Consider the following 57,546-nt stretch of genomic DNA (forward strand, 5'->3'; position numbering starts at 1 on the left):
GTTGGATATGGATTTAGACTTTAGCTTTGTGGCTGAATATTGGCCTACATTTTTGAGGGGAGCTTGGGTCACGCTGGAGTTGTCATTCTTCGGCGTGGCGCTAGGCACGTTGCTTGGCGTATTGTTTGCCTTGATGCGAATCTCACGGTGGTGGCCGGTCAAGTTCCTTGCTTCAGCTTATATTGAGGTCATACGCGGGACTCCGATGCTCGTGCAAATTTTTATTATCCATTATGGTTTGACGGGGTTTGGCATTAATCTGCCGCCTTTTATTTCGGGCGTTGTCGCTCTGACCATCAACAGCTCGGCCTACATGGCCGAAGTATTTCGCGCAGGGATTGAAGCAATTGACAAAGGGCAGACAGAGGCTGCTCGGTCCTTGGGCCTCAGCCGGGGAATGACGCTGCGACATATTGTTTTGCCACAGGCCTTCCGCAACATGCTTCCTGCCATCGGGAATGAATTCATTATTATTATTAAGGATTCCTCGCTTATTTCGGTTATCGGAATAGCGGAGTTGATGTATAACGCCCGCACGGTTCAGAGCATCACCTTCTCGCCGATGGAACCGCTGCTGGTCGCCTGCGCATTATATTTTGCAATGACGTTTACGTTATCCAGGCTGCTTGCCGTATTGGAGAGGAAGTTGAGAAGCTAATGATTGTCGTTAACGGGCTGCGTAAATCCTACGGTAAACTTGAAATATTAAAGGGAATAGATACGGAGATCCGCAAAGGGGAGGTCGTCGTCGTCATTGGTCCCAGCGGCTCGGGCAAGAGCACGTTCCTTCGCTGCTTGAATCGCTTGGAGCAGCCGACTTCCGGAGAAATTCGGCTTAATAATAGCTTGATCACAAATAAGCAATCCGAGCTTAATCAAATTCGCCAGGAAATGGGCATGGTGTTCCAGCATTTCAATTTATTTCCGCATATGAGCGTTCTAGAGAATCTGACGCTTGCTCCGCGAAAGCTGAAGAAGCTGTCCAAAGAAAAGGCGAATGCTAGGGCGATGGAGCTCCTGCGTGTCGTCGGGCTGGAGGATAAACATGATTCGTACCCGGATCGGCTGTCCGGCGGGCAGAAGCAGAGGGTAGCCATTGCAAGGGCGCTTGCGATGGAACCAAGCGTGATGCTTTTTGATGAACCGACATCGGCGCTGGACCCAGAGATGGTCGGGGAAGTGCTTGAAGTCATGAAGCGGCTTGCGCAGAACGGAATGACGATGGTCATTGTTACGCATGAGATGGGCTTTGCGCGCGAGGTTGGCGATCGGCTGCTGTTCATGGACGGAGGCTGCATCGTCGAAGAAGGAATACCGCTGCATGTCTTTCAGAATCCGCAGCATTCGCGTACGAAGGACTTTTTGGCCAAGGTGTTGTAGGCGTAGATATGGAAATAACATTCCTGGTGGGTAAGAACCAATCCAGGTTTTTTTACACCAATATTTGAATATTGTATACAGATTTCATGGGAGTGAGCCTTCAAATGACAACTTTAAAAACGACTTCGTCCGTTATGGAGCAGTCGGACCGATACGGTGCCCATAATTATCATCCGCTTCCTATTGTCATTTCTGAGGCAGAGGGCGTTTGGGTGAAGGATCCGGAAGGGAATCGGTATATGGATATGCTCAGTGCCTATAGCGCACTGAACCACGGGCATAGGCATCCGAAAATCATAGCCGCGCTTAAGCAGCAAGCGGATAAAGTGACCTTAACCTCGCGCGCCTTCCATAATGATGCCTTGGCGCAATTTTATGAAAAGCTCGTCGCGTACACGGGCAAAACAAAAATACTGGCAATGAATACCGGAGCCGAGGCGGTTGAGACGGCTGTGAAAGCCGTTCGCCGCTGGGCTTACCGGCAAAAGGGCGTACCTCAGGATCAAGCGGAAATTATTGTATGCGCCGGCAATTTCCATGGGAGGACGATAACGGTCACTTCGTTCTCATCCTCTGAAGAATACAAGAAGGATTTTGGTCCGTTTACGCCTGGTTTCAAGCTTGTGCCCTATGGCGATCTCGCGTCGCTTGAACGAGCGATTACGCCGAATACGGCAGCCTTTCTGATTGAGCCTATTCAAGGTGAGGCGGGCATCATCATACCTCCCGAGGGTTATCTTGCAGATGCCTATGAGCTGTGCAAGCGAAACAATGTGCTGTTTGTTGCGGATGAAATTCAGACGGGCTTTGGACGCACCGGCAAACGATTCGCATGCGACTGGGAATCGGTGGTGCCAGATGTTTATATCATGGGCAAGGCATTAGGCGGAGGGGTTATGCCGATCTCGGCCATCGCTGCCCATGAGGACATATTGGGCGTATTCGAACCAGGCTCACACGGTTCGACGTTTGGCGGGAATCCGTTAGCATGCGCGGTTTCGGTCGCGGCGCTTGAGGTGATGGAGGAAGAAGCGCTAGCGGAACGCTCTAATGAGCTAGGGCAATATTTTACCAATAAGCTTGACGCAATTCGCCACCCTGCCATCAAAGAGGTCCGCGGCAAAGGGTTGTTTATCGGGCTGGAGCTGCATACAGAGGCAAGGCCGTACTGCGAGAAGCTTATGGCGGAAGGGCTGCTTTGCAAGGAGACGCATGAAACGACGATTCGTTTCGCCCCGCCGCTAACGGTTACGAAGGAAGAAATCGATTGGGCGCTGGAGCGAATAGGCAATGTGTTCCAAGCGAACGCGCAATAGGATGATTGTAGGCAAAGACAGCGCAGAGAAAGGATGTTCAACATGGCAGCTCCATTAAAGAGGATGGTTAACGTGGCAGAGGGAGAGGATTCTATGGTCAACAAAAAAGTAAGACTCATCAGCGTGCCTTTCTGGATGGGCGGAAGCCGCGCGGGAACGGAGCTTGGGCCCGAAAGCATTATTCAATCGGGGCTGGCCCGCCAAATCAGAAGCATGGGCTTCGATTTGGTTGGCAATAGCGAGGTCAACTGTCCCAGACATGGCGTGCTTGATCCTAAACAGCCGAAAACGAAATATTTCCCGGAGGTTAAGGAAATGAGCGGTTTGGTAGGCGAGCAAGTATACCGGGCCGTCATGGCCGATTCCTTCCCGCTTATTCTCGGAGGCGACCACAGCGTTGCGATAGGCTCGTTGGCAGGATTGACCGGCCATTACGACAATTTAGGCGTGATTTGGTTTGACGCGCATGGGGATTTGAACACGGAGGATACAACGCCATCAGGCAACATGCACGGCATGCCTCTTGCCATTGCGATGGGGCTCTCCAAGTTCAAATTAAGCGACATTCCTGGGGCGGGTCCGCTTATTAAGAAAGAGAATGTCGTAATTATCGGTGCCCGTGACCTCGATCCTTACGAGAAGGAGTTTATTCGGAACGAAGGGATAGCTTGCTTCTCCATGCATGACATCGATCGTTTGGGCATGAAGGCAGTGATGGAGAAAGCGATTGAAATCGTAAGCAAAGGCACCGATGGCGTACATGTAAGCTTCGATATGGACTGTCTCGATCCGACGGAAGCAGCTGGCGTCGGAACGCCTGTTCCAGGAGGAATAAGCTACCGTGAAGCGCATCTTGCGCTGGAGCTGTTAGCTGAAACAGGCCGAGTGACCTCGATGGATATCGTAGAGGTGAATCCGCTGCTCGATGTGGGGATGCGCACCTCGCGGCTTGCCGTGGAAATGGCGACCTCTCTGCTTGGGAAACGAATCATATAGGGCAAGTGACGGAGGGTAAAGGCATACGATGGAAAAGTTAATGAGAAGCTTCTTTCTGACGTTGGGAAAAAGCAGGAGGGTTGGGGGCCTTGCCCGCAAGTACGGACTTAGGCTAGGCGCAAGCCGGTTCGTGGCAGGCGTTGAAATCAACAGCTCGATTGAAGCGGTAAAGAAGCTTAACAAACAGGGCAAGATGGCAACGCTTGATCACTTGGGTGAATTTATAAGCGGCAAGCAGGAAGCTGAGCATTCAGCCGATATGTGCATGCGTACGCTTGAATCCATTGCGGCTTCGGGGGTGAATGCCAACCTGTCGTTAAAGCTTACCAGCTTGGGGCTGGATCTTGGCAGCGAGCTGTGCGAGAGTCAAATGCGGCGCATTTTGGAGCTTGCGGAACAGACGGACAATTTCGTACGCATCGATATGGAGGACTATTCGCATTGCCAGCTTGCCTTGGATCTCTATCGAAAGCTGCGAGCGTCGAGTGAACGCGTGGGGATCGTGATTCAAGCCTATTTGTATCGATCGGAGCAGGACGTGCAAGAGCTGGGCTTATCGAATGCGAACTTAAGGCTAGTAAAAGGCGCATACAAGGAGCCGAAGGAGGTTGCTTTTCCGCTAAAAACGGATGTCGACCAATCCTATATGCGCCTAATCGAGCAGCATTTGCTTAGCGGAAGCTACACGGCGATTGCGACGCATGACAGGGAAGTTATTCAACAGGCAAAAATGTTCATTCGTGACCAAGGAATACCGACGAGCCAGTTTGAATTTCAAATGCTTTATGGCATTTGCGAGGAGCTTCAGGATGAGCTCGTGCGGGAAGGCTACCGCGTAAGGATATACGTTCCTTATGGGGAGGATTGGTTTGGCTATTTCATGCGAAGGCTCGCTGAGCGGCCGGACAATGTATGGTTTGTTTTGAAAAATATGTGGAAATAGAGGGGATTATACGATGAAAGAACGAATGGAAACACCTTTTGCCAACGAGCCGATGACCAACTTTGCCTCGGAGGACAATCATGCCGCATTTGTAGACGCTCTTGCTTTAGTCAGGGCAGAGCTAGGCAAGGAATATCCGCTTCACATAGCGGGGCTTGCCGTACATACCTCGGATCAGCTTATATCGATCAATCCAGCCAAAACGGATGAAATCGTGGGAAAAGTATCGAAAGCAAGTCGTGAGCTGGCAGAACAGGCGATGAATGCTGCGCTTACGGCGTTTGAAAGCTGGAAAAACACTTCGGTTTGGGAGCGGGCTTCCTGCTTGATGAAGGCTGCGGCACTCATGCGCGAACGCAAGCATTATTTCTCCGCGTGGCTCGTGATTGAGTCGGGCAAAAACTGGGCGGAAGCGGATGCCGACACGGCCGAAGCCATTGATTTCATGGATTATTACGCTCGCGAGATGGTGAAGCTTGCCGAGACCAATGAGCATAAGCCGCTCGTCAAGCTGCCTGGCGAGGACAACCGTTTGAGCTACATCCCGTTAGGCGTAGGCATTGTGATTCCGCCGTGGAACTTCCCGCTCGCCATCTGCGCCGGCATGGCGACGGCTTCTATCGTTGCGGGCAATACGATTATTCTTAAGCCAGCTTCAACGACGCCTATTATCGCTTACAAATTCTATGAGCTAATGGTAGAGTCGGGAATGCCGGCTGACGTTATGCAATACTTGCCCGGCAGCGGCGCGGAGATCGGGGATTATTTGACCAGCCATCCCAAAACGAGATTCGTAAGCTTCACGGGCTCGAAGGAAATAGGTCTTCGCATTAATAGGCTTGCAGCCGAACAGGCTCCCGGACAGATCTGGATGAAGCGCGTTGTCGCGGAGATGGGCGGCAAAGACGGCATCGTCGTGGACGAAACAGCGAATATCGATGCAGCCGCAGATGCGATTGTAGCCTCGGCATTCGGTTTCCAAGGCCAGAAATGCTCGGCAGGTTCGAGGGCGATTGTGGTAGCCGATGTATATGACGAATTGCTTGAGAAGGTAAAAGAGAGAACAAGCAGGCTGATGATGGGATCGCCGGAAGATAATGCAGCGGTTGGTCCGGTTATTGATCAAAGCTCTTTTGATAAAATTATGAAGGCCATTGAAATCGGAAAGAGCGAGGCGCGGCTATTGATAGGCGGCAATAAGGGACTGGAGGGCGGTTATTTTATTGAACCTACCGTATTTGCCGATGCTGGTCCGGATGATTACCTGATGCAGGAAGAGATTTTCGGCCCGGTGCTGGCGATTGCGAAAGCGGAAAGCTGGCAGGAGGCTATCTCTATGTATAACCATACGGAATTTGGGTTAACTGGAGCCTACTTCTCCTCAGACGAGGAGCGTATACAAACGGCTCTACAAGACATGCATTGCGGAAACCTTTATATTAATCGCAAATGCACGGGAGCGCTCGTTGGCGTACATCCTTTCGGAGGGTTCAATATGTCAGGTACGGATTCAAAAGCAGGCGGGCATGATTATATGCTGCTATTCACGCAAGCTAAGTTAACATCAAGGAGAGTGTGATAGAGCGTCTATTTATGTATCTCAAAAATTGATGTTAGTTTATATAACATAAATATTTCGAATGCGAGAGAAAATAGTAGAATTTTCAAAAACTCATTGTCCATATGAGATATAGATGTTATACTATCTCACGTAAAGAAGTATATTGTGTTAAGTATATTGTATACAAATTTTGACGCTTTAATCCTATAGATAACATCGCAGATGCAGTCAAAATTGATCATGGCTAAGCGGAAATGGAGTGATGAGTATAGAGTTGTCTAGTTGCTGTTTGACTTCTCTCTGCCAGATCGTCTGAATTGCTAGATAAAAAAGGAGGAAGACCATGTCTAAGAAATTTGTCTCGCAAAAGCTTCTCGCACTCTTGCTATCCTTAATGCTAGTTTTCTCTATCGTAGCGCCCGGTGCAGCCTTCGCGTTGGAGGATGGCGGCACGACTCCGATCGTAGAGGATACTGCGCCACCTGCGGCGGTAGAAGAGCCTCTGGAAACCGAATCTCCAGCGGTAGCTGCTTTAGCCGAACCGGATAGTACGGTTGGCATAAGCGCTTATGGGTATCTCGATTATTTGGCTAATACAATCGGAACGCGCGTTGCTGGCTCAGCCAAAGAGGTTGAAGCCGGAAACTACGTGAAAGCGGAGTTCGAAAAGCTTGGCCTTGGTGTTACTGTACAGCCGTTCAGCTATGTACGTTCAGGCAATACGGTAAATTCGAACAATATCGTAGCTACTAAAGTAGGTACATCTCCGAAAGTACTAATCGTCGGAGCACATTACGATTCCGTTAGCGCAGGTAAAGGGGCAGACGATAATGCCTCTGGCGTAGCTGTAATGCTTGAGTCCGCTAAAGCGGTAGCGCAGTTGAATACGCCTTACACCGTTAAATTCATTGCATTTGGCGCTGAAGAAACAGGTACGAGAGGTTCTCAATACTACGTTTCCCAGATGAGTGCAGAGGATAAGAAAAATACGGTTGCCATGATTAACCTAGATAGCTTAGCTGTCGGTGACTTCATGTACATCTATGGAAGCAAAGGCTCGAAAGGTTTTGTCCGCGAGCTAGGCTTGGACATCGCAGAGCGCCTTGAATTGGATCTGATTACGAATCCAGGTTTGAATCCTCAGTATCCAGCGGGTACAACAGGCGACTGGAGCGATCACGCTGCATTTTCAAGAGCAGGCATTCCGATTGCATACTTGGAAGCGACCAACTGGAATCTGGGCGACATGGATGGTTATACCCAGACTGTACAAGATGGGGAAATATGGCATACGGCAAAAGACACGCTTGCATTCATTCAAACCAATTATCCGGGACGGCTTGAGCAGCATTTAACAACTTTTACGAAAGTGCTGACAGGCATCATCCTTGAAGTCGAGGAGCTTGCTCCGGAGAAGCTTCAACTAAGCACGGATAAAGCATCGATTACTGAAAAAAGAACAATCGACGTTCAATTCGAGCTTCCGGCAGGCGTAACTCTTGCGAATCTGCAATGGTCTTATGGCGGGAAAGCTTTGACGGAGTGGAAGAAGTGGGGAACAAACGCGTATACAGGCGATCCGTTCATCTACTTGGAGGAGCCGGCCGTTCTCGACGGCACAACGGTTAAAGCCAAAATAACATTTGATTTGATTTACAATACAGTGAACTTGTCAGGTTCTGCACGCTCTAGATATCCGGCTATGATGGGTACGCGCGACTTTGCGGTACTTGACCAGAATGGCCGAACGATCGCAACCGCACCAATTAAGCTTAACGCGTATGACAGCTACCATACTTATGATGAAATCAAACCTGCCATTGATGAAATTACAGAAGAAATCAAGGAAGAGACTGGCCGGTATGTAGAGACGCAAGTTCTTGGCAAATCGGTTCAAGGACGCGATATCTATTTTACTATTCTGGCAAAAGACAAAGCGTCGGTAGATAAATATTTGAATGAAACGATGCCTGCCATGATGAACGATCCGAAGGGTCTGCAGGACAGAATCAAGAATGGATCCTTTAAGGATTATAAAGTGCCTGTATGGCTCAACAACATTCATCCGGATGAAGCGCCGGGCGTTGATGTTATTCTCAACTTCTTTAGGGAAATGGGCTTGAAAGATACGATTGAATACAACACGAATGAGGACAGCGCTAACCCTACGCCAGTTACGCTAAACGTAAATGATGCGCTTGAAAATGCGATTTTCTTGTTGAATTTCACGGAGAATCCGGATGGCCGCTACTTGAATACACGCGCCAATGCCAATTCTTTTGACTTGAACCGTGACAATTCGTATCAAACGCAGCCAGAAACTCAAATCGTAACGAAAGAAATTGCAAAATGGTCACCGCTATCCTTCTTGGATATGCATGGTTTCGTAGGCAGCTTCCTTATTGAGCCTTGTACGCCTCCGCATGATCCGAATTTCGAGTACGATCTATTAATCGGCAGCATGCTCGAGCAAGCGAACGCAATGGGGAAAGCGGGCATTGCGAATACCAAATATTCTAGCTATGAAATTCCTTACGAGTCTCACCAAAACGACAGCGGTCCGAATAAATCAGGCTGGGATGATGCTTCACCTGCTTACACGGCCGTCTATGCGATGCACCACGGTGCGCTTGGACATACACTGGAAATTCCAGAATTGAATGAGGATTCAACAACGGCACTTTTCTATGCGAGCGTAGCAGCAACCAAGTATGTTACGGACAACAAAGAAAAACTGTTCTTGAATCAGCTGGAAGTATACAAACGGGGAGTAGATAACATTGACAGCCGTTCAGTCGATCAGTATTTGACTAACGCAGCCGACCAAGTTATCGGCAGGCCGCGCGGCGAGGAAATTAATTTCTTCCCTGACTACTATGTGCTTCCAGTAGCTAGCGGTTTGCAAAAAAACCGTCTTGCAACTTATGAAATGGTACAATATTTGCTCAGCAACGGAGTGAAGGTTGAGCAGACAACGAGAGAAGTAACTATCGGCTCCAATAAGTATCCCGTTGGCAGCTATGTCGTTAATATGAAGCAGGCGAAGAGAGGTTACGCCAATCTGGTCCTGTATGATGGATTTGATGTATCGGATTTCTCGGAAATGTATGCAGAAATCGTTCAAAGCTTTGCCGACATGAGAGGCTTTGATAAGTATGTAATTCGTCAAGCGGGCGCATTCAGCGGCAAAACATCTTCGGTCACAAGCGTAGCCATTCCGGCGACGACTGTACCAGGTGACTCCGCTCATTATGTCATTCGCAATACGAACAACGACGCAATCAAAGCGGTAAACGAATTGCTATCCGCGAACAAGTCGGTTACGATGCTGAGTCATGGCGCCGAGGGCTATGAGCTTGGGGATTTCCTCGTCTCAAAATCGAATCTGCTGCTTGTATCTCAAAAATATTTGCTTGATGTCGTTCCTTTTGATAAAGAAGAAAGCAGAGAAGGAAAGCTGCTGAAGCTTGCCAGCGTTTCTGCGAGCGGCGTTCCGGCATTTGTTCTTAAGGATCTAGGTTTCCCGATTGCCGCAGATATGGCGGCGAGCGACGTTCTAATTAATACAACAGGCGCTGCCAGCACAAATCTAATCGGTACGGGTAAACCGTATGTTGGATTTGGTAGAGCCGCCATGAACACAATGAAGGGTTCTGCGCTACTGCCCGGCTTTAACTTCGCAACGACTGGCAGCTCGCATGAAGGTCTATTCAAGACGGTACTGGATCAAGGCAATGTCATTACGGCAGCCTATGATAAAAAAGAATTCATGTATACAGCTACAGGCTCATACATGACGGCAATTCCGGGCAATGCCAAAGTGCTTGCAACGGCAAGTACGGATGCTGACTTCTTTAAAGCAGGCTGGTGGCCTAACCATGATCAAGCCAAAGGAAAAACAATTGGTTTCACCTACAATGAAGGCAGCATTAATGTAACGTTATTCGCTAACGATTTGCTTAATAGAGCACATCCGAAGAAGCAGTTCAGAATCGTAGCAAACGCAATATTCGCGGCTGCTCCTGCTGCTTCGCCGGACCAAGTGGATGACGGACCAGTCGTAACGCCGACACCGACTGACGGTCCGGTCGTAACACCTTCTCCAACGGACGGACCAGTCGTAACACCGTCCCCGACTGCAAACCCTGGCACAGGCGGACCTGGACCGGTCGCAACGCCATCGCCGACCCCGACACCAACGCCGACTCCGGTCGTAGTTCCTGTATTTAAGGATCTAGGCAAGGTTGAGGCATGGGCAGGCGAGGCGATTGAAGAGTTGGCTGGCAAAGGCATCATTTCCGGCCTAAGCAGCACAACGTTCGCACCGCTGAAAGAAGTAACGCGGGCTGAATTTTTAACGATGCTCGTTCGTGCTTTCCAATTGGCGGATGAGACGGCATCTGTAACCTTTAGCGATGTGAATGCCTCGGACTGGTATTATGCCTCTGTAGCGGCTGCTGTCAAAGCAGGACTTGCGCAAGGAGTAGGGGAAGGCAAGTTTGACCCTAACAGGCCGATTACTCGCGAGGAAATGGCCATTATGGCTGCGAATGCTTTGAAAATAGTGAATAAGGATGCGACGGTTAACGATATTGACGGCGCGTTGGACAAATTCGCTGATAAAGGCCTTATGGCCTTGTACGCCAAAGAAGCAATCGCGCTTCTGACGCAGCAAGGCGTAATCAACGGCATGACAGATGGCACATACGCTCCTAAAGGTATTGCCAACCGCGCGCAAGCAGCCGTTATTATTAGCAAGCTGTTGAAACAAAATTAATCCATAGCCATTTTAAATAAAGGGACTGCCGGCGGCAGTTCCTTTATTTAAACCTATTTCTCCGCATCCATAATGTCCCGGCAGGGAATCGAAGGAGAACAGCGATGATTAAATTAAACGTGTGGAGCAAATGGAGGTTTACGATAGCCAAAAAGATTTATGGCGGTTTTTTAGTTGCGATTGTGTTCATCCTGCTCTTGTTAAGCTTTATCTTTTATAATCTGAAAAGCTTGAACGCTTCTTATACGGAGCTCATTGACCGTAATGTGGCCGTGCTCGTTCATATGGAAGCGATTCAGCTTAACGCGGTACAGCTTAACAGCAGCTTTAGCAGCTATTTGTTGAATCGAAACAAGGATGCGCTGGCGGAAGTAGACGTCTCCAGCGCGGATATTGTCAGCCGGGCGGGAGCTGCGCTCGGATTGCTTCAGAACGAGGAGGATATCGAAAAGCTGAACGCTCTTCTGGGCTGGAATGCGCAGTATATGGAGCGAATCAAGGAATTTAGCGGCGTTGAAACGGCGAAATCGAGTTCTTTTGCCAATACCCGCATATTCCCGCTCGCTAAGCTAATTCGCACGAATGCAGCAATGCTGGCATCCAAGCAAGAAACCCTTATGGCCTCGGAGGTTGCGGCTAACGACAAGGAGGTTAAGCGAACGAATACCTCGATGCTTGTTGGCAGCATGATTCTGATTGCCGCAACGATGCTGCTCGGCACCTTGCTGTCGAGAAATATTTCGAATCCGATCAAACGTTTGTCGAGCATGGCAGCAGCCGTTGCTGGCGGTGATTTGCGCAGCACCCCCCTTCACATTCGGAATAAGGACGAGATTGGTTCATTAGCGAGCTCATTCACGGGAATGAGAGCGGGATTGCAAGCGATGATCGAGAAAGTGAACGCAGCCGCCTATCAGTTAGCGACAAGCTCGGAAGAGCTTCGGGAAGGCGCAAGGCAAACTTCATCGGCGACCCAGTATATCGTAGAGTCCATTCAGCAGGTTGCCTCCTCGGCAGAACAACAGCAGCAAGGAACAACGGCTATTTCTCGGTCAATGGATGATATCGTGAATGCGATCGGTATGATCACAGCCTCTGTTGGCATCATATCGGAAACGTCTGAGCAAGCCATTCAAATTGTAGACGGAGGCTACTCCTATATGGAGCATACTAGCCGTGATATGGGGAGCATTGACCAGATTGTCGATGATACGTCGTTATTCATGAATGAGCTGAGAGAGAGCGTGCAGCAGATCGAGAAGATCGTAACGCTTATATCTACGATAGCCGGGCAGACGAATCTGCTTGCGTTGAACGCAACTATTGAAGCTGCTAGAGCGGGAGATCACGGTCAAGGCTTTGCGGTTGTCGCCCAAGAGGTGAGGCAGTTGGCCGTTCAGTCGGCGGATGCATCGAAACGGGTAACGAAGGCGCTTGGAACTGTACGCAATCATACGCTTCGTGCCGTGACGATGATGGACAAGGGCAAAGGCGAAGTGAAAAAAGGTATGCGCTCAGTAGCGGAGACGAGCAGGCAGTTCCAGCTGATACGCAGCTCGGTAGAGGAAGTAGCGAATCAAATGCAAGGGATTTCCATTTCATCCGAGCAAATATCGGCGGGCTCGAAGCAGATAGCGAACTCTACGACATCGAGTGCGAAGCAGGCGCATGAAGCCTCGGCATTGACGCAAAGCGTATCGGCCGCAACGGAAGAGCAGCTTGCTTACATGGAAGAAATGACTGCGTCGGCGATTGCCTTGCATGCCGTTGCAAGCGATTTGCAGGGCCATGTCTCTAAGTTCAGAATGGAATAGCAGGAAATCATGGATTCTGTCAGATCGAAACGCAGCAACCCCCGAGCCAAGCGGCTCGGGGGTTGTTTGACGTCATGATTAAATGAGCAAGTCGAGCCAGTCCTCTTCCGTTACCTTGCCGAAGTAGAAGGGGAGATCCAGTCTTTCGGTAAGCTGTTTCAAAGCGGCAATCTCGTACCTCGTACCGACCAGCTTGGCGGCAGCCTCAGAGCTGTCGCCGCGCCCGAAGAAATCACCGTAGATGGCAGCGCCAACGATCACTCCCTCTTCAACCTGAAGCCGGACATCGAAAGTACCGGCGCCTTCGATCCGTTTCTTCTGCTGGGCGTTAAATGCGGGAGAGCGGCCGTAATTCCATTCCCAGCTGCGATAGCGCTCATCCGCAAGCTTGCTTACCTTTTCCCAATCGTCGTCCGTGAGCTCATAGAATGGGATGTCTTCCGATTGCTCGAAAATGGATTGCAGGAGCTTTTGCCGGAATTGCTCAATCGTAAGCGGCTCATGCAGAAATTCCGCAATATTGGCAACGCGGCTGCGGATCGATTTGGTTGATTTGGAAACGTACTTCTCAGCGTTGACCTTGAGCGCGGATACGACATTCTCGATCTCAGAATCAAAAAGCAGCGTACCATGGCTGAACATTTTCCCTTTGGTAGAAAACTGCGCATTTCCGGAAATTTTCCGTTCGCCGACCTGCAGGTCGTTGCGGCCTGTCATAGCGGCATCGACGCCGAGCTCTTGAAGCGCCTTGACGACTGGCTCGGTGAACTTCTTGAAGTTATGGAAGGACTTGCCGTCATCCTTCATGATGAAGCTGAAATTCAAGTTGCCTAAATCATGATAAACGGCGCCGCCCCCGGAGAGTCTGCGGACGACGTGCAGCTTGTTTGCCTCTACGTATTCCGCGTTGATTTCTTCAACGGTGTTTTGGTTTTTGCCAATGATAATGGACGGCTCATTGATGTAGAAAAGAAGGTAATCGTCATTGTCTGGCAGGGAACGCAAAATGTATTCTTCCAGTGCCAAGTTCATGGCAGGATCGGTTATGCCGCTGTTGCTTACGAAACGCATAGGTATCTTCCTCCAATGTGAAAGCTCTTAAAGGCATTATACCTGCTTGCGGAGCTGATATTCAAACGGGAGGGGGAATCCGCTGCTCTTCGATAAGCAATGCGATGGCATACTATGCAGCAGCCCAAATAATTCGTATAATCTGATGAGACAAAAGCTGGAGCTAGAGGTGATGCAGATGGATGCTAAGTTTTGCATGGCATGCGGCCATGAGCTGGAAACGAGAGACGTGGACGGAACGATGAGAAGGGCGTGTACAAGCTGCAGCTTTGTCCATTGGGGCAATTACAGCATTGGCGTTGGCGCGCTTGTGGTCAAGGATGGAAAAATTTTGCTCGTTCGCAGGGCACAGGAGCCTGGCAAAGGAAAATGGACCAACCCCGGCGGCTATATTGAGCAGATGGAAGCGATACAGGATACGATACAAAGAGAGGTACTCGAAGAATGCGGCGTGCACGCGATTGTCAAAAACGTCGTGGCACTGCGTGATCAGCCAAGAAGCATCCATAATCTATACGTGGCATTCGAAATGGAATATGTGAGCGGAGAGCCTGTGCCTGACCAAGTAGAGGTAGATGCGGCAGGGTTTTTCTCCTTGCAGGAGCTGGAGTCTATGGATGTAGCCAGCTTTACGCAGTGGCTCGTAGACGTTGCCTTTCATGGTCGCTCGGAGGGGCTTAAGATGGATCATGCTCCTGTCGTTCCTCTGGCAGGCTATGGATTGTTTCGGGTTTAGCATCGGATCGGTTATAAGGGGAGACCTTTCAAACGAAAGGTCTCTTTGTTTTTTAACTAGAAAACCCAATATACCCAATAAGACAAGGCAATCAGCGTGAATACGACGGTAATGGGGATGACGAATGCCGTTATTTTTATATATTGGCCCCAACTAATTGGAACTCCGCCTCTGCGTACGATATGCATCCACATTAAGGTTGCCAGTGTGCCGATCGGCAGTAGAAGCGAGCCCATATCGCTGCCGATTACGCTAGCCAAATAGGATATTTTCAACGTCAACGGGTCTAGACCCATGTTCATCAAGGTGATCGTTCCGACCATTAGGGCAGGATGATTGTTGAACAGATTGGAGAGTACGCTGAGCAGCCCTCCCATCAGGACGCTGGCATGCATCGGACCACCGGAAACGAGGGGCTGCATGAAATGGATGAGCCAATCCGTTAAGCCGATATTGCGCAAGCCGTAAATGATGACATACATCCCGAAAGCAAATACAAGGATATACCAAGGTGTTTTTCTAAGCATGTCTGCCGGTGAGATTTTCAAATAGACCCAGCGCCAGCCGAGCAGTAGGGACGATCCGATTACGGCGGTCGCCGCGACCGAGAAATGGAAATAGGATGCGATGAATAGGCTTATCCGAACGCAGAATACGAAGATGAGAATATTGCGCATAAAGCGATTGCGGTTATCGGGGGTAGGCGTATGCTGGAGCGGATGGCTGCCCGGCAAGAGGCTCCATCTGGCCACAGGCGGGAGCTTTCTTGGGAGCACGCGGTAGAAGGCGGCAAATAAAAGGAGCGTTAGCAGGACCAGTCCGAGCGAGGCGGGCACAAACATCATGGCCGTGTGCATGTAGAGATCCATGTGGACGATCTTTAAGGCGATTAAATTCACGATATTGCTGACGCCGATCGGTGCGCTGGAAGCCGTGGCAATTAATGCGCCGGATAGCAGGTAAGGGATTTTTTGCTTGTTTTTTAGTCCCATGTTTTGCAGCAGAAGGAGCAGGATCGGCGTGGTAATGAGGATGCTTCCGTCATTGTTGACGAAAAGCGTCATTAGAAAACAGAACAGGTTGGTCAGCCAAAATAACCGAATGCCGGAGCCGCGGGCTTTCTTGGTGAGCAGCTCTGCTGCCCAATAGAAGAATCCGAAGCTCTCCAAAACGATGGCCATGACGATGGTGGCGATAATGGTGACGGCGGCGCCCCCAATCGTTTCCGTAATTTCCCCGAGGTCATGGAGCGATACGCTGCCGCTTAGGAGAACGATTGCCGCGCCGATCGTGGCTGGAATGGCTTCATTGACCTGAGGGCGCCAAAAGAGGAAGCTGAGCGTGAATAAAAATGCGCAGATGGTCATTACGATTGATAAATCATGCATGTTTTAACCTCTTTTCAAGGATAGAGCTTTTTTATATGCAAGCAGCAGCACTCCTTCTCTTAAATTAGCTTAAGGCTTCTGGATGATAGGCAAGCCTTAAAATACCTCGCATCTCCTTTCTCTCATGATTTAATAGATCTATGTAATGAAAGTATACGTACGAGATAGAGCATACGTACTGGTCAATATCCCTATCTCTATTAAAATCTGCTAGTATCAATTGAAGACAAATACCCTCTAGTGACAAGTAACGACAATGGATAAATGCCTGCAAAAAAGCCTCCGAACGGCATGCGTCCGGAGGCTTTCCGTCTTTTCATATAGGGGCGCGTGATGCGGTCCAGCACGATTATTGAATCATTAGGATTTCGCGAATTTCTTGCTCGCTTAACGAGGAAATGGCCTCCTGGCCAGGCTGAATGACCTCGTCGATCAAATGCTTCTTTTTTTGCTGCAGCTCGTACATCTTGTCCTCGACCGTACCCTGCGCGACGAGCCGGATGACCTGCACGACGTTTTTTTGGCCTATCCGGTGTGCGCGGTCTGCGGCTTGCTGCTCAACTGCCGGATTCCACCAAAGATCATAAAGGATAACCGTGTCTGCCCCGGTGAGATTGAGTCCCGTCCCCCCAGCCTTCAAGGAAAGCAGGAAGAGGTCCCGTTCGCCGCTGTTGAACCGATTGCAGAGCTCGACACGCTCAGAAGCCTTCGTCTGCCCGTCCAAGTAAAAGTAACTTACGCCTCTGTAGCCAAGCTCGCGGCTGATTAGCCCAAGCATCTCGGTAAACTGGGAGAAGATGAGCAGCCGTTTGCCAGCGCTTTGGCATTCCTCGATTATATCGAGCAGCTGCTCGAATTTGGCTGAGCTTCCTTCATAGCCATCAACGAACAAGGCAGGGTGGCAGCAGAGCTGGCGCAGCCTCGTAATGCCTGCCAATATCCGTATCCGGTTTTTCTGAAAGCCTTCCTCGTTCAGATGCTTTACGGTTTCCTGCTGCAGCTTGGCTAGGAAGCCGACATACAGCTGCTTCTGCTCCGGAAGCAGCTCCGATCCCTGTATGGACTCGATTTTGTCCGGGAGCTCCTGCAGCACGTCGCTCTTCAGCCTGCGAAGCAGGAAGGGGCGCACGCGCCTCGCCACGCTCTCGCGAGTAAGCTCGTTGAACGCCTGCCTGCTCGGAAACAGCTCGGGAAATACGGCGCCAAAAATAGACCATAGCTCCTCGAGCGAATTTTCGATAGGCGTCCCCGTCAAAGCAAATCGGTACCCGGCGTCGATGGATTTTACTGCCCCGGCGGTTTGAGTCGTATGGTTTTTGAAATACTGCGCCTCGTCCATGATCAGCGTATGAAAGCTCTGTTTCATATATTGGGCGAGATCCCGCCTAAGCAACGGATAAGAGGTGATGATGACATCCGCCTCCATGCTTCCGCTTAGTACGCCGCTGCGCTGCGTTTTGGTTCCGTCCGCGATGACAGCCCGAAGCTCGGGCGCGAATTTCTTGAGCTCATTCAGCCAGTTGTAGACGAGCGATGCGGGAGAAATAATTAAAGCGGGCTGCTCCCGCTTGCGGATCTCCGGCAGCACGGAAACGAGGAAGGCGATTGCCTGAACCGTTTTGCCAAGGCCCATATCGTCAGCAAGAATGCCGCCGAACCGGTAATGGGCAAGGGTCTTCATCCACTGGAAGCCGAACTTCTGGTAATCGCGAAGCACGGGCATGAGGCTGCTCGGAACCGTGAAATCAAGATTATCCGGATTTCGCATATTTTCGAGGAGCTGGCGGAACGCTTTGCCGAGCTTGATCGCTTTGCCATTCTCATGCGAATCGATAAGATGCAGGCCGCGAACGGCAGGAACGCGGAATTCAGCGCCTACAATATCGCCTTTGCTTAATCCGACGTCATTCAAGAAACGGATAATCTCTTGGAATTCGGCGCCTTCAAGAGGCAGCAATGCTCCATCCGGCAGCCGGTGGTATTTGCGTTTGACCTCAAGGGATTTCAGCAAATTCCGGATTTCGGAATCGGGAATGCCGTCCATATTGAATTTGAATTCGAGCCAGTCGGTACGCTCATCCACATTAACCGTTACTTTAGGCGGCGCATGCTTGGTCACGATCCGTACCTTGACGGCGGAGGTGGCATAGACGGCGAGAAGCTTCTCGAGCTGCGGCACGATATGGTAAAGAAACTCGTATTCAGAGTCCTCGTCCTCCATGAAATAGCCGGCTTCAGTCTTGGCAAACGGAACGAGCTCCATCAGCTCCAGTATCTGCCGCTCCTGATCTCCGTTTCGCATGAGTATGCGATCGGTACCGCGTTTTTTATCGCTGCCCTCCAGCGGATTAATGACAATGTCGCCGTATTGGAATTCCAGTCCTGCGACGAGCCGGTCCCTGATTCGGTCCAAATACAGCTTCGCCTTCAGCTGCGTTTGCAGCACCCGGTCCGAGATGGCTTCCGCGATCTGGACGCTGCCGAGCTTCATCAATCCGGGAATGACCTTCTCCATAAAGGGCTCCATTTGCTCAGGGGCAATAGCAATGATAGGCCTACGCGTGTTATCGACAAGCTGCTTTAGCTCGGCAAGCCGCTTGGCTGAATCTGCCGGGAGCTGGAGCAGCTTGCCGCCTGAGATAATAAGCCCGTATTCCTCCATCATGGTGATCTTATCGAGCCCAAGAATGTGCAGCTGATAACCGTCGCTAGTCGCTTGGTCGAATGAGAAATGAAGCGGGACCCCCTCATCGCTGAACGAGATACCGCTATGCGTATGGTTTCCAGCTTGCAAGAGAACAGTAGGAGCCTCTTGCAGCAAAGGAAGCAGGCTGCTCCAGCTTAATGGAGGAACCAGAAGCATCCTCTCGCCGCCGGAAGGAGCCTCTGCTTGGTAGAACCGATTGGAAGATTGACGGAAAATCATCTCATGGCGATAGATTTGGTAAAGCTGCCTTAAGATAGCGTCATTCTCCCTCTCAAAGCGGTGCATGGCCGGATCGTACGTGAAATGCTTGGAGAATATGAAAGGCTCCCGCCGATCGACCTTTTCTAGGAATTCGCGTATTCGCTGCACGATATACAATCGTTTCGGGCCGATCTTCAGCTCGATGCCGAACATGAATTTCCGATAGCCGTAGGGGTGGAGCTTGATCGTGAGCTCGACCTCAAGGAGTGCCCGCGCGTCCAGTATCGAACGGTTGGTGCTTGAGCGCTGCACCCGGCTGTCGAATAGGCCTAATAGGCTGCTGGCTAATCGGGTGTCCGCCGTCTGCACTCCAGCATGCTTCGCGTAACGCGGCTCGATATGCGGTAACGGGCTATCCTCTGCCCCGTCGTCATCGTCGTATGGCCGGTCCTCGGGGTGAAGGAGAGAAGGATATACCTTTGTTGGCCGATCTTCCAGCTCCTGAAGCTCATGAATTTGAAGAAGCGCTGCGGCTATATGCTTGCAATATTTGTCGTAGGTGCTGAAGGCGAGGCAGGTGCAAACGGCGTCGACATCCTTGGCGCGGTCAATTTCAATCGTAACGTCGTAACGCTTTTTTCCCTGCACGATGGCCGAATAGCTGCCAGATAACGGATCAGAGTCCGTAATCGTAACCTTGCCGTCTTGGAAATAGGCTTCTCCTCGTTCGTAAAAGGCTTCGCCGCATAGTAATTTAATGATCCGCAGGGACAATTGTGCGTGCATAATGCCATTCCTTTCGGTAAACGGAAACGTGTGTTCCGATTCATCTATTGCTCTTATCATAGCAGAATTTATGCACGGGGTCACAATCCAAAAGGCGGAAGCCGAAGCTGCTTCTGAAGGAGGTACTGAAATGAAAGGCAAACAAAGCTATAATAAAGAAATTAGTTCACATTTGAAACAGTAAAGGAGTTGAACGTCTTGAAATACGGCCGTCTTGGCAATAGCGGGCTTAAAGTATCCGCTCTCGGATTAGGGACGAACGCTTTCGGCAAGCGCGCAGACCGTGATGCCTCAGAGCAAATCATTCATTGCGCAATCGAAAACGGCATTAATTTCATAGATACGGCAAATATTTATGCAGGCTCTGAATCAGAGAAGATAATCGGGAATGCGCTTCAGGGACGAAGACATGAGGTGGTGCTTGCGACCAAGGCGGGTTTGGTTCGGGGAGCGGGAGCGAATGAGAGGGGCTCGTCCCGCTATCACTTGATGGCCGAGCTGGAAGGCAGCCTGAAGCGTCTGAAAACCGATTATGTGGATCTTTATCAGATCCATACCTTCGATCCGGAAACACCGCTTGAGGAGACGCTGCGAACGCTGGAGGATATGGTTCGCGCAGGCAAGGTAAGGTATATTGGCGCTTCGAATTATATGGCGTGGGAGCTGATGAAGGCGCTTGGCATTAGCGACCGGCTTGGTCTGAATCGGTTTGCAGCCACGCAGGCGAGCTACTCCTTGGCTGATCGCACGCCGGAGCAGGAGCTCATTCCTATGTGTTTGGATCAAGGCGTCAGTATCATTCCTTATTTCCCGCTGGCAGGCGGCATTCTGTCAGGCAAATACAGCGCCGCGGATATGGTGCCGCAGGGTTCGCGGGCAGAGACGGATCCAAACTTCCAAAGGTTCATAAGCGATAGAGCGATGGAATTAAGCGTGAACGTAGCGACGCTTGCTTCGCAAATGGATGCAACGCCGAGCAGCCTTTCCCTATCATGGCTTATGCATCAACCCGTCGTTTCCTCCGTTATCGTTGGTGCGACGAAGGTTGAGCAGCTCAAAGCGAACTTAGCGAGCGTCAGCTTGGAGCTGTCCTCCGAGATGCTGGGAGAGCTGGATGCCGTAAGCCGCTCCTTCCGCCATGGCGAGCCGTTCGCGATTTATAGGCTGCCAGTATAAACGGCTATAGCCATTTGGAGTTGGATATAACGTAATCGAACCCAAAAAAGGATGGAGGCAGACGAATGACGGTAGGCTCGCAGAAGGATATAGATGGGCTGAAAGAGATTGGGAGAATCGTGGCGTTAACGTTGAATGAAATGAAGAAGCACGCAAAGGCAGGCATGACGACGAAGGAGCTTGATGAGCTTGGCGGACGCATTCTGGCAAGCCATGGCGCGGTGTCCGGTCCGAGCAAAACGTTTCGGTTCCCCGGCCAAACATGCATTAGCGTCAATGATGAGGTTGCTCACGGCATCCCGGGTTCACGGGTATTAAAGCCGGGTGATTTAATTAATATCGACGTATGCGCGGAGAAAGACGGTTATGTAGCCGATACGGGACATTCCTTCCAAATCGCGCCTTTCAGCGAGCCGGTTACTAGGCTATGCCGGTACACGCATTACACGATGATGAAGGTCATTTCTTCGCTTAAGCATGGCGTGAGAATCAATGAAATCGGCAGGCTGATCCAGCAGGAAGCAAAGCAGGGCGGATATAAGGTCATTAACGACTTATGCAGCCATGGCGTAGGCAAAGCGGTGCATGAATGGCCGCAAATACCTCCGACGTACAACAAGCATGATAAACGGACGCTGAAGGAAGGCTTGGTCATTACGATCGAGCCGTTTCTATCGATGGGGGCGGACTACGTTGTCGAGCAGCAGGATGGCTGGACCCTCCGTACGCCGGATAGAAGTTTTGCCGCGCAGCATGAGCATACGATTATTATTACGAAGGATAAGCCGATTATTCTAACGGTGGCCTAGCGCATGAAGCGTTGCGGCTGTATCGATAGTCGATTTTTTATCAGTTCAGCCCGTTTGTTATGGAATATAGGCTTGAAAAGAACCGTCAGACCGCTTTTGTAGCGGTGTTGCCGGTTTTTTCGTGCGTTTTTATCGGATTGAAGGCCTTTAGTCGGCTCCTTTGCGGCAGCTCCTTTTCATATCGAGGGCTTATTTTGTATACCGCTCGGTCGGAGGGGAATAATGGAATCAACTGAATCAAGGTGGTTTCTTCATGACGAACAATTCCTCGGGACAAACCCAAGCCGGTTCGGCAGAATCAAGCGGGACGGTAAAGACCAGCACGGATCAACCGGCAAGCGAGCCGAAAAAAGCAATCTCTGAACAGCTTCAGGATAATATGGCGTATTTAGAAGCGATGTTTTCCATTAGCTCGGACATTGTATTTAGGCATTGGAACTATGGCCCTGAGCTGATGTATAAGGCATGCTCGGTGTATTACGATTCACTCGTGCAAGAGGATACGGTTAATTACATGAAAATTTCGCTCCAGGACCTCGCGACGCATGAGATTGGTCCGGGCATGGAAGCTACGCCGCAGGATATAAAAGCATTTTTCGAGCATGACGGGGTATCGGCCAAAAAAGCAGCGGTCTGCAATGACTTGGAGATACTCGTCGACGAAATATCAAACGGCCGCCTCGTTATTTTATTCGATCAATGGGATAAGGCGCTCAGCTTCAAGGCGGAATCCGTCGAGACGCGGCAGGTTAATGAATCGGTCAATGAATCCGTCGTACAAGGGCCTAGGGAGAGTACGGTAGAAAACCTTCAGAAAAACCTGGGCTTGCTGCGCCTTCGCCTCAAATCTCCCAAGTTCAAGCTGGAAATGCTTACCGCCGGAGGCGAGACCAAGACGACGATCGTCTATGGCTATATCGAGGATAGAGTCGATGGTGAATTACTGGCTGAGTTTAAAAAAAGAATAGAGCTGGTCAAGGAGGTAGAGGTGCTCGAAACGGCCTATATCGAGCAGCTAATCGAGGACTCTACGTATTCTCCCTTTCCGCAGCACCGGTATACGGAACGGACGGATATGGCAGTAGCGGGACTGTTGGACGGAAAAATCGCTGTGCTTACCCAAGGTACTGGCGGCATTTTATTGTGCCCGGGCTTATTTACTGAATTTTTCCAGTCCAGCGAGGATTATTATCAGCGAACGCTGATATCGACGTTGATTCGATGGCTGCGCATCGTTGCTTTCGTCATTGCGTTAACGCTTCCTAGTGTATACATAGCCCTTTCAACCTTTCATCCGGAGCTGATCCCGACCGTATTGCTGCTGGCCATTCTCAATGCGCGCGAGGGCATTCCTCTGCCTGCTTTTTTCGAAGCGCTGCTGATGGAGTTTTTTTTCGAGCTGATGCGGGAAGCGGGCGTTAGGCTGCCTCGGCCGGTAGGCTCGGCTGTCAGCATCGTCGGGGCGCTGGTCATAGGAGATGCCGCGATCAGCGCCGGTATTGCTTCGCCGATCATGGTTATTGTCGTCGCCCTGACCGGAATCGCCTCCTTCGCAATCCCGCAGTATAACATTGCGATTTCGCTGCGGATTATGCGGTTTCCGTTAATGGTGAGCGCGGCGATTCTAGGCGGCTTCGGCATGATGATCTGCTTGATTTTAATCCTGCTGCATTTGTGCAAGCTGCGCACGCTCGGTCAGCCGTATCTTGCTCCGCTTGCGCCGTTCCGGCTGATAGAGCTAAGGGATGTCGTGATGAGAGTGTCGCTTAAGACCCTGCTGCGTTCTCCGCGGAATCTCCATAAGCAAATTAACGGAAAGAATGAGGAATGAGCCCGGATGAAAAAATGGACGCTTTGCCTCTTTATGCTCTGCAGCCTGCTGCCGCTCTCCGGCTGCTGGAGCAAGTTTGAACTGACCGAGCGCGGCTTCGTGATGGGCGTTGCGCTGGATCTAGGCGAGAACGGGGATATTGAAATATTGACGCAAATTTATCGGCCTTCATCCGCGCAGACGATCTCTTCAGCTACAACGAACGCCTCGAGCATCAATATTAAGACAAACGATCAATCGGTGATGGAAGCCATCCGCGACATCCCAATCCACCTAGGCAGGAAAGCGCAATGGAGCCATCTCCGTGTCATTATAATCGGGGAGAAGCTGGCAAAGTCGAATAATTTGGGCCATTTGCTTGATTTGTTTTATCGGGACCATGAGCCGAGAGGCAGCATATCGCTGATGATTGCTAAGGGAAACGCCAGCAAGCTGTTTATGAAGAAGCCGTTAATCGAACAGACTACGGCGCAGCAATTTTTGCGGACGAAGGAATCCTCCTATATTACGTCTGCCAAAACGATAAACAATACGCTGCTCGATTTGATGCTTCAGCTAAGAAGCGCAAGCGGTGACGCCATGGTTGCCTATGTGTATGAGGATAAGGACGCCAAAGACATTTTCTCGGCAGCCGGTCTTGCTCTCCTGAAGAAAGGAAAAATGAAGGTAGTGCTTCCTGCTTCCAAGGTAGAAGGGCTGCTCATGCTCCGCAATGATTATCGCTCAGGCGTAATCGAGGTGAAGTGCCCAGGCGGGCATGGCGAGAACGAAACGGCTGAGGTTCTCTCGCTTCAAGTAAAAACGAGGCCAGTATTCAAGGGCGAGCAAATTTCCTTGAACGCCGAGATCCAAGGCGACATTGCAATCGGCGAGCTCAAATGCACCAATATTAACTCCCATGGCATTGAACAGGAATTCATTAAAAAGGTAGAGGATGAGATGTTAAAGCAGCTAAGCGGTACGATTAAGTTCCTGCAATCCAACCAGATGGACGTTGTTGGCGTAGCGGACAAAATCTACCGCACGAATCCCCGGAAATGGGAGCAGCTGAAAGAAGGCTGGGATGAACGGTTTTCCGAAATTACCTTTAACATAAAGTTGAAGCTACGGCTTGTAACGAGCGGGACGATATCCAGCAAACCCGCGGGTTAAGCCAAGGAGATGAGGGGTGTCCATGGCAGAGCGGATTATGGTGTTGATGGCTGCATTTGGCGGCATACTGCTGTACGACTGGCTGACCGTGACAAAAATGACGAAGCGCGAGAAGGCGCTCTATGTCATCCTTTGCTTCATTTGCTTGTACATGGGCGTGGATTACGCAATGAACAGGGATTGGTTTGACTTTATGGATTTGATGATGCCTATTTTCGGTGATGTAGCCAAAGCGATAGATGATTACTTAAATGTGAATGCCTAGAAACGGGCAGCGGATAAGGAGTGGAGCATGGATAAACAGACGGTCAGCGCCTATCAGATGGGAGTACTGTTTTTTGTGTTTATGACAGGCTCTTCGATTATTAATATTCCCGGCCCGCTCATCGGCAAGGCGAACAACGGGGCTTGGCTCTCTTTGCTTATTTCGGGGGCGTCGGGACTTCTGATCTTGGCCGGCATTCTGTATTTGCACAAGCGATATCCGGGCATGACGTTCGTGGAATATAGCCGCCAGCTAATGGGATCCGTGCTTACTGCTGTTTTTTCCGTGTTCACGATATCTTTTTTGCTCCAAATGCAGTCGGGCATTGTCAACGATGTCGGGCTGTTTATGGTGAGCTCCATGTTAAGGGAAACGCCGATATATGCGTTTAACTTTCTGATCTTTGCTGTATCAGCCGTTACCGTAGTCGCAGGTCTTGAAGTTATGGCTCGGATGTTCACCTTGACGATGATTCTGACAACGGCATGCATTATCGTGGTTCTGGTTATTGCCTTGCCCGATTACGATCCTGCGCAGCTGCTCCCCATTATGCCAAAAGGCATTAAACCGGTGCTGCATGGGGCCTATTTCACCTTTGGCTTTCCCTACGTAGAGGTGTTCTTATTTGGGATGCTGCTTCCATTCGTGAACAAAGGCTCGGCAAGCAAGCTGCCAAAGACGATGACGGTCGCGCTTGTCATTAATATTATGGTGCTTTGCATTTCTACCGTTTGCTCCATAATGATATTCGGAAGCTTCGCTGGAGAAATGTCGTATGTTTTGTTTTCGCTCGCTCGAGTCGTGGAATTCGAGGATATCGTACAGCGGATCGAGTCGATTATCGGCATGTCGCTCATCCTTGGCTCTTATATGAAAACGTCAATCACGCTTTATGTGCTCAACCTGTTCGTCAGCCAGCTATTCGGGATTGCCAAGAGCCGCGCTCTCGTCATGCCGCTCGCACTAATCGGTTTTTTAATGGGGCTGGTCAGCGTGGACAGCGCGACGGATTGGGGGCGGGTCGTCATGGCCGTGCACCCTGTATGGTCTTTTACGGCATTCGTGCTTCCTCTTCTGCTGCTATTGATCATTTCCATGTTCAAGAAGCCGAGTGCATAGGATTGCCGCTCTGCTCCTTGGGTTTCAGGTGAACCAAATATCACGGAAGCGAACCCAGCCGAGCGATTCCAGGGAAATGCCGCGCACGGAAGGGTGAAAGGCGGTTTTCAAATGCTTCCGGTAGAGGAACAACAGACTGTGCCTCGCTTTGAGCCGCTCCTCGATGTCCATGAACCTATTCGTCCGCAGCCTGCTGTCCGTTTCGCTTAGAATGGCATGAATGGCATGCTCCAGCATGTCATGAATATCCGGCAGAGCATGCTGCTGCATGCTTTTGTACAGGTCGATCAGCCTAAGCTCCCGGTGCTCATCGAGCATGATGGCGAAAAGCAGCAAATCGGCGGACATCCGCGCGGAGCCTTTGAACTGCTCGGCAGGAATAAGGCTGATATCCAGCGGAATGCCGGACCGCTCACATACCTGCCTGATGATATCGGCATCGGCGGCATACTGCGGGATAGTCGCGAGCACGAGCCGTTCGCCATTATAGCCGGAGCTTGCCAGCTCGCGCTTAATCGTTTCAAGATCGGCTTCGGCATGCTGCTGCTGCGGATTTTCCTCCAAATCGGGCCAGAAGCTGTTCACGCCTTCAATGACGTCTCCCGACAGCAGCTTTAGCAGCTCGCTCCGTTTGATCGCTTGGTCCACCGCGGCCATAATCGCCGGATTTGCGAGTAAGCCTTTCTTCTGCTCATTCACCGTAATGAATTTGCAGGTCATGCCGGATTGCCGAATCTGCTGCCAGCGTTCGGCTGCCATATCCGAGAGCCTTGCGTTATGCATAATTTGGAACGATTGCAGCTCAGCCTGGTTTTCCCGAGTCGCCTCCTCCGCAACCGTCCATACCTCAACCCGATCCAGAAAGGCCCTTCCCTGAAAATAAGCGGTAAAAGCCTCTAGAATCCATACGCCTTGTTCGTTGCCGGCGAGCCGGAACGGCCCGGTCCCGATCGGCTTGCTGCCGAATTGGCTGCCCGCAGCCATACAGGCGTCCTGCGGGACGATCGATGCGCGGTTCGTCGTGAGAAAAGCAAGAAAAGCTTCATTCGGCTCTGACAGCTGGATGCGGATAGTCGTGTCATCCGGCGTATCCATGGCAACGATAGCGGAGTATACCCAGCTGTAAAGCCCGAGCGGCGCAAGCTGTTTGAGCCGCTCAAGCGAATATTTGACATCGGAGGAATCAAGCTCCCTGCCATGGTGGAACAGCACCCCCTTGCGCAAATAAAAGGTCCACCTCGTGCGGGTTGCGTCTACCTCCCAAGCATGTGCCAGCTGCGGCAAAATCTGCTCGCCACGAGGGTCTATGCGGACGAGCCCATCAAAGAGCTGATTGACGAGATGTGACTCGCCTGTGTAATGGATGGCTGCCGGGTCTAACGAATAAATCGCCTGCGGCAGCGGAAACCGCAAAATATCGGTACGCCGCTTTCCCTGTACCTCGGAATGAAAACCGAACTGCCCGGAAAGCCATTCCTGGAACTTATCGCGTACGAGCGGAGATTCCTCATTCTGCTGAAGCAGCGCAAGCGCGGCGTTCAGATCCTGCTTTTGCATCATTTCCTGTGCTTCCTGAAGCGCGACCTGCTCCTTGCTCAATAGGAAGGATAGGGAGGAGCGGTTGCCTCGACCCCGTTTTGGTTCCCATACCAGCCACTCCTCCTGCTGCATGCGCTTCAGAAGAAGTACCATATTGCGATGTGTGCAATCAAGCAAATTCGCGAGCTCTTGCGTCGTTACTTCAAAGGGGGAATGCTCCTGTATGTTAGGAAAGGCACGCCTTATCGTTAAATAATGTCTGCGTATTTTCATGCAAAAGACTCCCTTTTTAAAATATGAAATTATCCAATTATATCTTACACTTTTTGTTCTTGTTTTCTAGGTTACAATAAAAGGAGGAAATTAACAAATCGAGATTAAAGATGGAGAGTGCGACATGAGAGATCCGGCGCCATGGCAAAAAAAGTATGATAACATGCTGGCCCTTGCCCTTTTGTTCGGTCTAATGAGTCAGTATTTATTCGTAGGAGCGGCCGCTGGTGTTTCGGTTGTTGTGTTTATTGGAGGCTTTTACGGCTTGTTCTTCTATTCCATAAAAGGCCGCATGGGTGGTTTCGAGAAATGGCAGGGTCAGGTCCGCTCAGGCTGGCTGCTGTTTGTTCCAATCGTTTTGCTGACACTGACTTATGCGCTATATAATAATTTGCTGTTCCGGCAGCTTAACCTATTCGCATTATTCGGCTTGATTGCTGCGCAAACGGTGCTTCTGACCAGCAGCAGCGTCAAGCCTTGGTACAGAGGGATATTTTATACGGAGCTGTTATTTCTAGCACTCATTAAGCCATTTGCGTTTATTAAGGTACCCTTCAGCATTCTGAATGACAGGTGGAGGGGCGCGGGAGAGAAACAGACGAGGAGCAAGCTTGGCAGAGTGATGATGGGGCTGCTGCTGGCAGCACCGGTTTTAATCGTCGTAATCGCTTTGCTGGCTTCCGCAGACGAAATCTTTTTGTCTTGGCTGCTGGAGATTCCTGGCGTCATGACTAAGTTTTCGCTGGGGAATGGGATTTGGCGTCTGATCGTTGCGGTCTTTTTCAGCTTCTATGCTTTCTGCTACATATGGGGCTTGCTTTTCTGTAAAGCAATCGATACGGCTGAGACAGCGGCTGTGAATCCGCAGGAAGCGGCCCTTAAACCTAACGGACGCATTGAAATAGATCCGATTACGGCTGGAACGCTTCTGATTAGCATGAATCTGGTTTACATCTTGTTCGTTTTCATCCAGTTTTCGTATCTATTCGGGGCGGCGAACGGCATGCTGCCGGAAGGCTCCGCGTATGCCGAGTATGCGCGCAGAGGCTTCTCGGAGCTCATCATGGTTTCTCTGATCAATATCATCCTGCTAATGTGCGGGCTTCATTTGGTTAAGCGCGGCAGCGCCGCTGCGGAGTGGCTGCGCAAGCTGTCGCTTACCGTGCTGATAGGATGTACGGTCATCATGCTTGTGTCGGCTTACAGCAGGTTGTCCTTGTATGAGGAAGCCTACGGCTTTACGCAGACGAGACTGCTCGTCCATGGCTTCATGCTGTTTTTAGGCGTGCTGCTGGTTATTGCGATGCTCCGGATATGGAGAGAGCATTTCTCGATGGGCAAAGCTTATATTTGCGTAACCATAATGGCGTTCGTCATAATGAATTATATGAACCTGGACGCACGGATCGCCGTCAATAACGGTGACCGTTACGAACGTACGGGCAGCATAGACATGGCTTATCTGAGAACGTTGTCAACGGATGCGGTGCCTGCGCTGCGGAGGCTGCAAGCGGAACAGCCGCGGCTCGAGCAGCTTGGCGAGGTCATCGACGAGCTTCAAGAGAAGGCAGAGCGGCATGGCAAATGGCAGTCGTGGAGCGTGTCGAAGCAGCGGGCAAAATAGGGATGTTTGCCGCTGTGCTGCTGCGTTTGACCAGACGCGGCAATCAAGTTATAGTCGAGAACAGAAGCTTATAGCATGTTCATTCAGAGCCTTGGAAAAGTATTTGATGACATAAACGGTCTGCTGGATAAATCATTAAAGCTGCTAATAGATGAGAAGCAAGGAGTTCGGTAGTGATGCGCATGACTAAAAAACGTTTGTGGGTGCTTATGCCGATTATGGTAGCGGCTGTCATTGTGTTTCTTTATTATGAGAACAATGCGATTGGCATTACGGAGTACCGGCTTGGCTCAGACAAGCTGCCGAGCGGGTTTGAATCTTACCGCATCGTGCAGCTGACTGACCTGCACAGCAAGTCTTTCGGCAAGGATCAAAGCACGATTACGCGCAAGGTGAAGAAGCTAAAGCCCGATCTTATTGTAATGACGGGTGATTTGGTCGACAGCAGGCGATACAACGCAGAAGTTAGCCTGATGCTCATGCGCAGAATGACCGAAATCGCGCCTGTGTATTATGTTACGGGAAACCATGAGTGGGGCTCGAAATTCCCCGCGCTGGCCAAAGGGCTGCGAGAGCTTGGCGTCCGTGTTATGCGCAACGAGAGCGAGACCGTAAAGCTGGGGGACGGGGAAATTCGCATAGTCGGCGTGGATGATCCCACCTTTAACCATGAGGCTTATGATGATGTGAGCCGGATCAAAGAGCATATTGCGATGGCGCTTGAAGGCGTTGACCAATCGCAAGCTCCCTATACGATATTATTGTCTCATCGTCCTGAGCTCTTCGCGGAATACGCGTCGCAGCGTTTTGATTTGACCTTCTCCGGCCATGCCCACGGCGGGCAGGTTCGGTTGCCGTTTCTTGGCGGCCTTGTAGCGCCTGGACAAGGCTTTCTGCCGAAGTATGACGGCGGCAAATATACGGCTGGCGGTTCTACGATGATTGTAAGCAGGGGGCTCGGCAACAGCATTATTCCGCAGCGGCTGTTTAACCGACCGGAGATTGTGCTGGTTGAGCTAGCTCGTGCAGATTAATCGATAATATGAGCCTACGGAATGGTTTTCGCATGCATGATGTGGTAAGCTTTAGACCTATATTGAATGAGGACGTGAGTGACCGTGATCAGTATTACGATTCCAACGCCGGATGTATCCATTACGAAGCAAAGCAATCCACAGCTTAGCCATATTTATGGCTTTACGGATTTCATCCAAATCCCGCGGGATAAGGGCGGATTTTTTATGTTTTACAATGCCAAGGACGAGCTGCTGTTTGTCGGAAAGGCGAGAAAGCTCAGACCGAGAATCAAAAAGCATTTCGAGGACACGGTTTCGGTGATGAAAAACTACCGCGATGAAGTGACTAAAATCGAGGTTTGCATCAATGAGGATCCGGTTGAACGGGAAATTTATGAAACGTATATTTTGAACAAGCTTAAAGCCAAGTATAACGTGGAAAAAGTGTTGTACAAATAAAGCAAGCGCAGCATGACTGGAGCATTCGATTACGGAAAGGGTCTAAGGACCCTTTCTGCATATCGGATGCTTTTTTTATGCGTTAGTCTTTGTTTTATTGCCTATGCAACAGAGAAAAGAACACAGAGACAAAAAGAAATCGGTAAGGTAAGGCAGTCTGCGGCGGCAGATTGCCTTTTTTATGCCCTGAGCACGTTATGTAAAAAGTTTCAATGCTGCGTTTAACCCTGACATAATGTTGTCAGGGTGGATGGCTTACTATTAGAAATGTAAAGGAAAACAACGAAGCAAACCCAAATCCGAGGAGGCTATTCCCATGACAACTTCTAAAAACAACCTGATTGCTAACGCTATAGATACAGAGATTTACCCTTTTGAAATTACGATCCCGCAGGCAGATCTTGATGATCTGCGTAATCGCTTAGCGAATTCGCGCTGGCCGAATGCAAGGCAGGAAGCAGGCTGGAAATACGGGGTTTCGTCAGACTACGTGAAGGGGCTGGCTGAGTACTGGATGAACGAATATGATTGGCGCAAGCATGAGGCAAGGTTGAATGCGTTTCCGCAGTTCACGACTGTGATTGACGGCGCCAACGTCCATTTCATGCATGTACGCTCACCTGAGCCTGATGCGCTGCCGCTTCTGCTCACGCACGGCTGGCCGAGCTCGATCGTGGAGTTCTGGGATCTGATCGGCCCGCTTAGCAATCCCCGTGCGTTTGGCGGCGATCCGGCAAATGCCTTTCATCTTGTTATTCCATCCGTGCCGGGCTTCGGATTCTCTGGCCCAGAGCTGGATGAAGGCTGGAACATCGCCCGCATTGCAAAAGCATGGACGGAGCTCATGAGTCGTCTGGGCTACGAGAAATATGGCTCGCACGGCAGTGATTGCGGCGCGCTGGTATCCCGCGAGCTGGGCATTCAAAAGCCGGAGGGGCTGCTCGCCATTCAAGTGCTTCAGCTTTTCTCCTTCCCATCGGGCGACCCATCCGAAATGGTTGATCTATCCGAGGATGATAGGAGCCGCCTGCAGTTTCTGGCTAATTTCCATGAGCGCGCCGGGTATAACGCGATACAGCAGACCCGTCCGCAGACGCTCGCCTACGGGCTGGCGGATTCGCCAATCGGCCAGCTAGCTTGGATAGCGGAGCTGTTCAACGGTTTCGGTGATCACATTGATTTCATCGACCGCGACGCTTTGCTGACCAACGTGATGATTTACTGGCTGACGAATACGGCAGAATCCTCCGCACGGCTTTATTACGAGAATGCCCATCAGCAGGAGCCGTCCTCTCAAGCTGTGAACACGACGGCAACGGGGGTATCCGTATTCGGCCATGATTTCAAATCGATGAAGCGTTTCGCGAATCGTGACAATACGAATATCGTACAGTGGTCGGAGTTTAAGCGGGGTACTCATTTTGCGGCTCTGGACGCACCCGATTTGCTCGTTCCCGAGCTTCAGGACTTCTTCCGGCGCTATCGGTAAATGAACCGTTGCAGGGTATAGGCAGGTTAGCGTAGAAATATAGGTTTAAATAACGAAATGGACTCGATTTGAAATCGAAACGAGCTTGTAAAACTAATCCGTCCGGGAGGAGAGCCTCGAATGAAGCTGGACCGTTTGCTCGCCATCACGATGGCATTGCTGAATCAAACCCGCGTAAGCGCGACCGAGCTGGCTGAGCGCTTCGAGGTTTCCTTGCGCACCATATACCGGGACATGGAAGCCATTAATCAGGCTGGCATTCCGATCATGTCCTTCGCCGGTTCGGACGGGGGGTATGAAATGATGCCCGGTTACCGTATCGAAAAGCAGATGTTATCCTTGGATGATTTTACGGCTATTTGTTCCGCGCTGCGCGGAGCGAAGTCAGCGACAGGCAGCTCCGATATAAACGGCTTGCTGGAGCGGGTAGGCGCGCTCATGCCGAAATCGGGAAGCTCAAGCGCACCCGTACCAATCGATATGGATTTTCAACCGGTTCCGAACGACAAAGAGAAGATCGAGCCGCTTCATGCAGCCATCAAAGCGCTTAAGCTGGTTCAGTTCAGCTATCTGGACAGCAAAGGACAGGAGACGGAGCGGCTGATTGAACCGATGGGGCTTTTCCTCAAAGGTTATGTATGGTATTTGTACGGCTATTGCCTGACGAGAGCGGATATCCGCGTATTCAGGCTCTCCCGCATCCTTCACTTACGCAGCTTGTCCGAAACCTTTGCGAGACGCAGCTATACGCTGCAGGACGTTGAACAGCAGTTTATGGGGCAGGCGAATTTCCAAAAGGTGAAAGCCGTGCTGCGCTTCCAGCCGGCAGTGCGGACGAGGGTGAGGGATGAATTCGGCTATGATGAGGTAACGGATCATCCGGACGGGACGATGTCTGTTACCGCTCATTATTCCTCGACGGAGCGTGCGGTCCGCAATATTTTGAGCTATAGCAGCCATGTGACGGTGCTTGAGCCTCCGGAGTTAGTGGAGGAGCTGATTCGCCATATTACGAATATGGCACGCAACTATCGAATCAACTAGTCGTCCAGAAGGACAAAAAGAGACCCACAGCATACGGTGCTGTGGGTCTTCACTATATATATTACAAAAGGGGGTTGTTTTTATTATAGGCGGTCTTCATTAAAACGAGATGAAAATTAGATTTCATGTTTATTACAAATGTTTGGAAATGGTTGTCATATTCAGATACATATATGGAAGAACCGGCGAATAGACTGGTTTAAAGCCTGTAACTTGTCCATTACATATGCCGGAGAGGATGAAATAGAAAGATATGAAGCAGCCACAATCGAATATTGCGATTATTGGAATAGGAACGGCCGTGCCTCCTTATTTGGTCGATCAGGCCGATACGGCTCGGAGGCTGACCGATGCGTTAATCGATAAGCCGGACTCTGCCCGCTGGGGCAGGCGGATATTCAAGCAATGCGGTGTACAGAGCCGGTACACGTGCGAGCCGAATTTGCTCGCGGAGGCAGCCGAGTGCCGCTACCTGCCAAGCTCGTCCGCCGATAAAGCGCCCTCGACTGCTGAGCGAATGGGCATCTACAAACGGGAATCGGTCCCCCTCGCCCTTCAAGCAGCTAAGCAAGCCTTGGCGGACGGGGAGGTTGATCCGGACGATGTTACGCATCTGATAACGGTTAGCTGCACGGGGCAATTTCTGCCTGGACTCGATGCCGCTCTTATTCATCAATTAGGCTTGCCGCCTGCCATAACCCGCATTCCGCTTAATTTTCTGGGTTGTGCTGCCGGGCTCAAAGCAATCGGCTTGTCACGTCAGATTGTTCTAAATGATCGTGCCGCTCAAGTATTGATCGTTTGCGTCGAGCTGTGTACGCTGCATATTCAGCCCTCGGGCGATAAAGAGTCACTATTTTCCGCTTCTTTTTTTGGTGACGGGGCGTCGGCTTGTCTGGTTGGAGCGGCAAGGCCGCATGTAAAGCCTATTTTTTCGCTTGGACAGGAGAGGTCGGTCCTGCTGCCGGACTGCGCGGATGAAATGGTATGGGAGGTTGGCAATCATGGCTTTGATCTATACTTGTCTCCGAGCATCCCGAAGCTGATCGGGGAACATATCCCGCCCGAGGTAGAGCGGCTTTGCGGAGGAGAGGAGCCAGAGCTGTGGGCGATTCATCCGGGAGGCAAGGGCATTATCGATATTTTGCAAACCAAGTTCGGGCTAACGGATGCACAAATCTCGCATAGTCTTGGTGTGCTGCGTGACTATGGCAACGTATCGTCCGCGACGATTCTGTTCGTGCTGAACGCAATGAGGAAGCATCTTCATGAAAGCGGATCGGACGCGGTCAATGGCATCGCATTGGCTTTCGGTCCGGGGCTCACTGCCGAAATGATCAAGATTGCCTATGTGCCTGCCTCTCTGGCGGGGGATGAGCAGCGGAAGACGGATGGGGCATATGTCTAGAGAAATGCGCAGCCGTTCGACTGCCGAGGAATTGATGGATGATTTCTCGCAAGGAGGGCCGGAGCTAAGCGAGGCGCTGCGCCATTTACGCAGGCTGAATCGGATTTTTTCGGCAGCCGCACCTACTCTTTATGGCGTAAAGCAGTTATGGGCGCAAGCCGGCAAGCCGCGAAGCTTATCCATACTGGATGTTGGCGCCGGCTCGGGGGACGTGAACAGGCAGCTGTTGAAGTGGGCGGATAAACAAGGCATTGCTCTTTCCGTCGAGCTAGTTGATATAACGGAGGAGGCATGCTCGGAGGCTCGTCGTTATTATGAAGGCGAGCCTCGAATCAAGGTTGTGCAAAGCGATTTGTTTGGCTTGCCGGAGGGTAGGGCAGACATCGTGACCGCGACGCAATTTCTTCATCATTTCGGCGGGGACGAGCTTCCCCGCGCAGCTCGCTGCATGCTGCGAGCCTCGAGGATCGGCGTCGTCATTAATGATATCCATCGACATTGGCTGGCATGGGCAGCCGTATGGCTGACGGCGCGGCTCCTTTCTTCCAACCGTTATATTATCCATGATGGGCCTTTATCGGTGGCGAAGGGCTTCCGCTCTGAAGATTGGAAGAAGCTTGGGCAAGCGCTTGGCATACCGGGCAAATATTACAGCTGGAGGCCGTTGTTTCGTTTTGCGGCTGTTATAGGCAAGCATCAGGCAAGCAGAGGTGATGGAGCTGGGCGAAATGACGAGAATGTATGACGCAGCCGTGCTGGGAGCGGGCCTTGCGGGCAGTAGCTTGGCCAAGTCGCTTGCCGGACAGGGATGGGACACGCTGCTGCTGGACCGGAAGCCATTCCCGAGACATAAGGTGTGCGGGGAATTTTTGTCTCCAGAATCGCAAAGCACGCTGGATGCGGTAGGGCTAGGTAATACCATTTTAGCTTTGGAGCCGGTCAGGATCAGTCTCATACGGCTTATTTTCGAGAATGGTGCCGAGCTGGAGATCCCTCTTCCTGGACCGGCTTTAGGGCTAAGCCGCTACTCGCTCGATTCGGCTCTTCATCACGCTGCTGAGCAGGCAGGCGCCAGCCTTTGGACGGCAACGACCGTTACTGCCATTCGCTCAGCGAAGCACGGCTTTAGCGTGGACATTAAGCGAAATGGGCAAAGCGGCACGGTGGAAGCAAGGGCCGTTATTGCGGCATGGGGGGCGAACGGTCATGCGGGTCTGCCTGGCTATCGCCAGCAGGATTCCTCCAAGCCCTCTTACATCGGCGTCAAATCCCATTTCCGTGCGCTTGCGCTGGAGCCTGTTATTGAACTGTATTTTTTTAGGGGCGGATACATGGGAATATGCCCAGTCGAGGGCGGCATCATTAACGTCTCGGCGCTGCTGAGGCGGGATGCATTCTCGCCGGCAGGCCAATCGGTGCTTTCGATGATACAAGCCGCAGCCAGACGCAATCCGAAACTGAACCGCAAGCTTGCGCTCACTGAAGCAGTGCCCGGAACGCAGGCAGCCGTAGCTCCCGTTCAATTGAGCCGAAAGCTGGCGGCATGGGAGGGGCTGCCGCTGCTTGGCGATTCTGCCGCGATGATTCCGCCGCTTTGCGGGGACGGTATGTCGATGGCGCTTCGCTCGGCCGCTATTTGCGCTCCGCTTGCGGACCGCTTTTTGGGCGGCGAGCTTTCTGCGGCAGAGTGGGAGCAGGCTTATTCGCGTTCGATTGGCAAAGCCTTCAAGGGACCGCTGCAATGGGGAAGGTTTCTGCAGGGCCTGTTTAGCATGCCGAGTGCAGAAAGCTGGCTGCCCCATGCCGCAAGAATGGCGCCTGCGTTAACGAGGCATATCGTGCAAGCGACTCGATTGAAGCCGTTATAGATAAGCGTGATTCGGAAGGGAGCAGACCAATGGGAATCGATCGTTTCGCGCTTCTGTCCTTCCGCTTCCCCAAAACGGTGCTCCTGTTCTGGTCAGTGCTCCTTATCATAGGGGGCTCATATGCATGTAAGCTCGATGAAGTGGTACAGGATCATGGTTTGTACCCGGAGAGCGGCGCCTATGCGCAGGTTGAGCAAGCGCTCGTCAAGGATTTTAACCAAGCCGCCGCGCCAATCATCCTTATGTTTGAGAAGGAGGATAAGATCGCAGAGGCTCGGTTTAATTGGTTTATGGAGCAAACGCTGCACCGGCTAGCGGGAATCGACGGCTTGCAGGCGATAGTTTCTCCGCTTGAGCATCGCGAGATGGCCAAAGGAAATTACGCATACGCGATTTTGGATTTTTCGAAGCCGGCCAACCGGATGCCGGCTGTGCTGCGGCAGTTGGATAGACGGCTCCCAAGCTACGAAGGCATTTCGGTGAAGGCGACGGGCAAAGCCGTCGTGCAGGCGGACGTAAACGAAGCCAGCCACCGTGATTTGGCCAGAGCTGAGGCTGTGGGCATTCCGCTTGCATTCGCTGTGTTATGGTTCTTGTTCAGAAAAACAGCGACTGCGCTGCTTCCGATCGGTATCGGGGTGTCAGCGGTGATCGTTGCGATGGGAGTCATGTACGTCATTGGGACGAAGCTTTATTTGTCCAACTTTGTCCTAAATGTCATTCCGATGGTAGGGCTTGCATTAAGCATTGATTTCGCGCTCATGCTGATCAGCCGTTTCCGTAAGGAGCTGCTGGAAGGCATCGTTCCTGCTGAGGCGCTGGCGAAAACGATGAGAACGGCGGGAAGGGCAGTCTTGGTGTCGGCGGCTTGCGTATTTCTAGGCCTGCTGAGCTTCATATGGATTCCGCTCCCGATGTTTTCCTCTATCGCGGTCGGTGCGATGACCGTCGTAGCTATTTCCTTGCTGGCGGCTTTTACGCTGCTGCCCGCTTTGCTCGCGCTAAGCCTCCCTTCGTTACTGGCAGGAGGACAGTCACGTGGCAAAGCTAACGGCTATGCGGGTTTTGCGGATATGCTCTCCCGTTTCGTCATGCGAAGACCGGCAATAACTTGTTTGTTTGCGGGTAGCATATTGTTGCTTGGCTTAAATCCTCTAGGAACGATGCGAGTATCTATTCCGGACGAAGGCTCCTTGCCGCGAACGTCAGTTTCGCGTGCGGCAGCGGAGTCATACAAGACGGTTTTCGAACGATCGCCTGCATCTAGCATCGTCGTGTTGGTGGAAGGCAAACGCCTGTTTCATCAGCTTTCGGATTGGAACGCTGCGTACGGGCTTGTGAATCAATTGCAGAAGGATCATGCCGTGATTAAGGTAGACTCGATCTTCTCGCGGACGGGGCTCTCTCCTGAGCAATTGTTTGAGATGGTTGGGAATCCGCTGCAAAGCCGTAAGTATGGGGCTTTGCTGGAACCTTTTTTGAACGGAGACCGGATGCTGCTGCATGTTGCTTTAGCTGAGGATTCTTCTATGGAAGAAGCTGTACGGTGGGTGAAGAAATGGGAGGGAAGAGATTGGATATCGACGCTGGCTTTCAAGGTTGGCGGTGAGGCTAAATATCAGCAGGAGGTGTTCGATCAGGTACTGGGAAGCTTAGTATACGTGCTTGCCTTCATCCTGTTATCGAATTTTATCGTGCTGCTCATCGCCTTTCGATCCGTCCTGGTCGCGGTCAAAACGATTCTGCTCAATCTGCTGAGCATGGGAGCGGCATTTGGCGTGCTTGCGGTTATTTTTAGCCGAGGCAGCTTTGGCATAGAGCCCAGTAGCATCGCGATCATGATTCCGGTATTTATTTTCGGACTCGTATTCGGCATCAGCATGGATTACGGCGTGTTTCTCGTATCGCGGATTAGGGAGGAATACGAGCGGACGGGCAATAACGAGCAGGCAGTGCGCATCGGCCTAACCTCCGTCAGCGGTGTCATTGCTTCAGCGGCTACTATTATGATTGCGGTGACGCTACCCTTTGCGCTCGGCGAGGTTGCGGGGGTGAAGCAGCTCGGGATCGGCATTGCGACTGCGATTTTTATTGACGCGACGATCGTTCGCATGCTGCTTGTGCCTTCCTTGATGGTGATGCTTGGGAGATGGAACTGGTGGATACCGGGATGGTTAAGGCGCTAATACCATTAGTTTAATTCCAAAGAAATCCATTATTTAGTATGGCGAACAGTCTTGTTGCAACGCTGCTTGGTCTCGCGTAAAGCGTACATTGCAATTCATGCAATAGTAACCTGACATGGCAGCCGACTGTGGAGGCTACGTTGTACAAAGTGCAACAGAATCGCGTTTATGAGCGAATAATCGCTGGAAATGAGGCATTCTGTTGCAGAAACTACAGCGTAGCAAGAGAGAGGTTACTTAAACGACGAGTAGAGTGTACAAAGTGCAGCGTAGCTTGGTAGCACTTAAGGTGGTTAGTCTTGTTGCAACATACCTTTTTCCTACGTAGGGCGTTAAGGCACAATTCACTCACCGATCGATTGTAGTATGAAGCGTGCATTGCAATTCATGCAATAGAAACCTGACATGGCAGCCGACTGTGGAGGCTACGTTGTACAAAGTGCAACAGAATCGCGTTTATGAGCGAATAATCGCTGGAGATGAGGCATTCTGTTGCAGAAACTACAGCGTAGCAAGAGAGAGGTTACTTAAACGACGAGTAGAGTGTACAAAGTGCAGCGTAGCTTGGACTCGTATATGGCGAATAATCTTGAGGCAGCGTAGCTTGGTCTCGCGTAGTGGATAGCCTTGTTGCAGCGTAGCTTGGTCTCGCGTAGTGGATAGCCTTGTTGCAGCGTAGCTTGGTCTGGCGTATGGCGAACAGTCTTGTTGCAGCGTAGCTTAGTCTCGCGTATGACAAACAGTCTTGTTGCAGCGTAGCTTAATCTAGCATATGGCGAACAGTCTTGTTGCAACGTAGCTTTTTCCTATGTAGGGCGAAAAAGCACAATTCACTTACCAATCGATTGTAGTATGAAGCGTACATTGCAATTCCTGCAATAGAAACCTGACATGGCAGCCGACTGGAGAGGCTACGTTGTACAAAGTGCAACAGAATCGCGTTTATGAGCGAATAATCGCTGGAAATGAGGCATTCTGTTGCAGAAACTACAGCGTAGCAAGAGAGAGGTTACTTTAAACGACGAGTAGAGTGTACAAAGTGCAGCGTAGCTTGGTAGCACTTAAGGTGGTTAGTCTTGTTGCAGCGTAGCTTGGTCTCGCGTATGGCGAACAGTCTTGTTGGAGAGTGGCTTGGTCTCGCGTATGGCGAACAGTCTTGTTGCAGCGTAGCTTGGTCTCGCGTATGGCGAACAGTCTTGTAGTAGCGTAGCTTGGTCTCGCGTAGTGGATAGTCTTGTTGCAGTGTAGCTTGGTCTCGCGTAGTGGATAGTCTTGTTGCAGCGTAGCTTGGTCTCGCGTAGTGGATAGTCTTGTTGCAACATAGCTTTTTCCTACGTAGGGCGAAAAGGCATCATTCACTTACCAAGTGCCAATGGATTCAGGCGTGCACAGATAATGGCTATTATAGCTTCTGAAGCTTAGCGTTTTACAATTGGAATCCAAATCTCGCAGCGGTAATCCGGTGCGGCCGTATCGCCCATCGGGTACACCTCCATCTCAGGAGCTTCGCCATGCTCATAGCCCGTGGAAGGGAACCATTCCTGAAAAATATGCGCAAACAATTGGGAAACGGACGGCGTTACAGGTCCGATAGAGGTGAATATGGCCCAAGTAGCTGCCGGAATCATTCGCGTTACGAAATCGCCATCGGCAGGAGCTTGCTCAGATCTGCCCGCAATGATGTAATTGAATGTATCCTTGCCTTGCTGCATGTCAGCAATGATGCCGATCAACTTGCCGTCTGAAGCAAGAGCGGCCAGCTTCTCTACGGTGCCATCACGATAGCTTTCACCCCAGAACATCGGGATTTGGCGTGATTGCTCTTGATTTTCGCAAGTCGTTTCAAAAGACTTGCCTACCACATTGAACGCTTCATGCTTTTCGATTCGATAATCCATGTTTTTATTTCCCTTCAAGGATCGTTGTTTGGAAATGCGGTGACATCTTTTCAGGCCTGCGTTTGGCTGACGCGCCTCCGAAGGCAATCTGGGGTGAATCCTCTTGGAAGCTTTAGCGGAGGATTCAGACCAATCATAACGGTATTTCAGGACGAATTCCAGCGTTGTCGCGGAGCAGGCGCCGAAATTTTTCGTGAGCGTTTTCGTAAAAAACGGTAGCCGGATCAAACGCCGAACATGTACCCTAATGCGTAAATAGACCAAAGGCGAGGGAATTCCCCCTGCTTCAGGCGGTATTATTTTACAATATATGCCTATATATTTGTAAAGAAGTGCCTCTGGACGGGAAACGATTCGCTTGAAGGGAGACGGAAGAGCTTGTGGAGACGTGTTCGAAAAGTAGCGCTAAGCCTACTCGCCTTGCTTGTGACGCTAGCAGGTATCGGAACCGTATATCAATGGTACGGAGCTGAACAAGACAAGAAAACGTATCAGCCTGTCGGGAGTCGGTATGATGTAGCGGGAAAAAAGATGCATCTTTATACGCAAGGAACAGGGGATGTGACGATCGTGTTCGCTTCAGGGTGGGGGACCGTCAATCCTTACGCGGATTTCTCCCCCTTGTATGAAGAACTAAAGCCGCATGTGAAGCTGGCTGTCTATGACCGGTTCGGTTATGGCTACAGCGATATGACGAGCGGAAATCGGGATATCGATACGATTACGAACGAGATTCATGAGCTGCTTCATGTCTCCGGGCAGAAGCCGACTTATGTGTTTGCAGCCCACTCCCTTGGTTCACTGGAAGCTATTCGATATGCGCAGCGATTTCCCGAAGAAGTAAAAGGCATTCTGCTTATTGAAGGCGGAAGCCCGGAATATTACCATACGAGCCCGGAGCTTACTTTTATCCCATGGCTGCACAGCGTTCTTCGAACAACGGGCATATTGCGAACCTTCTATCATCTGAACGGCTTCGCCGGATGGGTCGCTGGCCAAAGCAACGGAGATAAGCTGTTGACGGAGGAGCGAAAGGAGCTGAATCGGAAAGCCATGCTGCTTAAGGTGGGGAACCGGAATATGAGGGATGAAATGAGGCAAAGCCGAGAAAATGCCGAAACCGTATTAGCAGGAGGGAAACCTCTGCGTATCCCTATCACAGCCTTGACTGCCGACTATTTCGGCAAGCTGGCCGAAGATAAAGCTTGGATGCAAGGTGAAGCAGCGCTTCCTTCGTGGTCCGTTGCCGGCAAGCAAATCATCGTGCAAGACAGCTCCCATTACATACACAGCTATCAGCCACAACTTGTTGTTGATGAATTGCTGCGTCTGGCGGAACGATAGGAATGAATTGGAACGGAGCAAAGGAAACAATGCCACCTTTGCTCTATTTTTCTATGATGAAGGTCAAGAAAAGGAGCTGCACAGAACGTTAGCGAATACATACAGAGCCGTTGGATAAGGGATGGACGGATAAATCTTTGAACCAGAAAGTAGAGGCATGATTATGATAGTCTCATCGTATGAGCTGATTCCATGGTATTCAGGGCTAACTTCGGCTGGATTAAACCAATTCGCTAGTAAAAGCTTGCTGCTAAACGGAATTCGTATTTCGAGGAATCTTCCGACTATTGAGATCTGCGATAATTTAATTCAGGTGGACGTTTGCGATCAGTGTTTTCAGCCTGGCTGCAGCAGTGAAGGGTTTGTCCAGGTGTTTGGGTTGGATCACTTTGTCATATGGAAAGAACCTTATATCGAGAATGATGAATCTCGAACGGGAGCGATTTACGGGCTGAAGGACGGCAGTATATATTGGGATGCTTCTTTATATGCTTCGTTTCTGGCACAATTCGACCATGCCGCTAATCAGCAGCATATAGCTGATCTGACGAGCAGGCAGGCTTTTGATTTATGGCGAATTTATGGTGCCAAAACGATTTTTCCACAGCATACCTCAGTCTACTATAGCCTAGAGCGGTTGGAGGAAGAAGTGATAGGCTTTTATTCAAGCGAGATATCGGAAGAACGGTCGAAGGAAATATATTTCATGGCAAAGCATGAGCTTCAAACGGCCGGAAAACGAGAGCTGACTTTGCATGAACGACCTGCTGCTGCTGTGGCGATTATAGCCATGTCGGATTCAAATGGCTATAAGGAATGGGATTGTATCTATTTTGACAATGGAACGTACTATTACCCGGTCGGAGATCAATTAGTCGTTCGGTTAGGATAAGGACGAATGTCCGACAATAATGGACAACATGGAATAAGGAGATGCAGGTTATGACACAATCATTGCCAGAGCTTCGCAATGAAGGAAGCCCGATCGTTTTGCGTTATGCAAAGGAGTCTGATTTGGACGCTTACTTTGCTTTTTTGCAAGATGTTGAGATGAATGAGCTTACGGGCTCGCAAACTGAGTTTACACGCGATGCCATTGCGGCATGGATGAATAAGATCGGAGCCTTGAACGATGATCGGGCCGATTTTGTCATTATCCTGGAGGAGACGGGCGAACTGCTTGGCGAGGTCGTTCTGAATGAAATAGACAGCAGCAATCGCAGCGCCAATATCCGCATTGGCTTACAAGGCGCCCAGCATCGCGGCCGCGGATACGGCACCGAAGCGATGATTCATATGCTGCGCCATGGCTTTCAGGTGCTGAAGCTGCATCGGATCCATCTAGGCGTATATGCTTTTAATCCGCGGGCTATTCATGTATACGAAAAGCTTGGTTTTCATCGCGAGGGTATAGAGAGGGACGCTTTGTTTTGGAACGGGGCGTATCATGACTTGATTACGATGTCGATGCTTGAGGATGAGTTCCGAGCGAAATACGAAATTAAATAAAAAATAGCCAAGCACAGTTAGGATGTGCTCGGCTATTTTTTGTATGTTCAGCATCCTAAGCTAATCATCCGACGTTGCGACGGTTTGCAACCTGCTGCTGGCAAATTCGCGGGCGCTTCTCCAATCAGCCAAATGATTCTCGAGCTGCTGGATGATTACATCTACTCCTTGCAGGAACGGAACCTGTCTGCTTGCTTGAATCGATGCAACAGATTGAAGCATCTCTGCGGTTAATACGCTATGTGCCGGAATGGCCAAAGCCAGCTGTTCAAGCGCTTGCTCGATGGGCGCTGCCGAAGAAGCTGGACGGCTAGTCTTCTGCTCTTCTGCAGGCGTATTCGGTGCTTGCTGCTTCTCTGCTTTCGGTACGGAGGTTTTAGGCTCGGCCGCAGGCTTGGAGCGTTCGGCTTTGTTCTGCTCATGGGTCGACCAGGTTTCGATCAATCCGCTTCCGGACTTGAAGAGCAGCTTGTCTTTGGTGCTGTCAGAAATCGTTTTGTCTTTGAACAGCTTTGCTATTTTCTTCACGTCGCTTACGGGCAGCTCATCTCTTGCTGCAATAAGCGCAAGCGCGTCCCGGTGCTCCATCGGCAAATCCTTTAGCGGCAGCAGCTGATCCTCGGTCAGCCTGTCCTTCTTGATTTCGGTGCCGCCGACGATTAGCTTTTTAACCGCGTTGCTGAACTTAAGCAGCTCGCATTTGTTTTTAATATACGCTTCCGGCTTGCCAAGCTTGGCCGATAAAAATTTCGTGGAGCTCCTGAACTTAGAATCATTCAGCAGCTTGTTGAAAGCTTCCGCCTCCTCGATCGGCGAGAAGCCTTCGCGCGTCAGGTTTTCTGCGATTTGCTCCAAATAAATTTCCATCTCGTCGGTAACGGTGGATACGATGCAAGGGATGGTGGGCTTGCCGAGCATCTTGCTTGCTTTGTACCTGCGGTTGCCATAAATGATTTTGTATCGGCCGTTAGGCGTCGTTCTTACCTTAATGGGGGAGAGCAAGCCGATCTCATCAATGCTCTTCATAAGCTCCTGCAGTGCTTCCTCATCGAATTGGTATCTGGGCTGATCGGTATCTTCGTCGATTAGAGCGGTAACGATTTCAATGATATCCATGTGAATTCTCCTTAAGGCTTTGCTGCCATGCTCAACGTTTCTCTTTTGTTGCTCGCTTGTTCTATTATATAGCATGGGCGAGAATGAGGAAACGATTGACGTGACGGGGAAAATATATTTAAAGATTTCCAAGAAAATGAAACAATTGCTTTTCCTCCGGCGTTTTTAGTTATAAACAAAGGGGGATGGCAGATGCTGCCTTTAAAAAGCTCGGTTATTGTTCTTTCATTCGCTGTAGCGCTGCTAATCTCCGCCTGCAGCAGCAAGCCGTACGGGCATTACCGCGATAATCAAATGATCGGTTTCATAGATGGTCTTGACGAGCAGGAGCAGACGGTTCGTTTCAATACTTCGGAATGGACGAAGCGGGACGAGCGAGGGCCGGATATCGAGGATTGGGGAGCGGAGTATGAGGCGCGAGTGCTTGAGGGCACAACCATTACGAATGAAGCAGGCGAGAAGCTTGGCTGGGTCGACCTGAAGCGGGGACAGAAGGTGCAGATTAATCCGCCGAGCACAAAGGTGATAACGGATACGCCGGATGAGCTCATTATTCTTTCGATGCCGAATGAGGAGCTCTTGATGAGAGCCGGATTGCTGGCTAGCCGCAAGGGACAATTGCGAACTACGGTTGTTTACGGGAAAGGCGAATCGCAGCCTTATCCGCTCGAAGCTTTCAAGGATGAGGAGGCGGAAATGTTAATGAACGGCGGATATAGCTGGCTGGAGCATGACCCCGCATACGTAATGGATGTCCAAAAGGCGTTCCGTATCGAGGCGTTTCCGGTATTTCTTGTATTTGATACGGAAACGCTGGTACTGAAATCAGAACGGTTAGAGGATGTATTGGCCTTCAAAAAAAAAGGAATGAGCAGTGAGAGATATGGAACCGCTATTAGGTGAATTGTGGACGCAGGAGAAGTTGCAGGAACATTTCGAAAAACTAGGCGTTGCATCAGGCATGACGGTGTTGATGCATAGCTCTATGAAGGCCATTGGAGGTTTTGTAGCCGGTGGGCCGGTGGCCGTTATTTTGGCGATGGAGACCTGTCTAGGCGATGGAGGGACGCTTGTCATGCCTACGCATACCGGAGACTTATCCGACCCGGAGAATTGGCGTAACCCGCCTGTCAACGAATCGTGGTGGGAGCCGATTAGAAAAGCGATGCCGGCTTTTTCCGCGGATCTTACGCCTTGTTTTAACATGGGCATAATCAATGAGTGTTTTCGTAAGCAAAGCGGCGTCGTACGCAGCGACCATCCGCAAGTGTCCTTCGCTGCTTGGGGAGCAAAGAAGGGCAGCATGACTGCGAATCACAGCCTAGCTTACTGTTTAAGCGAGCAATCGCCTATTGCCCGCTTATATGGGGAAGAGGGCTGGATTCTGCTGCTCGGCGTAGGGCATGACCGCAATACGTCCCTTCATTTGGCGGAATATCGGGCGCAATATGCAGGTAAGGCCAAGATGATTAACAAGGCGCCGATATATATAGAAGGCAAGCGGGAGTGGGCTGCGTTTGCGGACATTGATTTTAGGTCGGATGATTTTGAACGGTTGGGGCAAGCATTCGAGCGTGAAACGGGCTTGGTTCGCAGAGGAAAGGTCGGGCATGCGGAGGCGCAGCTTATGCCGGCAAAACCACTGGTCGATTTTGCCGTACAATGGATGGAAAGCCATCGGATTTAACGATTTACTAAACTATGACGTAACGTAGATTGAGGTTATAAAAAAGGAGTCTTTAAGACTATCGTAAATTAGGTATAAAGTTTGGATATTTTTTCCCGATTGTCGAATGATGGTGGTATGATAAGAAATATAACATTGTCCATCATCAGCCCAGCCACTTAGAACGATAATCTGGCAGGACGGGCGCAAAGCAGAGGGGAAACCAGCTATGGTAACGGTATTGAAAAAACATTTGATTGTCCGCATTTTATGCGCGATGACAGCGGTGATGATTCTAATAGCTGCAGGCTATATCGGCACACAGGTCGTGCAGACCAAGTCGGCTGTCGAAGAGGCGATTAACAGCTATAATATCCGAATTGCGGAGAGCTATGCCGTTACGCTGCAGATTGAACGTTTTTCCGAGTTTCTGAAAGAACCGAAGGAGACGGAGCTGTACTGGTCTCTCCGAGAAGAACTCAGTCATTTCCGTACGCAAATCGGTGCGAGATATGTTTATTTTGTCCGTTTTGCGGATAATTTGGAGCCGAGAATTATGATAGACGGCCTGCCTAAGGACGATGGCGACGCTTCGCCTATAGATGAAGTAACCGATATGCCAGCTGAAGCAGCCGAAGCGGTTGTGGCTGGAAGGAATGCAAGCTCGCCTCTTATAGAGAACCCGCTGTACGGGTCGTACCTATCGGCATATGTTCCATTGAAGGACGAGAGCGGCACAGTGGTTGGGGCGCTTGGCATCGATACGGATGCTGCCGTATTTCAACGCCTTGCTGCAGACGTCATTTGGGAGAGCATGCCTCTTTACATCATGATGCTGCTTATCACCCTCGTGTTGATCGGAGCCATCGTATGGTTTGTTAGACGCTCGCTGCAGCCGCTGCAAACCGTAACCGCGAGCGCAGAGAAGATGGCATCTGGGGATTTGGCGGAGGCCAATGCGATTCTGCGCGCAACGCCTGTTACCTCGGTGGATGAAATCGGCACCGTTTACAGGGCGATGCTCACGATGTCGGAGAATCTGAACGAGAGAGTTCGCGGCGTGGTTGTGAACGTAGGGAAAACGTCGGAGCAGCTCGTTTCATCCTCGCAAGCTTTTGCCAGCCATGCGGATCAAATGCTGCAAATGGGCGAGACGATGAATGGCTCCGTGCAGCATATCTATGAAGGCGCGCATGCGCAGAAGAAAAGCGCGGAGGACAGTGCGCTAGCGATGGAAGAGATCGCGGTAGGCATTGTAAGGATCGCGGAGTCGTCATCGACGGTTTCCAATGCGGCGGTACAGTCGCTTGAAAGTGCGCAATCAGGCGAAATCGCTATGAAGCAGCTGAATAACCAGATCAGGAGCATCTCGGTTTCGACAACGCAAACGCTCGATATTGCGAGGCAGCTGAAGGAGTATACGGGACAAATCGGACTAGTCATCGGCTCTGTCAGCGAGTTCGCGAACCAGACCAAGCTGCTTGCCTTAAATGCTTCAATCGAAGCTGCCCGGGCAGGCGAGCATGGAGCGGGTTTCATGGTCGTGGCGAAGGAGGTTCGCAAGCTTGCGGAAGCCTCCGCAGCCTCCGTGCAGCAGATCTCGACGCTGCTTGGCAATATCGAAACGGAGTCTGGCGCAATCAGCACGGAGATGGAGAAGGTTTCGGTAGAAATTAATGACGGTGTTTCGCTATCGGGGGAAGCGGCTGAATCATTCCTGGAAGCCGTAGCATCGTTCCGCCTCGTAAGCGAGCAAATTATGGAGGTATCGGCTGCAACGGAGCAATTGACCGCCGGCTCCGAGGAGGTCGCGGCAACGGTGAGCAGCATCGCTCATATCGCAAGCGGCGTATCCGATCAAACGGAGCAGATACAGTCGCTCACAGCCAAACAGCTGGAGATGATGAAGCAAGTGCAGGAAGCTTCTGCTCTATTAAGCGAGAACACAAGGGATATGAGAGAGGCCGTCGCGAAGGTTAATGTGTAAGAATGCGGAATGCGTAGGTTGTATTGTTGGCATATTGAAGAATGGTAAAAACACATTTGTCCCGAATCAGATCCTATTGTTTTGAAAAGCAATGAAGGGGAAATGCCCGTTAGCATACACTAACCCAGGCATGTCCCCTTTGTTTATGCGCTATAAGGAAAGCCGCAGCTTTTTGTCCAAATATTTGAGCGCTTTCTCCGTACATGCCTCTGTGAGTTCCGCTTTGACAACCGTTTTCGCTTCTGCCAAATGACGAGGCTCCTCCGGCGTTTCGCTCAGCGTTTCATAGAGCCAGTGCTCCGAGGTTTCGTAGCACATACTGCTCCATCCCCCTTCGATGTCACTTTCCTGCGCTCCGGTAATGACGATATCCGCATAGTTTTGCAAATCAACAAGCGCCCGTTCGTAGTCTTTTTTTTGCTCCTTCGCGGTTAAGCGGGATTCCTTGCGCAAGTTTCTAGCGTCAATATTGCCAGCTTCCTTAATGATTCGGTATATATCCCGTGCGTGCTGGGACAATAAACCGCTTTGAAACCGTTCTTCCACGTTTTTTCCTTGCGATAGCAGTAGCGGAATGTAAGGGAACAAGCTGACCTGCACGAAGCTTAGCTTGGTGCCGAAAAACTTTCCGTATGCCGCATGCTCGTCCTTGACGATCTTGACACGCCATAGCCAAGGGTCATGCTCGTCATCTTTGTGCCAGCTATCGCTTGGCGTGACGGAGGTAAGCGAAGGGTGATCGGGAATCAGATCGGAAAATGGGAAAATTTTATATTGATCGACCAGCTGCACGAATTGCGGGTATGTTGTAATGCTCATGCTTTCACTCCTCATTTAAGTTACTCTATTATTCTAGTCATTCCCGATGCTATCCTGCTTTACACGATGCATTCAAGGAAATAAGTAAGAAACCTTTTTAAGCGAGATGACGTCATATTTAGTAGTGCATACATAATAAGGGTGCTGAGGGAGACGGTGGAATGAATGTGAAATATACGGTTGTGGCGATGGCAACGACAGTGTTCCTGCTCGCCGGCTGCGCAGCGGACGTGAAGAGGCCGATCGTTGCGAGCGAACAGGATTCCGTAGCTGCTCCGGCAAGCAATATTTCAATTTCCAAAATTTTGGGGGGAAGCAACGAAACCGTTGTCTTTTCGGAACGGGAACAGGTAGAAGCTTTTAAACGCGCCGTCCAAACCGCTCAGGAGCTTCCTGGCATTTTGAACGTGAGTGCGGCTGATTATGCGTTCACGGATACCCTTCAGCTCGAGGCGCGCAAGTATCTACTATGGCTTGGGTCAAGCGGGCAGCAAGGCATGATTATGGATGCCAAGGATACTCACAAAGGGTATGCACTTACAACGGCTACAACGGCAGAGCTTCTGAAGTTGGTCGAAGCGGATGAACGTCTTTAGTTCTCCGAGTCAAAGGAAAAAGAAATCGCTATGCCGGCTTAGGTTCGAACAGGTATATAACAGGCAAGAGATTACAAAAATAGAAAAAGTAGAATGAGGGCAGACGCGAGAGTGACTGAATAAGTGTAGAAGGAAGTGTGTTTGTTCATATGATTAAAAAAATCGATATAACCGATCCGCGCATGGCGGAGGCCGTGCTGGGCATTCAAATGCCATCCTACAAGGTGGAGGCGGATCTCATTGGCTTTGAGGAGCTGCCTCCGCTAAAGGATACCGTGGAAACGCTGCGCGGCTGCGGCGAAGATTTTTACGGTTATTTTTCGGGCAGTGAGTTATGCGGGGCTATCGCTATAAAATGGGAAGAGGCTATCATCGACATTCATCGGCTGATGGTGCACCCCGAGCATTTCCGTAAAGGAATTGCCAAGGAACTGCTGCGTTACGTAGAGAGTCTCACGGGCTCAGAAAGTATAATTGTGGTTGCAACGGGAACCGATAACGTTCCTGCCGTCAGTTTTTACAAGCAAAGCGGGTTTGTGGAAACGGACGTGTTCCTGGTGGAAGGCCAGTTGTCGTTAACCTCATTTCAGAAGAAGAAATGATAGCTTCAATATCTAATCTAGTAAGGAGAACGATTCATTGCAGTTATTACGAAAGGCAAAGAGCGGCACGCAAGAAGTTTCCGTTTATGAAGCCAATCAGCTTTATGGGGAAACCGGTAAATTTCGGTTCCTGCAATTTTCCGACCATGCGATACAGGGCGCAATCGACTTGAAGGACCCGAAGCGGATCGTGCTGGAATATCCGAGAGCGATGATTCACTTGATGGAGAAAAACGATCCTGCCTTCAATCATGTGTTTATGATCGGACACGGCGTCGGGACAATTCCCGGTCATTACCCGAATAAGCGATTTGTCGTGGCGGAAATCGACGAGGCGGTTGTCGAGCTAAGCAAAACGTACTTTCATTACCAGGCGGATAATATACGGGTCGGGGACGGACGCTTGCTTCTTGGCGAGCAGGAGCAGGGCAGCTTCGAGTATATTATATTGGATGCGTTCACGGAGGCAGGCACTCCCTATCATTTAATGACATTGGAGTTTATGGAGCTGGCTGAGGCGAAGCTCGATGCTAGAGGCATGCTTCTGCTGAATGTAACGGGCAAACTGAAAAATGATACGCAAATCGATGCCGTATACGCGACGCTCAAACAAGCCTTCATGTTTGTTAAAGCTTTCTCCCTTAAGGCAGAACGTTTAGCGGATGTCCGAAACATTATATTGGCAGCAAGCAATTGTCCGATTGCTTATGAATCGATTGCCATGGCCGGTTTCTTTGAGATCGGGCTGGATCTGGGGTATGTCATGCGTGACAAACAAGACGCTTAAGAGTGCTGCGGCAGCAGGCGAATTCGTATGTCTCAAAAGTTTAGTAGGCTTGTTGCCTCATTAGGCTATGGTTTTAATGCAAAGGCCATCCGAATTGCTAATGCAGTAGGTTTTCGTTTTGCAATGAAAGAGGCTATCAGATTATCTGATACAAAAAGCTACCGCTTGTGAAGCAGGAGCTTCTTGGCAAGCTCTTTCGTGGAGCAATCCGCGTAAACCTCGACAGCTTGATTTCGCCCGTTGATTGCCAGTAAACGAATATCCTTTTTCTCGATTCCCATCCATTCCGGAGAATGCCACGTTTTGCGGCAGACGAGAAAACGGCCTTCATCAAAAACGACTTTCCATTTCATAAAAGCGAATTTCTCCTTTGTCCGTCGGATGCCTCGGCAGAGATAGCCGGTCCTTTCCTGTTTCGTACAGTGCCGCGATAGTCCCGAGGCGTCATGCCGACAATTCTTTTGAAATGCGTAAGAAAGGCATCGATATTTTTATAGCCGACTTCTTCCGCGATCGAACCGATTTTTTGCTGTGAGCTTCTAAGAAGCTCGCAGCTTTTTTTGATTCGCAGCTGCTGCAAATAACGAAGAAAGGATTGTCCGGTATGTCCCTTGAATACGCGGCCGAAATGCCGCTCGCTCCACTGGCAGCGCTCGGCAAGCTGACCTACCGTCAGGTTTTCGTGTGCATGCTGTTCCATATAGATAAGGATATGCTGGACGGAAACCGGCTTGATCGATGGTTTGTTCGTCTGTTGGAGCAGCCTATGAATAGATACGAGAAGCTGCACGAGCAGCGACCGCAAGCAAGCATCCGACCCGGTTTGCTGGTCATTGTACTCGCGAAGCAGGCTGCAGAACAAAGAGTCGATGAGTCCATCATCATCAAAAAGCGGTTGGAACGTCGCTGGCTGAATAAGCTGCTGCTCCAGAAAATCCGCAATCGGTGGCACTCCTCCAATCCAATCACGCAAGGATAGGAGCAGGGAAGAACGGAAGACGCAGTTATATACAATGAGCGGAGGGCTCGTCCGTGAAGGCGTTGATGGCCGGAATACATGCGAGATTCCTGGCGGCAGTATAAACAATAGTCCTTTGTGTACGGAAACAACGGTTTCTCCGATATGATGAAAGCCCTTGCCCTCTGCTACGTAAGCAAGCTCGATGAAATCATGGTTATGGAGCGGGAGATGAAAATTTTCTGCAGCTCGGTTTACAAAGATATACTCGTCTTCCTGCAAAAATTGCTCTACCTTGTACAACTGAGAATGTTTCGTAGGCAAAGTCCTATTCCTCCCTAAACATATGTCGTTTTTCAATGATTAAATGTCCGGAATAATGGTAATTCAGTTCATTGATTTTACTATAATGAGAGAAAGAATGCACGTGCTGGCAGCCGAGCGTCGGCACAGAGGGAGTTGTTCATATGGTCAACAAGAATTGGAACGCGAGCTGGATATGGGGAGGGGACGAGGAAAGCCCGCGCAATGAATGGCGCTGCTTCCGAAAAAGCTTCGTGCCGCCACAATCAACTGAAGGCTCTGCGGAGCAAGCATCAACGGTTCTGCGAATTAGCGCGGACTCCCGTTATGTACTTTATATAAACGGCAAGCAGGTAGGCAGAGGCCCCGTTCGCTCTTGGACGGTTGAGCAATTTTACGATTCCTATGATATTGGGCATTTGCTGATTCCGGGGCAGACCAATACGGTCGCAGTATTCGTGCTTCACTTTGGTGTATCTACCTTCTATTATTTGCGCGGCCGGGGCGGCTTGCTTGTACAGATCGACAGCCTGCAGGAATCGGGTTCCGAGATGATGCTTGGCACTGATGATGCCTGGAAAACGTCAATTCACGAGGGACATCATACGCGTGCCCCGCGAATGTCCTGCCAGCAGGGCTTCTCGGAGTATGTGGATGCAGGCTTGTGGCCTGACAATTGGATTGAAAACGGCTTTGATGATCAAAGCTGGGAGAAGCCGTACGTTATCGGTGAGGTGGGGGTAGGCCCGTGGTTGTCGCTTAAGGAGCGTGATATTCCTTTGCTGGCGGAATATCCGCTTTATCCTTCACGGATTGTGTCCCTGAACAGCGTTCGGTCTTTTACGTTCTCGACGGCAATTGATATGCGCAATCATATGGTTGCGGGCAGCGAGAATCACGCCAATGTGGTTGGATTCACGGGTTACGCGGCAACGGTCCTCCGTGCGGAGGAGGAGACGGAGATCGTACTAGGCTTTCCCTTTGCCGGAGAATGCGTACGCTCGGTTTCGTTGAATGGGAACAAGCTGAGCGAGGAGCTTTTTACAGGGGGCATGCCGGAACGCTATGCTTCCGTTAAGCTTATGAAAGGCGATAACCTGCTGCTAATCGACGTTAGCGGCCGGATGCATACGGGCAAGCTGCATGTCGGCTTATACAGCGAATCAGCTATTGCTTTGAGAAGCCCGCTGCTAGCAGGGAAAGCCGGCCAACACGAGAGCAAATCTCCGTTTATAACGATCGGACCTTTTGATTCGACGTTTTATCTTGATCACCAGTCGACAAGAGAGATTGATTTCGAGGACAAAACATATAAAGAGGTTATCGAAAAAGTAGCTAGTGCGGGGGATTTAGCCGCATATTCGGCTTTTATCCACGAGATTGATGAGCGCTATGTGAGTGAAGCGGATGTATTCGGCCTGTCTGTCTGGAAAAAAGAGAGCAACCCGCATCCCGTCCCGGCAGCGCTGCAGCATGCGGTGATTCCGAATGCGGAGGCCGGTATCGTTCCGATCTACCCTGGCTTCGACACGGAGCTTGTCATTGACTTCGGCAAGGAGCTAACTGGTTACCTCTCGTTTGAGGTGGAGGCAGGAGCGGGAACGATACTGGATTTCTACGGATTCGAGTATATGAAAGAGGATTACCGGCAGGATACGTTCGGGCTCGATAATACGCTTCGTTATGTGTGCAGAGAGGGAAGGCAGCAATACGTATCCCCCATACGGAGGGGACTCCGTTATTTGATGCTGACGGTACGAGAGGCCAAACGGTCGGTCAAGCTGATCAACGTCCATTACATGGCCAACCATTATCCGATGGCAGAAATCGGCAGCTTCCAATGCTCAGATCCGCTGCTTAATGACATTTGGGAAATTAGCTGTCATACGACGAAGCTTTGCATGGAAGATACGTTCGTGGATTGCCCGGCCTATGAGCAAGTGTTCTGGGTAGGGGACAGCCGCAACGAGGCACTTGTGAGCAACTATTTGTTTGGCGTCAATGACATCGTAAAGCGCTGCTTGCGTCTTGTTCCGGGCTCCAAAGATCAAACGCCGCTATTTGCCGATCAGGTACCAAGCGGGTGGAGCAGCGTAATACCGAACTGGACGTTTTTTTGGGCGATTGCATGCCGGGAATACGTGGAACAGACGGGGGATATGAGCTTTGCCGCCGAGATGTATCCGCATATCCGTTTCACGCTGGAGCATTACCTGAAAGAAATCAACGAAGATGGCCTTCTCGCGATAAAAGGCTGGAATCTGTTAGACTGGTCGCCGATCGATCAGCCGAATGACGGAATCGTGACGCACCAGAATTGCTTTTTGGTAAAAACGCTGCGCGTAGCTGCTGAGATGGCCGTCTTCGCAAACGATCCGAAAGGAGACCTTCGCTTCACGGAAGAGGCGAACCTGCTACAAGCTGCTATCAATCGGCATCTGTGGTTGGAGGAACGATCGGCCTTCTTGGATTGCATCCATGTGGATGGACGGAGATCTGATGTTTTTTCAGTGCAGACGCAGGTAGTGGCTTATTTGACCGGTGTTGCGCAAGCTGAGAGAAGCGGCATCTTGGAAAGTTATTTAGTAGAGGCGCCTGAGCATTTCGTTCAGATCGGCAGTCCGTTTATGTCCTTCTTCTATTATGAGGCATTATCGAAATCCGGCCGTAATGAGGCAATCGTGGATGACATCCGCTTGAATTTCGGGCAAATGATTGAACATGACGCCACAACCTGCTGGGAGATGTATCCCAATTTCGCGGAAAATAGAGCTAATCCAAATATGTTGACTAGAAGTCACTGCCACGCGTGGTCGGCTGCACCGGCTTATTTTCTTGGTCGCGAGGTGCTGGGCATCCGCAATGCGGCGATTGGCTGGTCAGAGGTGGACATTCGTCCGGAGCCAAGCGGTCTCACATGGGCGAAAGGGAGCGTGCCGCTTCCTGATGCAGGCCGAATTGATGTGTCATGGAAGCTGCTGGGAGATGAAACGATAGAAATTTTTGTGCAATGCCCGGAGTCAGTCAAAGTGAACATACAGGTCCCTGAGGGCTACCGCGGCATCATTCGGGAAAAGAAACTTCTCGTATAGGCTGTTAAAGGGGATCCTTTATATGTAAGCAGAAATAAGCTCTCACTGCCTTCTCGCAGCGGAGAGCTTATTTGCATGGCTTGTTTAATAGAGATCGAACATGTTGACCTCGTAGCCTTGCATTTTCAAATACGTAAAGAGCTGAGCTCGGTGATGCTGCGCATGGGTCGTTATTTCAACGAGCCATTTGGCTTGTACGGTACCATGCTCGAGATAGAAGGGCTTTGTGCTTTTATGAAGGAAATCTTCCTCGGAAAGACTCTCCATATAAGCTTTAACTTCATGGAGGCCCGTTGTCATCCAACCAACTAGGCGTTCAATATCAGAGTTTTCGGCGATGTCGGCTTCCAGCTTGCGAATGGCGGTTTCGCTGTTCTCCTGTAAAATGAGCAAATCTGAAGACGGAACGGAAACGAGATGCTCGGTTAGCTCCAGCAGCGATCTCATATTGGCGTGAGGTCTGAAGCTCCAATGCTCTGGCGAAATTTTGCGAATCAGATTTGAGGATGTTTTGACGATATGCTCCAATTCTTCTAGCAGCACAGCTTTGACTTCAATAACAGCTGACATGCGGTTTCACTCCATTCATAGTTTGAAATCGTGTTAAGCCTTAGTAGGCTTAGTTCACATTGTAGATTATAATAGTGACAAACGTTGTCATAAATATAAAAAGTAATGATGGAGGAATACATGTCGAAATCGAAGCGCCTGATTGAATTGATGATGACCGTTAACCGCAAGCGGAAATTTACAGTCAAAGAGCTTGCTCAGGAGTTTGAGGTGTCTACGCGAACTATTTTAAGGGATTTGCAGGAGCTGAGTGAGCTCGGTGTTCCTTTATATTCAGAAGTAGGGCCGCATGGCGGTTATCAGGTGCTAAAGGAAAGAATATTGCCGCCGATTGCGTTTACGGAAGAGGAGGCGGTCGCTATTTTTTTCGCCAGCCATGCCCTCCGCCATTACGCCTATCTTCCGTTTAAGGAAGAAGCCGCATCGGCACTCAGCAAATTTTACTTCTATATGACGGGGGAAGTTCGCGACCGGATTGATCAAATGAAGCATAGGATTGATATTTTCACGCCGGAGCGGAGCTCCGAGGTGCCGTTTTTGTCCATATTGCTTGAAGCATCCATTCATCAAAAGATGCTGCATATTGGTTATGATTCGCGTGACGGGAAGCTAAGCCGGCCGATTCAACCGATAGGCATTTATGCGAGCAATGGCTTTTGGTACTGCCCTGCCTATTGTTTTTTGCGAAAAGAGCTGCGATTGTTTCGGTGCGACCGTATCCGAACAGCCGAGTATGATTCAACCGCAATGGTGCCTATGGACTTTCGGGAGGTTCATCTTGGCAACCGGGATGAATATTTTCAAACGGAGGTGAAATATACCGAGCTTTATGTAGAGCTCAGTAGGGAAGGCGTGCAGCGCTGCGAGACTGAGCTGTGGCCGACGACGGCGATTCATGTTCGGGAGGATGGAACGGGGTGGCTGCATGGGAAAGCTCGCCATGTAGACATTTCTTATTACGCGAAGTTTTTTATGGGCTTAGGAAATGAGGCGACCGTGAAGGAACCAGCTGAGCTTATTGAAAGCATGAAGGAGATATTATTGGCGATGATGTCGAAGTATGTATAGATACCTGTGAAAAGGTTCAGACTGTTTGAAGTGGTTTTGAAATTAATTTTAAAAAACACTTGCAATACAATGCTTGTCCATGGTATATTCTTATTCCGGCCAAGAAATACACCGGAACGAAAGAAAAAAAATTGCTCTTTGAAAACTGAACAACGAGTAACAACTGCCTCGCAAATCCTTCGGGAAAAGCGAAAAAGCGATAACAAGTAATGAGCATTTCAAACACCAATTTGGAGAGTTTGATCCTGGCTCAGGACGAACGCTGGCGGCGTGCCTAATACATGCAAGTCGAGCGGA

Annotated in this window: 45 protein-coding genes and 1 rRNA gene; 36 read left to right on the forward strand and 10 right to left on the reverse strand. The window is 50.5% G+C overall.

What is annotated here, in order from left to right:
• The first annotated feature begins 7 nt into the window (after positions 1–7).
• The 8 genes from AC0YN3_RS21170 to AC0YN3_RS21205 all read left to right on the forward strand — a co-directional run bounded on the left by AC0YN3_RS21170 (position 8) and on the right by AC0YN3_RS21205 (position 12,787).
• The gene (locus tag AC0YN3_RS21170; protein ID WP_475776943.1) at positions 8–658 is read left to right on the forward strand and encodes an amino acid ABC transporter permease; all 651 of its coding nucleotides are present in this window, start codon (positions 8–10) and stop codon (positions 656–658) included.
• Positions 658–1,380, forward strand: coding sequence for an amino acid ABC transporter ATP-binding protein (locus AC0YN3_RS21175; RefSeq protein WP_475776944.1), 723 nt, complete (start codon positions 658–660; stop codon positions 1,378–1,380). Before AC0YN3_RS21170 ends, AC0YN3_RS21175 begins: the two co-directional genes overlap by 1 nt.
• Positions 1,381–1,484: 104 nt before the next feature.
• Positions 1,485–2,696: an ornithine--oxo-acid transaminase gene (locus tag AC0YN3_RS21180; protein WP_475776945.1), complete on the forward strand. Its 1,212-nt coding sequence runs from the start codon at positions 1,485–1,487 to the stop codon at positions 2,694–2,696.
• 42 nt (positions 2,697–2,738) lie between these two features.
• Positions 2,739–3,692: an arginase gene (gene rocF / locus AC0YN3_RS21185; protein WP_475776946.1), complete on the forward strand. Its 954-nt coding sequence runs from the start codon at positions 2,739–2,741 to the stop codon at positions 3,690–3,692.
• 28 nt (positions 3,693–3,720) lie between these two features.
• Positions 3,721–4,635, forward strand: coding sequence for a proline dehydrogenase family protein (locus tag AC0YN3_RS21190; protein WP_475776947.1), 915 nt, complete (start codon positions 3,721–3,723; stop codon positions 4,633–4,635).
• A 13-nt stretch (positions 4,636–4,648) separates the two neighbouring features.
• On the forward strand, positions 4,649–6,214 hold the full coding sequence (gene pruA / locus AC0YN3_RS21195) for an L-glutamate gamma-semialdehyde dehydrogenase (RefSeq protein WP_475776948.1): 1,566 nt from the start codon (positions 4,649–4,651) through the stop codon (positions 6,212–6,214).
• A 325-nt stretch (positions 6,215–6,539) separates the two neighbouring features.
• Positions 6,540–10,973, forward strand: coding sequence for a M20/M25/M40 family metallo-hydrolase (locus AC0YN3_RS21200; RefSeq protein WP_475776949.1), 4,434 nt, complete (start codon positions 6,540–6,542; stop codon positions 10,971–10,973).
• A gap of 104 nt (positions 10,974–11,077) precedes the next feature.
• Positions 11,078–12,787: a methyl-accepting chemotaxis protein gene (locus AC0YN3_RS21205; protein ID WP_475776950.1), complete on the forward strand. Its 1,710-nt coding sequence runs from the start codon at positions 11,078–11,080 to the stop codon at positions 12,785–12,787.
• Positions 12,788–12,865: 78 nt separating this feature from the next.
• Here AC0YN3_RS21205 and AC0YN3_RS21210 read toward each other — a convergent pair whose 3' ends face one another.
• Positions 12,866–13,858 (reverse strand): lipoate--protein ligase, encoded by a 993-nt coding sequence (locus AC0YN3_RS21210; RefSeq protein WP_475776951.1) that lies wholly within the window; start codon positions 13,856–13,858, stop codon positions 12,866–12,868.
• A 172-nt stretch (positions 13,859–14,030) separates the two neighbouring features.
• On the opposite strand from AC0YN3_RS21210, the gene AC0YN3_RS21215 reads away from it, so the two are divergent.
• Positions 14,031–14,594: an NUDIX domain-containing protein gene (locus tag AC0YN3_RS21215; protein WP_475776952.1), complete on the forward strand. Its 564-nt coding sequence runs from the start codon at positions 14,031–14,033 to the stop codon at positions 14,592–14,594.
• Between the two features lie 56 nt (positions 14,595–14,650).
• Here AC0YN3_RS21215 and AC0YN3_RS21220 read toward each other — a convergent pair whose 3' ends face one another.
• Both AC0YN3_RS21220 and AC0YN3_RS21225 read right to left on the reverse strand, forming a co-directional pair.
• Positions 14,651–15,961 carry an ArsB/NhaD family transporter gene (locus tag AC0YN3_RS21220; RefSeq protein ID WP_475776993.1) on the reverse strand — a complete coding sequence of 437 codons (1,311 nt, stop codon included), beginning with the start codon at positions 15,959–15,961 and terminating at the stop codon, positions 14,651–14,653.
• 370 nt (positions 15,962–16,331) lie between these two features.
• Positions 16,332–19,676 (reverse strand): DEAD/DEAH box helicase, encoded by a 3,345-nt coding sequence (locus tag AC0YN3_RS21225; protein WP_475776953.1) that lies wholly within the window; start codon positions 19,674–19,676, stop codon positions 16,332–16,334.
• Between the two features lie 198 nt (positions 19,677–19,874).
• Here AC0YN3_RS21225 and AC0YN3_RS21230 point away from each other — a divergent pair, with 198 nt between their 5' ends.
• The 6 genes from AC0YN3_RS21230 (at position 19,875) to AC0YN3_RS21255 (ending at position 26,028) form a co-directional block, all read left to right on the forward strand.
• Complete coding sequence (locus AC0YN3_RS21230) at positions 19,875–20,852, forward strand: aldo/keto reductase (protein WP_475776954.1); 978 nt, start codon at positions 19,875–19,877, stop codon at positions 20,850–20,852.
• A 65-nt stretch (positions 20,853–20,917) separates the two neighbouring features.
• Positions 20,918–21,661, forward strand: a complete 744-nt coding sequence (map, locus tag AC0YN3_RS21235; RefSeq protein WP_475776955.1) for a type I methionyl aminopeptidase — start codon at positions 20,918–20,920, stop codon at positions 21,659–21,661.
• 253 nt (positions 21,662–21,914) lie between these two features.
• Complete coding sequence (locus AC0YN3_RS21240) at positions 21,915–23,492, forward strand: spore germination protein (protein WP_475776956.1); 1,578 nt, start codon at positions 21,915–21,917, stop codon at positions 23,490–23,492.
• A gap of 6 nt (positions 23,493–23,498) precedes the next feature.
• Entirely contained in the window at positions 23,499–24,644 is a 1,146-nt protein-coding gene (locus AC0YN3_RS21245; RefSeq protein ID WP_475776957.1) for a Ger(x)C family spore germination protein, read from the forward strand.
• Positions 24,645–24,660: 16 nt separating this feature from the next.
• Positions 24,661–24,909 carry a hypothetical protein gene (locus tag AC0YN3_RS21250; protein ID WP_475776958.1) on the forward strand — a complete coding sequence of 83 codons (249 nt, stop codon included), beginning with the start codon at positions 24,661–24,663 and terminating at the stop codon, positions 24,907–24,909.
• Positions 24,910–24,936: 27 nt separating this feature from the next.
• Entirely contained in the window at positions 24,937–26,028 is a 1,092-nt protein-coding gene (locus AC0YN3_RS21255) for a GerAB/ArcD/ProY family transporter (protein WP_475776959.1), read from the forward strand.
• Positions 26,029–26,052: 24 nt separating this feature from the next.
• Here the strand turns inward: AC0YN3_RS21255 and AC0YN3_RS21260 are convergent, their stop codons facing one another.
• Positions 26,053–27,840, reverse strand: coding sequence for an ABC transporter substrate-binding protein (locus AC0YN3_RS21260; RefSeq protein WP_475776960.1), 1,788 nt, complete (start codon positions 27,838–27,840; stop codon positions 26,053–26,055).
• 124 nt (positions 27,841–27,964) lie between these two features.
• Here AC0YN3_RS21260 and AC0YN3_RS21265 point away from each other — a divergent pair, with 124 nt between their 5' ends.
• The 9 genes from AC0YN3_RS21265 (at position 27,965) to AC0YN3_RS21305 (ending at position 38,934) form a co-directional block, all read left to right on the forward strand.
• The gene (locus AC0YN3_RS21265; RefSeq protein WP_475776961.1) at positions 27,965–29,464 is read left to right on the forward strand and encodes a DUF4153 domain-containing protein; all 1,500 of its coding nucleotides are present in this window, start codon (positions 27,965–27,967) and stop codon (positions 29,462–29,464) included.
• Positions 29,465–29,640: 176 nt separating this feature from the next.
• A complete protein-coding gene (locus AC0YN3_RS21270; protein ID WP_475776962.1) occupies positions 29,641–30,498 on the forward strand; it encodes a metallophosphoesterase in 858 nt (285 codons plus the stop codon).
• A gap of 84 nt (positions 30,499–30,582) precedes the next feature.
• Entirely contained in the window at positions 30,583–30,939 is a 357-nt protein-coding gene (locus AC0YN3_RS21275) for a nucleotide excision repair endonuclease (protein WP_183564968.1), read from the forward strand.
• A gap of 316 nt (positions 30,940–31,255) precedes the next feature.
• Positions 31,256–32,428, forward strand: coding sequence for an epoxide hydrolase family protein (locus tag AC0YN3_RS21280; RefSeq protein WP_475776963.1), 1,173 nt, complete (start codon positions 31,256–31,258; stop codon positions 32,426–32,428).
• A 120-nt stretch (positions 32,429–32,548) separates the two neighbouring features.
• Positions 32,549–33,472 (forward strand): helix-turn-helix transcriptional regulator, encoded by a 924-nt coding sequence (locus AC0YN3_RS21285; protein ID WP_475776964.1) that lies wholly within the window; start codon positions 32,549–32,551, stop codon positions 33,470–33,472.
• 253 nt (positions 33,473–33,725) lie between these two features.
• Positions 33,726–34,880: a type III polyketide synthase gene (locus tag AC0YN3_RS21290; RefSeq protein WP_475776965.1), complete on the forward strand. Its 1,155-nt coding sequence runs from the start codon at positions 33,726–33,728 to the stop codon at positions 34,878–34,880.
• Complete coding sequence (locus tag AC0YN3_RS21295) at positions 34,873–35,625, forward strand: methyltransferase domain-containing protein (RefSeq protein ID WP_475776966.1); 753 nt, start codon at positions 34,873–34,875, stop codon at positions 35,623–35,625. Before AC0YN3_RS21290 ends, AC0YN3_RS21295 begins: the two co-directional genes overlap by 8 nt.
• Positions 35,609–36,748, forward strand: a complete 1,140-nt coding sequence (locus AC0YN3_RS21300; protein WP_475776967.1) for an NAD(P)/FAD-dependent oxidoreductase — start codon at positions 35,609–35,611, stop codon at positions 36,746–36,748. The genes AC0YN3_RS21295 and AC0YN3_RS21300 overlap by 17 nt, the downstream gene beginning before the upstream one ends.
• Before the next feature lie 29 nt (positions 36,749–36,777).
• Positions 36,778–38,934: an MMPL family transporter gene (locus AC0YN3_RS21305; protein ID WP_475776968.1), complete on the forward strand. Its 2,157-nt coding sequence runs from the start codon at positions 36,778–36,780 to the stop codon at positions 38,932–38,934.
• A gap of 1,418 nt (positions 38,935–40,352) precedes the next feature.
• On the opposite strand, the gene AC0YN3_RS21310 is transcribed toward AC0YN3_RS21305, so the two are convergent.
• Positions 40,353–40,832: a GyrI-like domain-containing protein gene (locus AC0YN3_RS21310; protein ID WP_475776969.1), complete on the reverse strand. Its 480-nt coding sequence runs from the start codon at positions 40,830–40,832 to the stop codon at positions 40,353–40,355.
• A 378-nt stretch (positions 40,833–41,210) separates the two neighbouring features.
• Here AC0YN3_RS21310 and AC0YN3_RS21315 point away from each other — a divergent pair, with 378 nt between their 5' ends.
• From AC0YN3_RS21315 to AC0YN3_RS21325, 3 genes are all read left to right on the forward strand, one after another.
• On the forward strand, positions 41,211–42,176 hold the full coding sequence (locus AC0YN3_RS21315) for an alpha/beta hydrolase (RefSeq protein WP_475776970.1): 966 nt from the start codon (positions 41,211–41,213) through the stop codon (positions 42,174–42,176).
• 163 nt (positions 42,177–42,339) lie between these two features.
• Positions 42,340–43,068 carry a hypothetical protein gene (locus tag AC0YN3_RS21320; protein ID WP_475776971.1) on the forward strand — a complete coding sequence of 243 codons (729 nt, stop codon included), beginning with the start codon at positions 42,340–42,342 and terminating at the stop codon, positions 43,066–43,068.
• A gap of 50 nt (positions 43,069–43,118) precedes the next feature.
• Entirely contained in the window at positions 43,119–43,685 is a 567-nt protein-coding gene (locus tag AC0YN3_RS21325) for a GNAT family N-acetyltransferase (protein ID WP_475776972.1), read from the forward strand.
• 60 nt (positions 43,686–43,745) lie between these two features.
• On the opposite strand, the gene AC0YN3_RS21330 is transcribed toward AC0YN3_RS21325, so the two are convergent.
• Positions 43,746–44,801 (reverse strand): ParB/RepB/Spo0J family partition protein, encoded by a 1,056-nt coding sequence (locus tag AC0YN3_RS21330; protein WP_475776973.1) that lies wholly within the window; start codon positions 44,799–44,801, stop codon positions 43,746–43,748.
• 192 nt (positions 44,802–44,993) lie between these two features.
• On the opposite strand from AC0YN3_RS21330, the gene AC0YN3_RS21335 reads away from it, so the two are divergent.
• From AC0YN3_RS21335 to AC0YN3_RS21345, 3 genes are all read left to right on the forward strand, one after another.
• On the forward strand, positions 44,994–45,704 hold the full coding sequence (locus tag AC0YN3_RS21335; RefSeq protein ID WP_475776974.1) for a hypothetical protein: 711 nt from the start codon (positions 44,994–44,996) through the stop codon (positions 45,702–45,704).
• Positions 45,685–46,488, forward strand: coding sequence for an AAC(3) family N-acetyltransferase (locus tag AC0YN3_RS21340; RefSeq protein ID WP_475776975.1), 804 nt, complete (start codon positions 45,685–45,687; stop codon positions 46,486–46,488). The genes AC0YN3_RS21335 and AC0YN3_RS21340 overlap by 20 nt, the downstream gene beginning before the upstream one ends.
• Positions 46,489–46,696: 208 nt before the next feature.
• Positions 46,697–48,454: a methyl-accepting chemotaxis protein gene (locus AC0YN3_RS21345; RefSeq protein ID WP_475776976.1), complete on the forward strand. Its 1,758-nt coding sequence runs from the start codon at positions 46,697–46,699 to the stop codon at positions 48,452–48,454.
• Positions 48,455–48,604: 150 nt separating this feature from the next.
• On the opposite strand, the gene AC0YN3_RS21350 is transcribed toward AC0YN3_RS21345, so the two are convergent.
• Positions 48,605–49,273 carry an AlkZ-related protein gene (locus AC0YN3_RS21350; RefSeq protein ID WP_475776977.1) on the reverse strand — a complete coding sequence of 223 codons (669 nt, stop codon included), beginning with the start codon at positions 49,271–49,273 and terminating at the stop codon, positions 48,605–48,607.
• A 161-nt stretch (positions 49,274–49,434) separates the two neighbouring features.
• On the opposite strand from AC0YN3_RS21350, the gene AC0YN3_RS21355 reads away from it, so the two are divergent.
• The 3 genes from AC0YN3_RS21355 to AC0YN3_RS21365 all read left to right on the forward strand — a co-directional run bounded on the left by AC0YN3_RS21355 (position 49,435) and on the right by AC0YN3_RS21365 (position 51,258).
• On the forward strand, positions 49,435–49,869 hold the full coding sequence (locus AC0YN3_RS21355) for a YhfM domain-containing protein (RefSeq protein WP_475776978.1): 435 nt from the start codon (positions 49,435–49,437) through the stop codon (positions 49,867–49,869).
• Between the two features lie 149 nt (positions 49,870–50,018).
• Positions 50,019–50,471 (forward strand): GNAT family N-acetyltransferase, encoded by a 453-nt coding sequence (locus AC0YN3_RS21360; RefSeq protein WP_475776979.1) that lies wholly within the window; start codon positions 50,019–50,021, stop codon positions 50,469–50,471.
• A gap of 37 nt (positions 50,472–50,508) precedes the next feature.
• Positions 50,509–51,258, forward strand: a complete 750-nt coding sequence (locus AC0YN3_RS21365) for a spermidine synthase (protein ID WP_475776980.1) — start codon at positions 50,509–50,511, stop codon at positions 51,256–51,258.
• 158 nt (positions 51,259–51,416) lie between these two features.
• Here AC0YN3_RS21365 and AC0YN3_RS21370 read toward each other — a convergent pair whose 3' ends face one another.
• The gene (locus AC0YN3_RS21370; RefSeq protein WP_475776981.1) at positions 51,417–51,611 is read right to left on the reverse strand and encodes a hypothetical protein; all 195 of its coding nucleotides are present in this window, start codon (positions 51,609–51,611) and stop codon (positions 51,417–51,419) included.
• Entirely contained in the window at positions 51,608–52,540 is a 933-nt protein-coding gene (locus AC0YN3_RS21375; protein WP_475776982.1) for a helix-turn-helix domain-containing protein, read from the reverse strand. The genes AC0YN3_RS21370 and AC0YN3_RS21375 overlap by 4 nt, the downstream gene beginning before the upstream one ends.
• Before the next feature lie 143 nt (positions 52,541–52,683).
• Here AC0YN3_RS21375 and AC0YN3_RS21380 point away from each other — a divergent pair, with 143 nt between their 5' ends.
• On the forward strand, positions 52,684–55,611 hold the full coding sequence (locus AC0YN3_RS21380; RefSeq protein ID WP_475776983.1) for a family 78 glycoside hydrolase catalytic domain: 2,928 nt from the start codon (positions 52,684–52,686) through the stop codon (positions 55,609–55,611).
• An 84-nt stretch (positions 55,612–55,695) separates the two neighbouring features.
• Here AC0YN3_RS21380 and AC0YN3_RS21385 read toward each other — a convergent pair whose 3' ends face one another.
• On the reverse strand, positions 55,696–56,181 hold the full coding sequence (locus AC0YN3_RS21385) for a DinB family protein (RefSeq protein ID WP_475776984.1): 486 nt from the start codon (positions 56,179–56,181) through the stop codon (positions 55,696–55,698).
• 120 nt (positions 56,182–56,301) lie between these two features.
• On the opposite strand from AC0YN3_RS21385, the gene AC0YN3_RS21390 reads away from it, so the two are divergent.
• On the forward strand, positions 56,302–57,249 hold the full coding sequence (locus tag AC0YN3_RS21390; protein WP_475776985.1) for a helix-turn-helix transcriptional regulator: 948 nt from the start codon (positions 56,302–56,304) through the stop codon (positions 57,247–57,249).
• A gap of 227 nt (positions 57,250–57,476) precedes the next feature.
• Positions 57,477–57,546: ribosomal RNA gene (locus AC0YN3_RS21395) — 16S ribosomal RNA — on the forward strand; the annotation flags it as partial.

The organism is Paenibacillus sp. J22R232 (assembly GCF_056269165.1).

Coding starts and splice junctions, on each gene's coding strand:
- AC0YN3_RS21170 (WP_475776943.1), top strand. CDS start 8: ATGGATTTAGACTTTAGCTTTGTGGCTGAATATTGGCCTACATTTTTG.
- AC0YN3_RS21175 (WP_475776944.1), top strand. CDS start 658: ATGATTGTCGTTAACGGGCTGCGTAAATCCTACGGTAAACTTGAAATA.
- AC0YN3_RS21180 (WP_475776945.1), top strand. CDS start 1,485: ATGACAACTTTAAAAACGACTTCGTCCGTTATGGAGCAGTCGGACCGA.
- rocF (WP_475776946.1), top strand. CDS start 2,739: ATGGCAGCTCCATTAAAGAGGATGGTTAACGTGGCAGAGGGAGAGGAT.
- AC0YN3_RS21190 (WP_475776947.1), top strand. CDS start 3,721: ATGGAAAAGTTAATGAGAAGCTTCTTTCTGACGTTGGGAAAAAGCAGG.
- pruA (WP_475776948.1), top strand. CDS start 4,649: ATGAAAGAACGAATGGAAACACCTTTTGCCAACGAGCCGATGACCAAC.
- AC0YN3_RS21200 (WP_475776949.1), top strand. CDS start 6,540: ATGTCTAAGAAATTTGTCTCGCAAAAGCTTCTCGCACTCTTGCTATCC.
- AC0YN3_RS21205 (WP_475776950.1), top strand. CDS start 11,078: ATGATTAAATTAAACGTGTGGAGCAAATGGAGGTTTACGATAGCCAAA.
- AC0YN3_RS21210 (WP_475776951.1), bottom strand. CDS start 13,858: ATGCGTTTCGTAAGCAACAGCGGCATAACCGATCCTGCCATGAACTTG.
- AC0YN3_RS21215 (WP_475776952.1), top strand. CDS start 14,031: ATGCAGATGGATGCTAAGTTTTGCATGGCATGCGGCCATGAGCTGGAA.
- AC0YN3_RS21220 (WP_475776993.1), bottom strand. CDS start 15,961: ATGACCATCTGCGCATTTTTATTCACGCTCAGCTTCCTCTTTTGGCGC.
- AC0YN3_RS21225 (WP_475776953.1), bottom strand. CDS start 19,676: ATGCACGCACAATTGTCCCTGCGGATCATTAAATTACTATGCGGCGAA.
- map (WP_475776955.1), top strand. CDS start 20,918: ATGACGGTAGGCTCGCAGAAGGATATAGATGGGCTGAAAGAGATTGGG.
- AC0YN3_RS21240 (WP_475776956.1), top strand. CDS start 21,915: ATGACGAACAATTCCTCGGGACAAACCCAAGCCGGTTCGGCAGAATCA.
- AC0YN3_RS21245 (WP_475776957.1), top strand. CDS start 23,499: ATGAAAAAATGGACGCTTTGCCTCTTTATGCTCTGCAGCCTGCTGCCG.
- AC0YN3_RS21255 (WP_475776959.1), top strand. CDS start 24,937: ATGGATAAACAGACGGTCAGCGCCTATCAGATGGGAGTACTGTTTTTT.
- AC0YN3_RS21260 (WP_475776960.1), bottom strand. CDS start 27,840: ATGAAAATACGCAGACATTATTTAACGATAAGGCGTGCCTTTCCTAAC.
- AC0YN3_RS21265 (WP_475776961.1), top strand. CDS start 27,965: ATGAGAGATCCGGCGCCATGGCAAAAAAAGTATGATAACATGCTGGCC.
- AC0YN3_RS21270 (WP_475776962.1), top strand. CDS start 29,641: ATGCGCATGACTAAAAAACGTTTGTGGGTGCTTATGCCGATTATGGTA.
- AC0YN3_RS21280 (WP_475776963.1), top strand. CDS start 31,256: ATGACAACTTCTAAAAACAACCTGATTGCTAACGCTATAGATACAGAG.
- AC0YN3_RS21285 (WP_475776964.1), top strand. CDS start 32,549: ATGAAGCTGGACCGTTTGCTCGCCATCACGATGGCATTGCTGAATCAA.
- AC0YN3_RS21290 (WP_475776965.1), top strand. CDS start 33,726: ATGAAGCAGCCACAATCGAATATTGCGATTATTGGAATAGGAACGGCC.
- AC0YN3_RS21295 (WP_475776966.1), top strand. CDS start 34,873: ATGTCTAGAGAAATGCGCAGCCGTTCGACTGCCGAGGAATTGATGGAT.
- AC0YN3_RS21300 (WP_475776967.1), top strand. CDS start 35,609: ATGACGAGAATGTATGACGCAGCCGTGCTGGGAGCGGGCCTTGCGGGC.
- AC0YN3_RS21305 (WP_475776968.1), top strand. CDS start 36,778: ATGGGAATCGATCGTTTCGCGCTTCTGTCCTTCCGCTTCCCCAAAACG.
- AC0YN3_RS21310 (WP_475776969.1), bottom strand. CDS start 40,832: ATGGATTATCGAATCGAAAAGCATGAAGCGTTCAATGTGGTAGGCAAG.
- AC0YN3_RS21320 (WP_475776971.1), top strand. CDS start 42,340: ATGATAGTCTCATCGTATGAGCTGATTCCATGGTATTCAGGGCTAACT.
- AC0YN3_RS21325 (WP_475776972.1), top strand. CDS start 43,119: ATGACACAATCATTGCCAGAGCTTCGCAATGAAGGAAGCCCGATCGTT.
- AC0YN3_RS21330 (WP_475776973.1), bottom strand. CDS start 44,801: ATGGATATCATTGAAATCGTTACCGCTCTAATCGACGAAGATACCGAT.
- AC0YN3_RS21335 (WP_475776974.1), top strand. CDS start 44,994: ATGCTGCCTTTAAAAAGCTCGGTTATTGTTCTTTCATTCGCTGTAGCG.
- AC0YN3_RS21340 (WP_475776975.1), top strand. CDS start 45,685: ATGGAACCGCTATTAGGTGAATTGTGGACGCAGGAGAAGTTGCAGGAA.
- AC0YN3_RS21345 (WP_475776976.1), top strand. CDS start 46,697: ATGGTAACGGTATTGAAAAAACATTTGATTGTCCGCATTTTATGCGCG.
- AC0YN3_RS21350 (WP_475776977.1), bottom strand. CDS start 49,273: ATGAGCATTACAACATACCCGCAATTCGTGCAGCTGGTCGATCAATAT.
- AC0YN3_RS21355 (WP_475776978.1), top strand. CDS start 49,435: ATGAATGTGAAATATACGGTTGTGGCGATGGCAACGACAGTGTTCCTG.
- AC0YN3_RS21360 (WP_475776979.1), top strand. CDS start 50,019: ATGATTAAAAAAATCGATATAACCGATCCGCGCATGGCGGAGGCCGTG.
- AC0YN3_RS21370 (WP_475776981.1), bottom strand. CDS start 51,611: ATGAAATGGAAAGTCGTTTTTGATGAAGGCCGTTTTCTCGTCTGCCGC.
- AC0YN3_RS21380 (WP_475776983.1), top strand. CDS start 52,684: ATGGTCAACAAGAATTGGAACGCGAGCTGGATATGGGGAGGGGACGAG.
- AC0YN3_RS21385 (WP_475776984.1), bottom strand. CDS start 56,181: ATGTCAGCTGTTATTGAAGTCAAAGCTGTGCTGCTAGAAGAATTGGAG.
- AC0YN3_RS21390 (WP_475776985.1), top strand. CDS start 56,302: ATGTCGAAATCGAAGCGCCTGATTGAATTGATGATGACCGTTAACCGC.